Here is a 57,671-nt window from a genome sequence, read left to right as displayed (position 1 = left end):
TCCTCAAAAACAAGCGCATGGCGGATGCCGGAGATTTTCCGGCAGGCTGTGTGCTTTATTTATGCCGACGAAACGGAAAAAAGCCGGATAGAGAGTCCCCGCCCAAGGTGGATAAAATGCGACTTTTCCCTTAAACTAGGATAGAATAAAGGCTGACATAAGCCCATTTTACATAGAAGGAAGGCTTGCAACTTGTCTTACGAGTGGATTTTGTTCGATCTGGATGAAACGTTGTTTGATTTCAAAATGTCCGAGGCACGCGCCTTGGCTTACGTTCTGGCAAGCTTGAATCTGGATCCGGAGGATGCGGGCATCACCGATTGTTATAACCGGATCAACAAAGGGCTTTGGAAGGAACTTGAGCAGGGCCTGATCAATTCGACGGAGCTGAAAGTGGAGCGTTTCCGGCGGTTTTGCCTCGAGCAAAAGCTGAATGAGGACGCGCAAGCCATCAGCGACCGCTACATTCAATCCCTTTCCGAGCAATCGTTTGTGTTTGAGGGAGCGCTTGAGTTATGCCAATATTTAAAGGAAAACGGCTATCGCATCGCGGCCATCACCAACGGCATCAAGCAGGTGCAGTTCGGGCGGCTCAACCGGTCGGCGCTGAAGGACTTTTTCGAGGCGGTGATCGTTTCCGAGGATACGGGCTTCCAGAAGCCGCAGACGGGCATTTTCGAGCATGCGTTTGCCCAGATCGGCAGCGCCGACAAGGAAAAAATGCTGATGGTCGGCGATTCCTTGACCTCGGACATTCAAGGCGGCAACAACGTCGGCATCGATACGTGCTGGTATAATCCGAACCGTCTTCCGAACTCGACGGGAATCGTGCCGACGCATGAGATCCACCGGCTGGATGAACTGAAATCGATTTTGACGCGCAGCAAAGCGAAAGCCTGATTGAAAGCGCATTGAACATGACAACAATTTGATGTGGTTGTAACCTAATTGTGACGATTTGGCGCGGCGGGATGTTTTATAGTGAAGCTATAAGAGATCCACGCCCGATCGGAGCCATTTCGAACTTTTTTTGCAACATTCGGTTTGAAAATAACTCGGCAGGGTAATGGATCATATGGAATGAAATACTTGGTCCATTAAAGGAGATATTTTCAATGAAAAAAATCACGCTGTTTGCTACCCTCATCATCGCCCTGCTCATTATGACAACGTCGGCCAGCGCAGTCGGAACGGACAAGGAATATACCCCGGTTCCTCCGAGCGAGGACACAGTGACAGCTTTGATTTCTTCGATAAAGCAGGAGAACGGACACCTTGTCGTCCAAGCCGATCCGATCGAATGGTATGAAGGCGACGCGGCCGATCGGAAGTTCAAGGAACGGGAACCGGAAGCCGCCGAAGAATTGGGAGGCGCGCCTGACGGCTATTACATCGTCAACGACGATCAGACGCTGGAGACTTACGAGATTGCCCCGGATGCCAAGGTGCTGATGCAGCTGTATGACCACGACGGAACGTACGAAGGCATGGAAATCCAGTGGAACGAGCCGGTATCGCTGGATAAATACGTGGCCATCATGAACAACGACAAGCTGATGGACATGAAAAGCTTCCCGTACCACCTGACCATAAAGGACGGCAAAGTCGTACAAATCGTGCAGCAGTATATTCCTTAAGCCACAAGCGAAAAAATCCAGTACTGTTGAAGTGCTGGATTTTTTCGGTTTACGGCTCATCCCGCGCAAATCGTCAAGCTCTGATGAAGACAGCCATTACAGATGCGATCCGCCGCTGGCGTCAATCAGCTGACCGGTGATCCAGCGGCTGTCCTCCGAAGCGAGGAAAGCGGCGATATCGGCGATATCCTTCGGCTGGCCCCAGCGCCCGAAAATCGAAAAATCGGCGCCGAATTTCCGGCCTTCCGGGGTTGCCAGGCTGTCGGCATTCATGTCGGTCTCGATGAAACCGGGGAGAATCGCGTTAATCGTAATTCCGCGCACGCCCAGCTGGTTCGCCAGGGAAAGCGTCAACGCATTCATCGCGCCTTTTGTCATGTTGTACGCAGCAACGACAGGCAGGGATATTCGGGTGGTGGCGGAGGAAAGGTTAATGATGCGCCCGCCGTCCCGCAAACGGGGAAGCGCCTGCTGAATGATGAAAAACGGGGCCTTGACGTTGACGGCCACGACGTCGTCAAAAGCTTGCTCCGTCGTCTCTTCGATGGGGATCGGCAGGCCGACCCCCGCATTGTTGACCAAAATGTCGAGGCCGCTGTCCTGCAGACGTTCCTGCATCAATGCTTCCAGCGAAGCAAACAGCTGCCGAATGCCTTCCATGGAACGGAGGTCCGCTCCGACGGCAAACGCGTCGCCGCCTTGCTGCTTGATTTCCTGAACGATCGCCTCGGCTTCGGCATGCTTGCTCCCGTAATGGACGGCGACAAGCGCGCCTTCTTCCGCCAAACGTTTCGCGACGGCACGTCCGATTCCGCGGCTGGCGCCCGTTACCAGGGCGGTTTTTCCCGTCAACTTGCTCATGTTCCCAACTCCCTTTATCGTTAACAGGCGCCTTTTTGGCATTCCTGTTTGACACAGTTATAACATAGGGAAGATGCTAAAATTTTGCTTTCTCATTCGGGAAGATGAAACGGCATGGAGAATCGTTGCCGAACGCGGCAGGCGTTTTCAGCCGCTTTCATCGATCGGTGCCGAACCATACATACCTAATTTGGAGGGGACTATGAACCCGATACGGACATTCATCATTTTTGGCCTTCAACAGGCCCGCTCCTGCATTTTTCCCGCGGTCATCTTTTTGACGCTCGCGGCTTCGAAGCTGATTCACATTCCCTTTGTCTCCAGATACGATTTCATTCTGGCGGTGTGCATTCTCGCTCAAGCGCTCATGCTAATGTTCAAGCTGGAAACATGGGATGAGTTCAAGGTCATCTGCATGTTTCACGTCATCGGCCTCGTGCTGGAACTATACAAGGTACACATGGGCTCATGGTCTTATCCGGAGGAAGGCTGGACGAAAATCGGCGGGGTGCCCCTTTACAGCGGCTTTATGTACGCGAGCGTGGCCAGTTACATCTGTCAGGCATGGCGCAATTTGAACCTGCGTATCCGCCACTGGCCGAAGGCGGTGTGGACCGTCGGGATCAGCGTGCTGATCTACCTGAATTTTTTCACCCACCATTACCTATGGGATTTGCGCTGGTGGCTGACGCTGCTGCTGGTCGTCGTATTTTTCAGAACCTGGGTATACTTCGACGTGGCCGGCAAAACCTTTCGCATGCCGCTGGTGCTGTCCTTTTTCCTGATCGGCTTTTTCATCTGGGTGGCGGAAAACATCTCGACCTTTTTCGGCGCATGGCAGTACCCGGATCAGGATCATGCCTGGAGGCTTGTGCACATCGGGAAAATCAGCTCGTGGTTTTTGCTTGTCGTCATCAGCATCATCATCGTGGCGCAGCTGAAAAAAGTGAAGGAAAACGAGCAAGCGGCGGAGAGAACTGCGGATGCGGTCCGGCATCCTCTCCCGTAAAACACCCCTCATCGCACAAAAGCGGGGCTTTGGTTTCGAAGCCGATTCAGGTACTTTGCGGGGACCCCGGAATTATATACACTTGTATTAAAAAAACATGCCCGGTACCATGGCGGTACCGGGCATGTTTGTGCTCCGGGGGCGGCTTTTTTGCAAAACTAAAATATTCCCATGCTGAAATAACGTTCACCGGTATCCGGAGCGATGCACAACACGCGTTTGCCCGGCCCCAGCCGCCGCGCCACCTGCAGGGCCGTCCATACGGCGGCGCCGGAGGACGGTCCGACCAAAATGCCCTCTTCCTTCGCCAGCCTGCGGGCGGTCCCGATGGCATCCTCGTCGCTCACCTGAAAGATTTCGTCGTATACGTTCGTGTTCAGGATGGGAGGGATAAACCCCGGGCTTGTCCCCACCAGCTTATGCGGACCCGGCTGCCCGCCGGACAGCACGGGCGAGCCTTTCGGTTCGGCAACGTAGATGCCGATGTCCGGAATCTTGTCCTTGAGTACTTCGCCGGTGCCGGTAATCGTTCCGCCCGTGCCCGCCGTCGCCACAAAGGCGTCCAGACGGCCATCCATCTGTTCGATGATTTCCAATGCCGTCGTCTGGCGGTGAATGTCGGGATTGGCTTTGTTTTCGAATTGCTGGGGAATAAAGCTGTCCGGAATTTCCTTGTTGAGCTCAAGCGCCTTGCGGATCGCACCCGGCATCCGTTCGGCGGCCGGCGTCAGCACGACCTCCGCGCCGTACGCCTTCAAAATATTGATGCGCTCCTTCGTCATATTGCCCGGCATAACCAAGATGGCGCGGTAGCCTTTGGCGGCGGCGTTCATCGCCAGTCCGATGCCCGTGTTGCCGCTCGTCGGTTCGATGATCGTGGAGCCGGGCTTAAGCAGACCGTCTTTTTCCGCTTGCGCAATCAGGTTGAAGGCCGCGCGGTCCTTGACGCTTCGGCTCGGATTGAAATATTCGAGTTTGACGTACACTTCGGCGTCCTCCGCGGTTACGAGGCGGTGCAGGCGGACGGCGGGGGTGCCGCCGATCAGTTCGGTGATGTTTTGTACCACTTTGGGCTGTGTCATGATTGGGAAGCTCCTTTACGAGTTCTAACCGCAAAAAAGGTAAAGCTTTTCCCATCATTATAATTCCGGGGCGGCAAACGTACAACGAAGATACGAAGCCGTAAGGTGTTATGGAAGGGAACGGGGGCCGTAAAGTACTTGAACAGGCTGTTAAGCGACGTTCCCTCTCCGGGAGGTTTACATGGCCGATGGCCCGCGCAATGCGCTTTTCCGCCGCCATTTTTCCGGGAGAACGAAAAAGATCAGCTGCATGAGGGCGAAAAAAAGCAGGGCAATGCCTTCCTCGGCCAGCAAATAATACGGATACGGACCGAGAACGTCAAGCAGGGACGGCGTAGAAGGTTTATGCATCAAAAACATGTAGTTGGCGTCCAAAACGTAATCCAGCACGCCGACGATAAAGGCGGCGATATTGAGAAAAATCATCGCAACCCCGACGGATTTCCAGGTCGGCTTATGGTTTTCGACCCAAGTCATGTACAGCGAAGCCAATATGATCAGCATATGGGCGATAAAAAACTGGAAGAAGCGGATATGCGGATAGCCGTAAACCAGATTGGGTGTAAAAAGAGCCTGCAGCGCGCCGCCGATCCCGGCGAAAAACAAAATTTGATAAAGCAGCCGGCCGCGTGTCAACAGCATGACAACGGACAACAAAAGAGTGATGCTGCAAAGCTCCAAAGGCAGCGTATACCTCGGGTTCCACGTCCCTTCGGCGATATTCCACGCATCGAGGACCGCTTCCGAAACGGCGAGCAGCGCGGCCAGGAAAAGGCGGAGCAACTTTTTGGCGCCCGGGCTGCCGCGTAAGCGGTAACGGAACGCATAAAGCAGAAGTGACGCGGCGAGAAGCGAAAGAAGCATAAGCAGATGGGAAGCTGAGTAGGGGACAAACGGGTCGGTCATGGCCATGCCCTCCTAAAAGCTGTTTGATATTTCCATGATAGCGGTTCGGCCTGCAAACGCAAAGATCAAAAATGTTTTGCTTGCTTTTTTGGGGAAGCGGGCATAATATAAAGCCATAGATAAATGTACGTACAAGTATGATTTAGTGCAAATTATACTCATATATGTATGTACAAGTTGGTGAACTCATACGTACCCATTAAGGAGGGCTAACAAGATGAATTTGAAACCGCACTCATTTTGGTTTGTCACCGGCAGCCAGCATTTATACGGACCCGAAACGTTGGAGCAGGTAGCTGCGCATTCGCAAATCATCGCCAAAGAGCTTGATCAGGATGCTTCTTTTACATATCCGGTCGTATTCAAGCCGATCGTCACGACGCCGGATGAAATCTACAACCTGATCATTCAGGCGAACAGCGATGAAACCTGCGCGGGCATCATCACGTGGATGCACACCTTCTCTCCGGCCAAAATGTGGATCGCCGGCCTTTCGCAGCTGCAGAAGCCGCTGCTTCATCTGCATACGCAGTTTAACCGCGACATTCCGTGGGAAACGATGGACATGGATTTCATGAACCTGAACCAATCCGCCCACGGCGACAGGGAATACGGCCATATCGGCGCCCGTCTCGGCATCGCCCGGAAAATCGTCGTCGGACATTGGGAAGACCCTGAAGTCCGCGAATCCATTGCCGGCTGGACGCGCACCGCAGTCGCATTTGCCGAAAGCCGCCGCCTGAAAGTAGCCCGTTTCGGCGACAACATGCGCGAAGTGGCCGTAACGGAAGGAGACAAGGTGGAAGCCCAGATCAAATTCGGCTGGTCGGTCAACGGCTACGGCGTCGGCGATCTGGTGCAGGTGTTGAATGAAGTGACGGACAGCGAAGTGAAGGCGCTCCTGAACGAATACGCGGAGCAATATACGATTACCCAGGCCGGACTTAGCGACGGACCGGTGCGGGATGCGATTGCGTACCAGGCCCGCATCGAAATCGCGATGAAACGTTTCCTCGAGGAAGGCGGATTCGGCGCATTCACGACGACGTTTGAGGACCTTCACGGCTTGAAGCAGCTTCCGGGTCTTGCCGTGCAGCGCCTGATGGAAGCCGGTTACGGCTTCGGCGGCGAAGGGGACTGGAAAACGGCGGCGCTGACGCGGGTTCTGAAAGTGCTCGCGAACAACAAGAATACGTCGTTCATGGAGGATTACACCTACCACTTCGAGCCGGGCAACCATATGATTCTCGGCGCGCATATGCTGGAAGTGTGCCCGACCATCGCGGCGACGCGCCCGTCGCTTGAAGTGCATCCGCTCGGCATCGGAGGAAAGGAAGACCCTGCCCGCCTCGTATTCGACGGTCGCGACGGCCAAGCGGTCAATGCGTCCCTCGTGGATCTCGGACACCGTTTCCGCTTGCTCGTCAATGTGGTGGACGGCGTGAAAGTCGAGAAAGCGATGCCTAAGCTGCCGGTTGCGCGCGTGCTTTGGAAACCGCAGCCTTCCCTGCGCGAATCGGCGGAAGCATGGATTTTGGCGGGCGGTGCGCATCACACCGTTCTCTCGTACGCGATCACGGCCGAAAACTTGGCCGATTTTGCGGAAATGGCCGGCATTGAAGCCGTCATCATCGACAAAGACACGTCGGTTCAGCGCTTCAAAAACGAACTTCTGTGGAGCGACGCGGCCTATCGCTTAAGATAAGGGCAGTTTGTCCCTATTCGCCCAGCCTATGATACAATAGCTATAAATGGAAGAGCCTGTCCGGCAGCACCGAACCTGACATGGTGCCCGGCAGGCTCTATACTCGAATTGTTTCGCTGAGGTGAATGATGAATAATAGACGGATTCCCAAATATATTCAATTAAAGAAAGAGCTGCTGTCCTGGTTCGAATCGGGCAAGCTGCAGCGGGGACAGCAGGTCCCGTCGGAGAACGAGATCGCGGAGCAGTTCGGCATGAGCCGCCAGACGGTCCGCCAAACCTTCGGGGAGCTGGAGAAGGAAGGATGGCTGGAAAGGATCCAAGGCAAAGGCACCTTTGCCCGCGAGCCGCAGCGCCGGGAAGGCGAGCAGGCGAAAACGATCGGCATTATTACGACGTATATATCGGATTACATCTTTCCGCATATCGTCCGCGGCGCCGAAGCGGAGCTCCGGAGCAAGGGATACCGGCTTCAGCTGTCGAGCACCGACAACAACAAGGAAAAGGAAATGGAAAGCCTGCAGCTGATGACCAGCCAGCCGCTCAGCGGACTGATCATCGAGCCGACGAAAAGCGCCGAGGGCAATCCGAATTTGGCCTATTTTCTGGAGCTTCAGGAAAAGGGAATCCCTTATCTGATGATCAACGAAAAGTACCGGGAGCTGGAATGCGCCTGCCTGAAGGTGGATGATGAAGCCGGAGGCTACAAAGCGGTGCAGTATTTGCTGGAGATGGGGCATACCCAGATCGCCGGGTTCTTCAAACGGGACGACCTGCAGGGCGTCAACCGCCTGAAAGGGTTTCTGGCGGCGCATAAAGCGGCGGGAATGAGCGCTTCGCCGAAAAGGGTCGTCACCTACACGACGGAGGAAAAAAACGACCTGCCTTACCGGCAGGCTTTGCAGATGCTGGGCGAAGGGGAAAACCGACCGACGGCTTTCGTATGCTACAATGACGAGCTTGCCGTGCTGCTGATGGAGGCGGTTGCCGAAAGCGGGCTTCAGGTTCCGGAAGACGTGTCCGTCATCGGATTCGACGATTCCAGCCTGGCGACCGCTTCGGGGACGAAGCTGACCACGCTGACGCATCCCAAGACGGAAATGGGGCGGACGGCGGCAAGCCGGCTGATTGCCATGATTGAACAAGGAAAGACGGCACAGGATGCGGTATACGAGCCCGAGCTGATCGTGCGGGATTCCGTAGCCAAAAGAACCCAGGATTAAGAGGGACGGGTCTGCTTCAATGCGGACTCTTCCGCTCTTGCTTGTACGTACAACTACAAACCGGAAAGGATGTGTCCGACATGCTGGAAGCATTAAAACAACAGGTGCTTGAAGCCAATTTGGCTTTGCCGAAATATGGCCTCGTTACTTTTACATGGGGCAACGTAAGTGGAATCGACCGGGAAAAAGGGCTGTTCGTCATTAAGCCGAGCGGCGTGCCTTACGAGGATTTGAAGGCGGAAGACCTCGTCGTCGTCGATTTGGAGGGACGGGTCGTCGAAGGCGATTTGCGTCCGTCGTCCGATACCCCGACACATATGGTGTTATACCGCGAATTCCCTGAAATCGGCGGGGTTGTACATACCCATTCGCCGTGGGGAACCAGCTGGGCGCAAGCAGGCCGGCCTTTGCCGGCGTCGGGAACGACGCATGCGGACTATTTTTACGGCGAAATTCCGGTCACGCGGCCGATGACGAAGGTGGAAATCGAAGGCGCTTACGAACTCGAGACCGGGAACGTCATCGTGGAGCGGTTCCGCGAGCTGGGACTGGACCCGATCCAGGTTCCCGGTATTCTGGTGCATGCGCATGCGCCTTTCGTATGGGGAAGCGACGCCTTGAATGCGGTCCACAATGCGGTCGTGCTGGAGGAAGTGGCCAAAATCACCGCGCGGCAGCTGCAGCTCAATCCGGACAGCAAGCCGATGGACCAGACGCTCCTCGATCGCCATTTCCTGCGCAAGCACGGAGCGAATGCTTACTACGGCCAAAAATGATCGATCCCGGCTGGCATCATCCGTATAAATGATTGGCTCGACTTATATAAAAGCAAAATGTTCATTGCGATGATTCGGATTTTTCAATATGCATTCCAGCCGCTTCCGTGTAAGATATTGACAAGTTAACCTGTTTAGATCTTTATCGCTTGATCGGAAGCCGCTTTTCGGATTTGCAACATCGTCATCATAACTCGTTTTCGAGCTGGAGGGGACTCAAATGAGCAAAAAGTATACGATCGGAGTGGATTACGGAACGCAGTCCGGCCGCGCCGTATTGGTTGATTTGGCCGACGGCCGCGAAGTGGCGGACCATGTCACGCCGTATCCGCATCACGTCATCGACGAAAAGCTGCCGGGTTCCGGGAAAAAGCTGGACCATGACTGGGCGCTGCAGCACCCGGCGGATTACATCGAAGTGCTGCGCCGTTCGGTGCCTGCCGTCGTTCGCGATTCCGGCGTAGACCCGGCCGACATCATCGGCATCGGCATCGATTTTACGGCCTGCACCATGCTGCCGGTGGACGGCAAGGGGGAACCGCTTTGCCTGAAGCCCGAGTTTCAGGATCACCCGCACAGCTGGGTGAAGCTGTGGAAACACCATGCAGCCCAGCCGGAAGCGGATGCGATCAACCGGATCGCGGCCGAGCGCGGCGAAGCGTTCCTGCCGCGTTACGGCGGCAAAATTTCTTCGGAATGGATGATCGCCAAAGCATGGCAGATTTTGAACGAGGCTCCGGAAATTTATGATCAAGCGGACATGTTTCTGGAAGCGACGGACTGGGTCATTTCGCAAATGTCCGGCAAAATCGTCCGCAACAGCTGCACCGCCGGCTACAAAGCGATTTGGCATAAGCAGGAAGGTTATCCGGGCAAGGAATTTTTCAAAGCGCTGGATCCGCGGCTCGAGGATTTGACCGAAACCAAGCTGCGCGGCGAAGTCATTCCGCTGGGTACGAACGTCGGCGGGTTGACGGAGGAGATGGCGGCGATGATGGGACTTCGGCCGGGCATCGCGGTTGCGGCCGGCAACGTCGACGCCCATGCGGCCGTGCCTGCCGTCGGCGTCGTGACGCCGGGCAAGCTGGTCATGGCGATGGGAACGTCCATTTGCCATATGCTCCTCGGCACGGAAGAGAAGCAGGTCGAAGGCATGTGCGGCGTCGTGGAAGACGGCATCATCCCGGGATTGTACGGATATGAAGCAGGCCAGTCGGCTGTCGGCGACATTTTTGAATGGTACGTGGAGGAAGCGCTGCCGGCTTATGTGAAGGAAGCCGCGGACAAAGAGGGGATCGGCGTCCATGCTTGGCTCGAAAGGGAAGCCGCGCAGTATAAGCCGGGCCAGACCGGGCTCCTTGCGCTCGATTGGTGGAACGGCAACCGTTCGGTGCTCGTCGATACCGATCTGACAGGACTGATTCTCGGCATGACGCTCCTGACCAAGCCGCAGGAAATTTACCGCACCCTGCTTGAAGCGACGGCTTTCGGCACGCGCAAAATCGTCGACGCCTTCCATTCGAGCGGCGTAAGTGTTGACGCCTTGTACGCATGCGGCGGGCTGCCGCAAAAAAACAAGCTGCTGATGCAGATTTACGCGGACGTCACGAACCGCGAAATTTACGTGGCGGATTCCAAGCAGACGCCGGCGCTCGGAGCGGCGATATTCGCGGCGGTAGCGGCCGGACAGGAAGCCGGAGGATACGACACGGTGATCGCGGCGGCCGAAAACATGGCGAGGGTCAAAGAAGAAACCTTCAAGCCGATTCCGGAGAACGTCGAAGTGTACGAACGTCTTTATCAAGAATACAACCTTCTCCATGATTACTTTGGCCGCGGCGCAAACGACGTGATGAAGCGGCTGAAGAACATTAAAAAGTCGGTCGAATAACCGGCGGGAAGATGGTTACATCAAGGCGCAGGACGGAGCATTCGGCCTGCGCCCCCCGTTTACGATCGGAATAAACGCAAGAAAGGGTTGAATACGAACGTCTTCAGCTCTCATCGGCTATGCAAAGGGCAGACGGTTTTGTTGCAGACCGACGGTCTTTTCGTTATGGGGGCAGATATAAGGAGGGATCAGCATGAACAACGTTCCGGTGGAATACGCGCTGGATCAAATGGTGCTTGAAAAGGGAGCGATCAAACAAGCGGCCGCCTATCTCAAGGAAAAAGGGTGTCAAAACGTCATTCTGACGGCGGATGGGAACACCTACGAGGCTGCGGGCAAGGAGCTGGAACGGGAGCTGAAGGCTGCCGGCGTCGGCATTCGCTTGTGCCTGATCGAGCCCGGGCCGTCCGGAGACGTCGTGGCCGACGAACCGTCGCTTCTGCAGCTGCTGCTTGAAGTGAACCCGGAAACGACGGATGCGGTGATCGCGGCGGGTTCAGGAACGATCCACGATATTGTTCGCTTCGTATGTTACAAAACGGGGAAACCGTTCGTTTCGGTGCCGACGGCTCCGTCGGTGGACGGTTTTACGTCAAAGGGAGCTCCCTTGATCGTCCGCGGCGTGAAAAAGACGTTTCCGGCCACGGGCCCGGTGGCGATTTTCGCCGATCTGGACGTTCTGACGAAAGCGCCGCAGCAGCTGGTTGCCGCCGGATTCGGCGACATGCTCGGCAAATACACTTCGTTATTCGATTGGAAATTTTCGCATTTGACTGCGGCGGAGCCTTACGACCAGGAAGTCGCGGACATGACGGAAAAAGCGCTGAACGCCTGCGTAGAGCATGTCGACGAGATCGGGAACCGGACGGAGGAGGGCATCCGCATCCTGATGACGTCCCTGATTGAATCCGGGATCGCGATGCTCAAATTCGGGCAGTCCCATCCGGCCTCCGGCGCCGAACATCATCTTTCCCATTTCTGGGAGATGGAATATTTGCGCCGCGGCAGCCGGGCGCTGCTGCACGGCGCGAAGGTCGGCGTGGCCTGCGCGGAAATTTCGCGCCTCTACCATAACGCGGCCTTCCGCGGCGTTTATCCGCGGCAGGAGCCCGACATGCTGCGGAAGCATGGCGCACAGGTGCGGGAGTGGCTCGGCGCGGTGCCTGCCGAAGCCGAAATCCGCTCGCTCCTGCAGCGCGCAGGCGGACCCTCAAGCCTGCAGGAGCTCGGCATTGACGACGGGCTGTTCGCGGAAAGCCTGCGCGAAGCCCATCTCTTGCGCGACCGCCATACGCTGCTGCGCGCGTTGAATGAAGCCTGAAGCCGTTGCCGCGTGACGGCGTTGCCTATCGAAAAGTAAAAGGGACCCTGGAGCATGTGAATGCATGTCCAAGGTCCCCTTTATGAAGATATAAGAAGTTTCGAAGCGATGGCTCCCTTATATCTCAAGAAAAATTTCCGCTAAGCACGGTCTGTCTTCTGTGAAAGTACGGCGATAGACGTTTTTCTTAAAAGGCATGGCGGGCGTCCGCTTAATCCGGATGGACGTCGTACAGCACGCGGGCCAGCAGGTCCTGGCTGTAGTTGCCGAAGTTTTTGCCGAAGATGGTCAGGCCCCGTTTGTTCTCGGACTGTTCCGTGACGGCGATCCGGAAGGTCAGCTCGCTTTTGTAGTCGAGGTTGATTTGGTCCAGCGTTACGTCCGATATCCGGCATCCGTCGATAAAGCTGCCCTCTTGATTGATGCGGATCAGCTTTAGCATGCCGTATTGGTTCAAATGCGGCGGCCACCAATCCGGATTGAACGTGCCGCGGGCGTCGCCGAAATCGCCGGGACTGGTCCAGCAGCCGATCTCGATCCCGTTGACGTAAAAATAAATGTCCGACGGATAATTGTCGCAGAAGCCGGGGGCTTCGGACCCGAGTTCCATCGAGAACTGGATTTCCCGGAAAGACTGATTCGGCTTCAAATAGTTGGGAATGCGGTATTCCAAAAAACCTTCGGCCAGCCAGATGATTTCCGCGTCGATCCGCTGCGGGTCGGCGAAATACCGGGGATCGTCGAAATCGCCGACGATGCTGTCTTTGGTTGCAAGTCCGCAGGTCGGAACCGCTTGATAGTTGCTGTAATGTCCGACCTGGATTTCCACTTCGTACAGGTTGTCGACGTCTTTGCTGCGCAGATCGACCATCAGCTTGTCTTTATTCAAGTAGCACATTTTTTGGATGCCGTGCTTGCCGACGCTGGTGTTGATTTCGATAAGTCCGCTTTCCTCCAGCTTTTTGACATGCATCGTAATGGCTCCATTGCTCAGGTTGAGCTTCCCCGCAAGATCGTTCAGATTCAGCGCCTGGTTCGTCGCCAGCAGTTCGAGGATCCGGATCCTGATCTCCGAGCTTAACGCTTTGAAAATATCAATGCCGCTCATTAAATCCTTGATATAAATCATATCATCGAACCCTTCTTCAAATAAGTATGGATACATCCCTGTTTCTTTTATTTTAAATAATTATAAACCAATATAATTGTTAAAGATAGTGTGCCGCATGTTTTTTTAAGAAACAACAATTTTTTTATAACATTTGACAGATTTATAGCAGTTCATTTCAAACAAATTTAAACTTATAACGTCATGTTCGGACGAGGAACGAAGCTTATTTAAAGATTTTATCACTTATTTATGATTGAACATTATTTTGTTTTAATAAACAATAAAAAGTTTCATAGTTATTTATTTACAACAGGGAAATGGTGTGCTATTTTATATTTGAAAGCGAATTCATTTGTATATACATAAAATGTTTTATGTTTAATGAAAACGAATAATCGGCTGCAACCGTCAAAAGAACGAAGGTTCTGGAGGAAGCAGCCCGCGTCGAATCGCCGAACCCAAGGCAGCCCTGACATCCATTTGTGAAAGCGGTTCATGCCGAGACGATTGGAGTCAAACCTCACTTCCGGAAGGAAGGATGCCGCGGCTTAGATCCCGCACGCCTCCAATTTTCGCTTCCGGAGTGTTTTATGTTTGAGCAAGGCTTATGCCAACAAATCATTCAGGAGGGTCAAGTATGAAGAAAACATGGCTGATTACGCTTCTGGTACTTTTGATGACAACGATCTTATGGGGCTGCGGCGGCAAGTCCTCATCCTCATCAGGCGGAAAAACGTCCGTGCTGGACGGCGGGGCGGACAAAGGCGCAACGGAATTATCGTATTGGACGTTCGTGGAGCTGCATGGGCAGCACTTCGAGAAAATGCTTGAAAAATGGAACAAGGCCAATCCGGACCGGCAAATCAAGCTAAACGTGACCGTCATGCCTTACGACGACATGCATAACAAGCTGTCCATCGCCGTGCAAACCGGGGTCGGCGCCCCCGATATCGCGGACATCGAGCTCGGCAAATATCCGGATTTCATGAAAGGAACCCCGCAGCTCGAACCTTTGAACGATGTGGTAAAACCTTATAAGGACACGGTTGTTCAATCTCAATTGGATTTGTACAGCAAAGACGGCACCGTCTACGGATTGTCCACACACGTTGGGGCAACCGTCGCATTTTACAATACCGAAATTTTAAAAGAGGCCGGGGTGGATTACAAAACCATCGTCACCTGGGACGATTTCAAGAAAGCAGGCATGCAGGTATACGAAAAAACCGGCAAACATATGGGAACGGCGGACACCAGCGCCGCTTGGCAGGAATCGATGATGCTCGCCCAGCAGAAATCGGATTATACGGACGAGGCCGGCAATCCGAAGGTCAATTCCGAGCAAATGATCAAAGGCCTGACTGTGCTGAAGGATCTGCAGAACAACAACGTGCTCGCTACGATCGCCGGCGGGCAGCCGGATACCGAGGAAGCCTACGGTGAATTCAACTCCGGGAACTACGTGACCGCGTTTATGCCTCTGTGGCAGATGTCCCGCTACACCAATTACATGCCTGAACTGGCAGGGAAAATCGCCATCGCTCCGCTGCCGGTCATGGAAAAGGGCATGCCGCGTTCCTTCGGCGGCGGGGGGACGGCGACCGTCGTCACCAAAACGGCAAAAGACGTGCAGCTGGCCAAAGAGTTCATTGCTTATGCCAAACTTTCGCTGGACGCCAATATCGAGATTTGGAACACCCTCGGCTTTGATCCGATCAATATGGATGTTTGGAACATGAAGGACGTCACCCACAATCCGGAGAACAAATTCGTCAAATATTTCGTCAACAATCCGTTTGACGTGCTGAACGAGATCAAGGACGAAATTCGGCTCATCAAATCGACGCCGGCAAGCCCGACGATCAACAACGTGCTTTGCACGGTGACGCTGAACGAAATTTTCGAGGACGGCAAGGACATTAAGCAGGCGCTTGACGATGCCCAGTCGCAAATCGAGCAGGAACTGAAATAAAGTTGTCCGTGATGACAAACCGGAAAGCTGCCCCTCGAACGGGCAGCTTTCTTCGAAAGGAGTCTGACGCTATGGTCAAAAGATTTTTGTATTCGCAGAAGGTCGCTCCGTATGTCTTTGTTCTTCCGTTTGTTTTAGTCTTTCTCGTATTTTGGATATACCCGCTCGCCAGCTCCGTAGGGATGAGCTTTCAGAAGGTGACGCTGGGGCAGGAGGCGCAGTGGATCGGATTCGACAATTACGCCAAGCTCATGGGGGATAAGACGTTTTTTAAAGCCGTCGGGAACAGCGCGGTTTACATGGTGCTGACGCTCCTGATCCTGATTCCGTTTCCGATGCTTTTTGCGGTGCTGATCAACAGCAAGCTGATGTGGGGAAGGGAATTTTTTAAATCCTCGTTTTTCTTCCCGGCGCTGACCTCGGTGGTCGTGGCGGGGACGATTTTTCGGCTTATGTTCGGGGAAATGGAGGGGTCGCTGATCAACAGCATCCTCGGCTGGTTCGGCATCGACCCGGTCAAGTTTTTGAAGGGGCAGGTGACGGGCTACATCGCGCTTGTCGCGTTGGCGACGTGGAGATGGACCGGGGTGAACATGCTTTATTTTTTGTCGGGGCTCAAAAACATTCCGGACGACTACTATGAAGCCGCATCGATCGACGGCGCGTCAAGCTGGCAGAAGTTTACGAGGATCACGATGCCGCTGCTGAAGCCGACGACGATTTACGTGGTGACGATCAGCATCTACGCGGGGCTCGCCATGTTTATTGAAAGCATGATGTTATGGAACGGCAACAATTCGCCCAAAAACATCGGTTTGACCATCGTCGGTTACCTGTACCGCCAGGGCATCGAGAAAAACAATCTCGGCTATGCGGCGGCCGTCGGGATCGTGCTGCTGGCCATCACCATGATCATCAACCTCACCCAGCTTGCATTCTCCGGCATGTTCAAGAAGGAGGAGTAACCCATGAAAAAAGAGCTAACGGCCAAAATCGTCCTCTTTGCGTTGTTTGCCGTCATCTGTCTCCTGATCCTCATTCCGTTTTACGCGGTGACGATCGCCTCCTTTAAGCCGGGGGAGGATTTGATCCGGTACGGGCTGAACCTTCGCTTCGACTTGTCCGTGATGAGCCTGGACAACTTCGCGTATTTATTTACCGGCGATCATGCCTATTTTAAATGGTTTTTCAACTCGCTGCTGTTGACCGTCGTTCAGGTTGCCTTGACGCTGATCGTCAGCGCGACGGTGGCTTACGGTTTTTCGGCGTACGAGTTCAAAGGGAAAAACGTTTTGTTCGTCTGCGTCCTGCTTATCATGATGGTGCCGTTCGAAATATTGCTGCTGCCGCTTTATACGCTGATCAACAACATCGGGCTGATGAATTCCTATTCGGCGATCGTGTTGCCCGGCATTGCGAGCGCGGCGACGATTTTCTTTTTCCGGCAGTACCTCAGCGGCGTTCCCAAGGAGATCATTGCGGCGGGACGGGTCGACGGCGCCACCGAATACGGCATTTACGCCCGGTTGATTTTGCCCGTGATGAAGCCGTCTTTTGCGGCGATGGCCATCTTGAACGGGATGAACAGCTGGAACAACTTCCTGTGGCCGTTTATGGTGCTCAGCGACGACAACAAATACACGCTTCCGATCGGTTTAAAAACGCTGCTGACGCCGTACGGCAACAACTACGACCTGCTGATCGTCGGCTCGTTTTTTTCGATCATTCCGATTTTTATCCTGTTTGTCGCCTTCCAGAAATATTTTATCGACGGCATGACGGCCGGGGCGGTAAAAGGGTGAGCATCCGCTTCGAGCAAGGGCATGCGGCGGCGAAAAAAGGGACCTTAGGCAATAATACGATCCTGCCAGGTCCCTTCCGTGTTAGGGCATTGGTTTATTCCTGCTTTACATCATACAGCACGCGGGCCAGCAAATCCTGGCCGTAATTGCCGAAGTGTTTGCCGTAGATGGTGAGGCCCCGTTTGTTTTCGGCATGCTCCGTGACGGCGATCCGGAAGGTCAGCTCGCTTTTGTAATCGAGGTTGATCTGATCCAGCGTCACGTCCGAAATCCGGCAGCCGTCGATATAACTTCCTTCGTGGTTGATGCGGATCAGCTTCAGCATGCCGTATTGGTTCAGATGAGGCGGCCACCAGTCGGGATTGAACGTGCCCCGCGCGTTTCCGAAGTCCCCGGGACTGGTCCAGTAGCCAATTTCCACGCCGTTTACGTAGAAGTAAATGTCCGACGGATAGTTGTCGCAGAAACCCGGAGCTTCGGAGCCGAGTTCCATTGAAAATTGGATTTCGCGGAAGGTCTGGTTCGGCTTCAGGTAGTTGGGGATGCGGTATTCCAGAAAACCTTCGGTCAGCCAGATGATTTCGGCGTCGATCCGCTGCGGATCGGCGAAATAGCGGGGATCGTCGAAGTCGCCGATGATGCTGTCTTTGGTTGCGAGTCCGCAGGTCGGCTCGGCCCGGTAATTGCTGTAATGTCCGACCTGAATTGCGACTTCGTACAGATTGTCGACATCTTTGCTCCGCAGATCGACCATCAGCTTGTCTTTATTGAGATAGCATATTTTTTGAATGCCGTGTTTGCCGACGCTGGTATTGATTTCGATGAGCCCGCTTTCCTCGAGCTTTTTGACATGCATCGTGATGGCCCCGTTGCTCAAATTCAGCTTGCCCGCAAGATCGTTCAGGTTAAGAGCCTGGTTCTGGGCCAGCAATTGCAGGATTTGAATCCTGATTTCCGAGCTTAACGCCTTGAAAATGTCGATGCCGCTCATTAAATCCTTGATATAGATCATATCATCGAACCCTTCTTCCGGTAGATATGGAAAAAAACAAAGATCATATCCAATCATTATAAACGAACGAAACGGCTAAAGATAGTCGACCGCCTGTTGGAGGAATTGGCATGAACCATTTGGTTTTTCCCATTTGTTTTATATAAATATAAAAAATAAGCGAAAAGTAGACTCGTTATGCCGCTTTATGCTCCAAATTCAGCGCATTATCGACAATTAATTTTATAAAAACATAAAATGTTTTATATATTTATGTTTACTTTTTGCTGATCCTATGTTATTTTATATCTGTAAGCGGATTCAATCAAGTTTACTAAATTAATTCATACATTGCTAAAATGGAAGGTGGTCGACAGATGTCATCGACAGCGCAGAAAGCCCGTATTGTTATAGATAAAGCCTTCAAAATCGCGGAAGTAGACAAGCGGATTTACGGCTCGTTCATAGAACATTTGGGACGTGCGGTATATGGCGGAATCTACGAACCGTCGCATGCTACCGCCGACAGCCTCGGTTTTCGCGGAGACGTCAAGGAGCTCGTCCGGCAGCTGGGCGTTCCGATCATCCGCTATCCCGGCGGCAACTTCGTGTCGGGGTACGACTGGGAAGACGGCGTAGGGCCGGTCGAGCTTCGACCGAAACGGCTGGAGCTGGCTTGGAGAACCGTCGAACCAAACGAGGTGGGAACCAACGAGTTTATGCGCTGGGCGAAGGAAGTCGGCTCGGAAGTGATGATGGCCGTCAACCTGGGAACCCGGGGCGTGGATGCGGCGCGCAACCTGCTGGAGTATTGCAACCATCCTTCCGGCAGCTATTACAGCGATTTGCGGCGCAGTCACGGATACGAAGCTCCGCATAAAGTCAAGACGTGGTGCCTCGGCAACGAGATGGACGGTCCTTGGCAGATCGGGCAGAAGACGCCGGTCGAATACGGGCGTTTGGCTTATGAAACGGCCAAAGCGATGCGTCTCGTCGATCCGGACATCGAACTTGTATCCTGCGGCAGCTCAAGCACCGGCATGCCAACCTTCCCCGAATGGGAAGCGGTGACGCTGGATCATACGTACGACGTCGTCGATTTCGTTTCACTTCACCAATATTACGGCAACCGGGATAACGACTCCGCGAACTTCCTTGCCAGAACGATGGATTTGGAGCATTTTATCCATACCGTCATTTCAACTTGCGACTACATAAAAGCGAAGAAGCGCAGCAAGAAGACGATGTATCTCAGCTTCGACGAGTGGAACGTCTGGTATCACTCCAATCAGGCGGATGCTAAAATCGAGCCTTGGTCCGTCGGACCTCCGCAGCTCGAAGACGTCTATAACTTCGAGGACGCCCTTCTGGTCGGCGGCTTCCTGATCTCGTTCCTGAGACATGCGGACCGCGTGAAAATGGCCTGCCTGGCCCAATTGGTCAACGTCATCGCGCCGATCATGACCGAAAACGGCGGCCGTGCCTGGAAGCAAACGATCTTTTATCCATACCTTCACGCTTCAATGTATGGACGCGGCACTTCGCTGCAGCCGATCGTCGATTCGCCGAAATATGACGCGCAGGACTATACGGACGTGCCGTACCTGGAGAGCGCGGTTGTGTATAACGAAGAGGACGAAGAGCTGACCGTCTTTGCGCTGAACCGCCATTTGCAGGATGCGCTCGACGTGGAATGCGACGTCAGAGGTTTCGAAGGCTACCGCGTCGTGGAACATATCGTTCTGGAGCATGACGATCTGAAAGCGGTGAATACGGCTGCCGAGGAAAACGTCAAACCTCATTCGCGCGGAAATGCGGAATGCAAGGACGGATTCGTGCATACCCGGCTCGCCAAAGCGTCCTGGAACGTCATCCGGTTGAAAAGGGCGTAAACGGTCGGAAACTGCCGGTTGTTCGGCGCCGGAATATATGGATTACCTGCTTATGTTCATAAATTTCAGTTTGGTTCTGCCGATTCCTTTTTGCTCTTCGGGAAGGAAAATGATAGAGCGCAAAAGGAACGGCAGATTTTTAAATTTTGCGATGGGGGTGAGGTACGGCGGCCGCCGAGAGAAAATCGCGGATAGAAAAGCATAGGTTCGAGCACGCCAACATGTACGTACAAGTTGAAGGCGGGTCATGGAAAATCGTAATGATTCAAGGTTTTTAATGAAATGAAAGCACGCTTTCAAAAAAAGAAAAAATCGAAGGATTTTAGGGAATCCATGTTTAGGGGGCGGAAGTTTTGAAAAAGAGAAGCTTTGTTGTTTCATTGTTGATGGTATTCGCGGCAAGCATGCTGTTGTCCGCATGCGGAAGCGGCAGCGACAGCAAGACGATTACGTTCTGGACGCCGCTGACGGGCGACGACGGGGCTTATATGGATGAAATCGTGAAGGAATATAATGCGACAAATCCTGAAATCAAAGTGAAGCACGTCATCACATCCGATATGTACACGAAAGTTTCCACCGTGCTCAACTCCGGCAAAGGCATTCCGGATCTGGCGATCATCCACGCGGACCGCGTTCCGGGTTATGCGAAGCAGGGCGTCCTGGAGCCGATTGACAGCGCCATCAAGGGGCAGCCGGAGATCAAGCAGGAGAACTATTTGCCGCAAGCCTGGTCCACGGGCAACATTGACGGCACGCAGTATACGGTTCCGCTCGATATTCACAGCAACGTGATGTACTACAACAAGGATCTGCTGAAAAAATACAACGCGGAGTCCATCCTCGACGACAATGTCGTGACGATCGACGAAATGCTTTCCCTGAAAGGGAAACTGGCTCCGGACGAATATGTCGTGAATGAATCACTGCTCGGCTGGGTCATTTTGGCGCAGGTACAAGACTTGGGCGGCGACATCCAGGAAAACGGCAAGCCTGCCGTCAATACGCCGGTGATGAAGCAAGCGTTCGAAAACGTGAAAAAGATTGCTGACGCAGGACTCATGACGCCGTTCGGCGAGGACGGATACCTGATGTTCCAATCCGGCAAAGTGCTCTTCTCCACGGACGGAACCTGGACCTCGACGGCGCATGCCAAAGTCGAAGGCTTGAACTTCGGCGTGACCAACGTCTACACGCCGACGAAGGACAAGTTCACGAACCGCGCATCCTCCCACTTGTTCGCGATGTTCAAAAACGACAAGCGTTCGGATGAAAAAGAAGCAGGAATCGGCGCCTTCCTGGAGTTCGTTCGCGAACATTCCATGGAATGGGCGAAAGCAGGACAAATCGTAGCAAGTAAGCAAGTCAATGAAAGCCCTGAATACAAGCAATTCATGCAGTCCTTCTTTACTTCGAATGATCAGGAAACGAAATCGCTTTACATCTACACTTACGAATATTACCCATACGTAGCCGAAGCGGTTGACACGTATAGCGCCGATCTCATTCGCGGCAACGTGGATCTGGATGAAACGCTTCAGAAAATGCAGAAATTCGTAGAGGATAAGATCGCGGAAAGCAGCAAACAAAGCACCAAGTAGGCCTTAGCAAAATAGAAAGATAGAAACAATGTGCCGGACAAGTCTGCCTGGCGCATTGTTTCTCCAAAAGGAGAAATTACAAGGCTATGAAAAAGAAATCATTTGCACCGTTTTTCTTTGTCGGCCCTCATCTGATTTTATTTCTGATTTTCATCCTGATCCCGACGATCTACGGGATTTATGCTTCGTTTACGCAGTGGAACCTAATGAACGATCCTGCGTGGATCGGCCTGCAAAACTATAAAACGATTTTGTTCGACACGAGTTCGACGTTTCACACCCAATTTTTCAACGGTTTGAAAAACACCTTGATCTTTGTCGTCATCAGCGTTCCGCTCCTGATCGTCATTCCGCTCATGGTTGCCGTCGCTTTGGAGCATAAGAAGGTGAAGTTGAAAGGCGTCATTCAATCGATTATCTACATTCCGGGACTGATTTCGATATCCGCGGCCGCCTTGATTTGGCTGCTGATTTTCAATAAACAGCTGGGCATTACCGGCAACATGCTTCATTCGACGGTCTCCTGGGCGGCAAACCAGCCTTACGCCTGGATCATCATTTTCGTCATTACGGTATGGGGTGGCGTCGGCGGCAACATGATCATTTACCGGGCTTCCATTGCCGGTGTTTCCAAAGAATTGTACGAGGCGGCGGAGATCGATGGAGCCGGATCGGTACGGAGATTTTTCAGCATTACCTTGCCTTCGATCAATTTCCCTTTAATCTACACGTTTGTCATGACGACGGCGGGCGCCTTCAACGTGTTCGGGCAACCGCTCATGATGACCAAAGGCGGACCTCAGCAAAGCACGCACGTGCTCATGATGTATATTCGCCAGCTTGCTTTCGGCAATGGGGAATCGATTGCGGGAATGGCTTCCGCCATGGCCGTTTTGCTCGGCGTGGTCATTTTGATCATCTCAGCGCTGCAATATTACGTCATGAACCGGAACACGAAGTAGGTCGTTTAAGCAGATGCTGGATTTAGGAAACGAGAGGTAGGGTTAATCAAAATGTCGAAAAAAGTGAGCATCTCCAAGTATATCGCGTACCTATTCTTAATCGTTCTTTGTGTTATTTGGGTCATCCCGGTGCTGTTCGGGATTTCGACGTCGTTCCGTTCGCAGACCGAAGTTGTATCTTCGGGTTTCCGTCTTTTCCCGAAAGAATGGACGTTCGAAAACTACGTAACCATTTTGGACAACACGTCTACGGCGCCGATCTTGCGCTGGCTGTTCAACTCCGTGTTTATCGCGGTGTCGCACACGTTGCTTGTCGTCGTCATCATTTCCCTGACGGGTTACGGGTATGCCCGCATGCAATTTAAAGGCAGAGACGCGCTGTTTTTTACGCTGCTCGGCATCTCGTTTTTTCCGGGCGTCGTCAACATCATCCCTTCTTATAAAATCATCGATGCTTTCGGGTGGGTAAACACGTCGTTGGCGATGATTATTCCCGGCCTTGCAGGGATGGGCAACATCTTCCTCGTCAGACAGTTCCTGAAGGGGATTCCGGGGGAACTGGACGAATCCGCGCGCGTCGACGGCGCAGGCGATTTCAGGATTTATTTCTCGATTATCCTCCCGCTGATCAAGCCGGTTCTTATCGTTTGCGGCTTGTTTTCCTTCGTCGGTTCGTGGAACGACTTCCTGTGGCCGGTCATCGTGTATACGGATGTCGATAAAATGCCGATTACGGCGGGGCTGCTCCTGCTTCAAGATATTTACGGCAACTACCGCATGATCGGGCAATTGATGGGTTCGGCGATGCTGGCGATCATTCCGACGCTGCTGCTGTTCGCGTTCGCCCAAAAATATTTCATTCAATCGATCAATTTGAATTCAGGCATCAAAGGATAAAAATACAACGTCATAACGGAGGGTTCAACTATGCATAACGTGATCGTCAACACGGACATTTCCAAAGGAAAGATCAGCAAACATATTTACGGCCATTTTGCCGAACATCTCGGCAGATGCATCTACGAGGGCATTTGGGTCGGCGAGGATTCCCCGATTCCGAATACGAAAGGGATCCGAAGCGACGTGCTGGAAGCCTTGAAAAACATCAAGGTGCCGGTTCTCCGTTGGCCGGGAGGCTGCTTCGCCGACGAATACCACTGGAAGGACGGCGTCGGCCCGAGAGAAAGCCGCAAACGGATGGTCAACACGCATTGGGGCGGCGTGGTCGAAAACAACCATTTCGGTACGCATGAATTCATGCTGCTGTGCGAGCTGCTCGAATGCGAACCGTACATTTGCGGCAATGTCGGCAGCGGGACGGTCCAGGAGATGTCCGAGTGGGTCGAATACATGACGTCGGGCGGGGAATCGCCGATGGCGAACTGGCGCAAGGAAAACGGCAGAGAAGAACCTTGGAAGCTGAAATATTTCGGCGTCGGCAACGAAAACTGGGGCTGCGGGGGCAACATGCGTCCGGAATATTACGCCGACCTGTACCGTCGTTACCAGACGTACGTCCGCAATTACGGCGACAACAAAATCTACAAAATCGCCGGCGGCGCCAACGTCGACGACTACAACTGGACGGAAGTGCTGATGAAAAACGCCGGTTGGCTCATGGACGGCTTGAGCTTGCACTATTACACGATTCCTGGCGACTTCTGGCTCGGCAAAGGATCGGCGCTTGATTTTGAAGAAGGCGAATGGTTCATCACGATGAAAAAGGCCCTTCACATGGACGAACTCATTACGAAACACAGCACGATCATGGACAAATACGATCCGGACAAACGCGTGGGCATGATCATCGACGAGTGGGGCACCTGGTTTGACGTCGAACCTGGCACGAATCCGGGATTCCTGTATCAGCAAAACACGATCCGCGACGCGCTGGTGGCCGGCGTGCACTTCAACATTTTCCACAAGCATGCGGACCGCGTGCATATGACGAACATCGCGCAGACGGTGAACGTGCTGCAGGCGATGATTTTGACCGAAGGCGAAAAAATGATCCTGACTCCGACGTACCATGTGTTCGACATGTTCAAGGTTCATCAGGATGCCGAGCTGCTGGCGGTCGATGCTTCGGTCGGCACTTATGAAATGAGCGGGGAAACGCTGCCGCAGGTGACCGTGTCGGCTTCCAAGGATGCGGAGGGCAAAGTTCACGTCAGCCTGGTCAACATCGACCATCAAAACGAAGCGTCGGTCAGCCTGGAGCTCCGCGGGCTTCAAGCCAATCCGCAGGTGACCGGCACGGTTCTGACGGCCGACCGTTTGAACGCGCACAACACGTTCGAGCAGCCGAACAATGTCGCTCCGGCAGCGTTTAACGGCGCTATCGTGGAAGGCGGCAAGCTAAACGTGAAGCTTCCGGCGATGTCCGTCGTTACGCTGACCATCGAATGAATTTGAGCGGGACAATCGACTGAACGCCAAAACAGGCAAGCGGGAAAGGGAGGCTGATCGATGATGGAGGAGCGTCAGGAAGGCTGCAAGGGATGCAGAGCGAGCGTACAGGTTTCGCCGGAAAAGCTGCAGCGGCTCGTCGAGATCGCGACGCGCGGCAGAGAAACCGCCTCCGAGGAGGTATACCGGCAGCGGATCGGGCAGTGCGAGCGCTGCCCGGGGCTTCAGTATGGAACGACCTGCCAATATTGCGGGTGCCTCGTTGCGGTTAAAGCCCGGCTGCAGGATTCCGCTTGCCCGTATCCCTTTGCTCCGAAATGGAGCTGACAAAAGAACCTTGCTTCCGTCCAAGATTCGGCATTACGTTATAAAGGAGAACCTGATATGGAGAGAAACCGAAAATACAACAACCCGATCGTATGGCAGCGCGCCGACCCTTGGGTATACAAGCATAGCGATAACTATTATTATTTTACGGCTTCCGTTCCGGAATACGACCGGATCGAAATCCGCAGATCCAAGACGCTGCAGGGACTGGGGGATGCCGAGCCGTTCGTGGCATGGCGCAAATACGAAACCGGCCCGCTTAGCGCGAACATCTGGGCGCCGGAGATTCATTATATAGAAGGAAAATGGTACATCTATTTTGCCGCCGCCCGAACGACCGAAACGAAAGAGGGACTGTTCGACCACCGGATGTACGTTTTGGAAAACGCGTCCGAGAACCCGCTCGAAGGCCAGTGGGTCGAAAAAGGCCAAGTCCGTACCCAGTGGGAATCCTTTGCGCTGGATGCGACCACGTTCGAACACCGTGGAGTGCGTTATTACGTCTGGGCCCAAAAGGATCCGGAAATCGAAGGCAATTCGAACCTGTACATTTCGGAAATGAGCAATCCGTGGACGCTGAAAGGCAAGCAGGTCATGATCTCGACGCCGGAGTATCCGTGGGAAGTGATCGGATTTAAGGTCAACGAAGGAGCGGCCGTGCTGAAACGCAACGGGCGCATCTATATCGGCTATTCGGCCAGCGCCACCGACCACAACTACTGCATGGGACTGCTGTACGCCGACGAATCGGCGGACCTGCTCGACCCGGCTTCCTGGGTGAAGTCGCCGGAGCCCGTGTTCCAAACCTCCGAGGCGACGGGGCAATACGGCCCGGGGCACAACAGCTTTACCGTCTCCGAGGACGGGGAGGACGTCATCGTGTACCATGCCCGCAATTACAAGGAAATTACGGGGGATCCGCTGTACGACCCGAACCGGCATACGAGAGCCCAGGTATTCACCTGGAACGAGGACGGAACGCCGAATTTCGGCGTTCCGGAGCCGGACGGCGCCGAAAACGAAGATCAAGCCAAAGCTTAATATGAACGAAATTGCGAAAGTCCGCTGCGAAGGCAGCGGGCTTTTTTTGACGGCTCGTTGCCTCCGAGGACTGTTTCACCGTTCTTTCCTCGGTGTATGTATGTACCAAACGAAATTCGCGTCATAATCCAAGGTCTAAGGAGGAGAAACGCATGAGCGAACGCGAACCTCAGGATCGAAACGTCGAGGTGGAGCGGACGGAAGTGCATAAAAAATCCGACTCCAGCTTCGTCGCGGCAACCTTCATCAAGTATGCGGCTTATATCATTATCTTTTTCGGTTTACTCTACTTTCTCATTCGATATGTAATTCCTAAATTTTAGCCGGCCTAAAGGCGCAGCCGACCACCCCTGGGACCGTTTGTCTGTCCCGGGATAGTCGGCTGCGCGTTTTACTTTAAGACTAGAACTTGTTTTCGTTAATATATTGCGGTTAGAAAAGCGATTTCAACGTCGAGATGAGTGGGGGGCGGTAGGTGCCTTGGCTGTCGAGTGATTATGAGGTTAATGGTTTTTGCATAAAAATGACAATATCGGAGCGAATCCTTGTTCCGTTCATATCATGGTATTCCCAATTGATTTGAAATTCGCCGTAGCCCCAGTCTATAAAACCCAGGTTTTCATATAACCTTCTTGCTTCGGGATTATCCTTGCTGCTTACTTCCAAGCCGATATGAGTGCATCCTCTTTCTCTTGATAATCTCTCGGCTTCGCGAATGATTGCTGTCGCTACACCTTTTTTACGGTAGTCATCTTTGGTTAGTCCCCCCTCCAGGAAGGCGCTATGCGTTACGTCGATATATTGGGTTACACGAGCATCCTGAGGACCGCTCCATCGCAACAAAAAGTGCCCGATCGGACGATTTTTATGCCATGCGATTAAATATACGCCTTCGCCTTTCCTCTGCACATCGTACCGACGATACTGAGGTTTTGTCAGATTGCCGGGTGAAAACACTTCTTCAAGAAAATCCAATTGATGCTCTTCGGCTGGTTTGACAACAAGATCAAAATCGTGCTGATTCATTATTGCATCACTCCTGCCCGTTTATTTTGAATATCGTATTTGAGTGCTTTTGCTCCTTAATAACACGAACCGAACTAGCCATTCCGAATAGGGATAACCTATTCCTTTCTTGTAAGTTTGATGATGTAAATGTAAATCCAGGAAGATCAATGACTATATCATGATGCGGGGAACAAAGCAAAAGCGGCTGCATAACAATCTCTCAGGCAAATTAACGCTCCTAATCCCCGCGGGCCTTTTGTATACTAGCAGTAGAAAGATCATTAACGTTTTTTTCAAGAGAGGAGCCAGAGCTATGAAATCCAGCCGGCAGGCGATGATTTTGATCACCGGGATCATGGCCAGCGGAAAATCGACCGTTGCGCAGCTGCTAGCCGAACGATTGGACAGATCGGTGCATTTGCGCGGAGACATGTTCCGGAAAATGATCGTAAACGACCGCAGGGAGGTCCGGCCCGATGCCGATGAGGCGGAGCTTGAGCAGCTTTCGCTGCGATACCGGTTGGCCGCGCAGGCGGCCGATGCCTATTTTGCGGCGGGGTTTAACGTTGTCGTGCAGGACGTAGTGATCGGCAGAATGCTTGAGGATTTCGTCTCTTATGTACAGACACGCCCTTTGTACGTCGTCGTGTTATGCCCCAATCCTTCCGTCGTGGCGCAAAGGGAAGCCGGGCGGGCCAAAAAAGGTTACGGGGAATGGACGGTGGAAGGGCTGAACGAAGTGCTGCTCGGCGAAACCCCGCGGATCGGCATGTGGCTTGACACTTCTTCGATGACGGCCGAGCAGACCGTCGATGAAATAATGAAATCGGTATGGGATCACGGGGACGTGGACGTTTCATAGGCAAATCGCCGGACCGGTTTTTGGGTATAACGTTATTGTAAGGAAGTTGTTGGTCATACTAAGACATGATGGAGTCGATTGCCATTGAAACATACGGACGTAAGCGAAAAACAGGTTCAGATCGGCCTGGCGGGCTGGGGAGACCATGACGACATCTATCCCCCGGGGACGAAAGCGGGAGACAAGCTGAAGGAATACGCCCGCCGGTTTCCGATCGTGGAGCTCGACAGCTCTTTTTATGCGATTCCAACGCCGGAAAGAATGCTGAAATGGAGCGAACAGACGCCGGATTCCTTCGGCTTTGTCGTCAAGGCCTATCAGGGGATGACGGGCCATACCCGCGGCAAAATCCCTTTTCCTGACGCGAGGTCGATGTTTCATGCGTTCCGGGAGTCCGCAGAAGCGCTGCAGGCCGCCGGCAAGCTGAGGGCGGTGCTGTTTCAGTATCCGCCTTGGTTTGATTGCGGTCGAAAAAACGTGGAAGTGCTGCGCCGAACCCGGCAGTGGATGGACGGGCTGCCGCTTGCGCTGGAGTTCCGCCATCAAAGCTGGTTTGCCGGGGAGATGCGGGACAAGACGCTTGCCTTTATGCGGGAAGAGGGCTGGATCCATTCGGTTTGCGACGAGCCGCAAGCGGGGGAGGGATCCATTCCGACGGTTCTTGCGCCTACGCGGGACGACGCCACCCTTGTGCGCCTGCATGGGCGGAACGCCGAAGGATGGCAATCCGGCGGGCAGCCGAACTGGAGGGAGGTACGTTATCTGTATCGGTACGATGAGCGGGAGCTTGCGGAATGGAAAGAGAATATCCTCAGGCTGCTCGAATCCACGAAAACGTGCTGGGTTGTGTTCAACAACAACTCCGGCGGGGATGCGGCTCATAACGCGCTGCAGCTGATGCGTTCGTTCGGTTTGGACATGCCCGAGCTGCCTCCGGACCAAATGTCGCTTTTTGATGAACAATAAGAGGGCGTTTGTTCACGGGTTCGAACCGGTAAAAAGCCCATTTTTTTCGTGGAATTTCCAAATCGATGCCTCATTTGCATGGGTGTTGTCAATGTTTCCATATCGATTGGCGGCAAAAAGCACGTTTTTGCCCCGATTGATCTGTTTTTTAGATCATAACTATATTAAATGGTTATTTCAGGTATGGAGAGGATTTGTTTATAATAGAAATTGAGCCGCTTACATTTTGCTGAAACGGCTTACAAGAATCATTTTTTCAGATTTCCGTCCAACGTATAGATTGAATGATTCGAAGGATTCTCATTCTATATGACTATTAAAAAACCAAGGCGGAGGTATTACTTTAGCGATGATAACCAATAAGAGCGACACACAAACGCAGGGTGCCTGGGAATCTTACTACGGCCCCAACCTGGGATACGTTCAGGAGCAGTACGAACGTTACGTCAACGATCCCGAATCGGTGGACGAAACGTTCCGCAAAGTGTTTCAAACATGGGGCGCGCCTCCGATGGCGCCGGTACAATTGGCGCCTGTAAGCGCAGTATCTGCCAACGCGCCGTTTGACCCGAGCCTGCTGAAAAAGGGCGTGGATGCCGGAAAACTCGTATGGAACATCCGGGCGTACGGCCATTTGGCCGCCGACATCGATCCGCTCGGCATCATTCCGAAGCCGGATACGCGCGTGCTTGAACCTGAACAATACGGACTGAGCCAGTCCGATCTTGCGGCATTCCCTGCATCCCTGATCTGGGACGGAGCGCCCGAGAATGTCAAAACCGGTTGGGAAGCGATCCAGAAACTGCGTCAAACATATACCGGAACGATTGCGTTTGAATTCAGCCACGTGCATGAAACGGAAGAACGCGTATGGCTGAACCGTCATGTCGAAAGCGGCAACTTCCCGACTCCGCTCAGCGAAACGGAGAAAGTGAACCTGCTGGAAAGACTGATCGAAGTCGAGCAATTCGAGGAATTTCTGCACCGTACCTTCGTTGGGCAAAAACGTTTCTCCATCGAAGGAAACGACGTGCTGGTTCCGATGCTCGACGAATTGGTGCGCAATATGGCGGACGACGGCGCGGAGCATATTCTGATGGGAATGGCTCACCGCGGCCGCTTGAACGTACTTGCGCATGTGCTCGGCAAGCCTTACGAAAAGATTTTCTCTGAATTCCATCATTCGCCGAACAAAAAACTGTTCCCGTCCGAAGGCTCGATGGGCATCAATTTCGGATGGACCGGCGACGTCAAATACCACTTAGGGGCAAAACGCGTCCTGAAGGACGGCAGTGTCGTTCAAACCCGAATCACGCTCGCGAATAACCCGAGCCATCTGGAGTTCGTCAATCCGGTGGTGGAAGGCTTTGCGCGCGCGGCGCAGGAAGACCGTACGAAACCCGGTTATCCGGAGCAGGACGTGAACAAAGCCGCCACGGTTCTCATCCACGGGGATTCCGCTTTCCCTGGCGAAGGCATCGTGGCCGAAACGCTGAACTTCAACAAGCTGCCTGGTTTCCAAAACGGAGGAACCATTCACATCATCGCGAACAACAACATCGGATTTACGACGGAAAGCCGCGATTCCCGCTCGACCCATTATGCCAGCGACCTGGCCAAAGGGTATGAAATTCCGATCGTCCACGTCAATGCGGATGATCCGGAAGCATGTATCGCCGCGATCCGCCTTGCATGCGAATACCGCAACAAGTTCAAGAAAGACTTCCTGATCGATCTGGTCGGCTACCGCCGTTACGGCCATAACGAAACGGACGATCCGGATACGACGCAGCCGCTCATTTACGACAAAGTGAAAAGCCATCCGCGCGTTGCCGCCATTTATGCCGGCGTGCTTGAACAAAGCGGCTTGGTCAGCAAGGAGCAAAGCGGCCGCCTGATCCAGGACGTGCAGAACCGCATGAAGGAAGCGTACGACAAAATCAAGGATCAGGAGCAGGAACCTGCGAATACCCATCAGCAAACGCCTGCCGAAGACCGGATTAAGGCGATCAAAACCGGCGTGCCGCTGAAAAAGCTGCGGGAAATCAACTCCGACTTGCTGAAGCGCCCGGAAGGATTCAACGTTTATCCGAAGCTGCAGCGCATTTTGGAACGCCGTGAAACGGCGCTGAACGACGGGGAAAAGGTAGACTGGAGTTTGGCGGAAACGCTGGCGTTCGCAAGCATCATCGCCGACGGCAAGCCGATCCGCATCACGGGCCAGGACGCCGAACGCGCGACGTTTGCGCACCGCAACCTCGTCCTTCACGACGTGAAAAACGGTTCGACTTTCTGCCCGCTGCATGAGCTGCCGCAGGCGAAAGCATCCTTTGCGATTCATAACAGCCCGCTGTCCGAAGCTTCCGTGCTCGGATTCGAATACGGCTATAACGTGTATTCCCCGGAAACGCTGGTCATCTGGGAAGCGCAATTCGGCGATTTCGCCAACTGCGCGCAGGTCATCACGGACCAGTTCATTTCGGCCGGACGTTCGAAGTGGGGACAAAAATCGAGCCTTGTCATGCTTCTGCCTCACGGTTACGAAGGACAGGGACCGGAGCACTCCAGCGCCCGTCTCGAACGTTTCCTTCAGCTGGGCGGCGAAGAGAACTTCACCGTCGTCAATTTGACGAGCGCGGCTCAATATTTCCACCTGCTTCGCCGTCAGGCCGCTTTGACCGAAAGCGAAGACGCGCGTCCGCTGATCGTGATGTCGCCGAAGAGCCTCATCCGCAACAGCCGCGTCGCATCCAGCGGCAAGGAACTGAGCGAAGGGCGTTTCCATCGTGTGCTTGAGCAAGAGGGACTCGGCAAACATCCGGAACGGGTGGAACGTCTCGTTCTTTGCAGCGGCAAAATCGCGGTTGAGCTGGAAGAAGCCTTGAGCAAGGAAGAAGGACCGCTTGACTGGCTGCACATTATTCGCATCGAGCAGCTGTATCCGTTCCCTGAGCAAGAGGTCCGCGAGATTTTCGCAAGATATACGAACGCCAAAGAAATTTTGTGGGTACAGGAAGAACCGGAAAACATGGGCGCTTGGCGTTATATCGAGCCCCATCTCCGCAAACTGGCGCCTCAAGGCACGCCTGTGAACTACAACGGCCGTCCTGAACGTTCGAGTACCGCCAGCGGCTTCCAGCAAGTACACAGCTTTGAGCAGCAGCAGATCGTATCGACAGCATTGAACCAAAAATCTATCAAGCATAACATCGCATTGGGGAGGTAGCAGGCCGTGAGCGAAATTACAGTACCGGCAATGGGTGAATCGATTACCGAGGGAACAATCTACAAATGGCATGTTCAAGAAGGGGATGCCGTAAACCAGGGGGATGTGCTTCTGGAGCTCGAAACCGACAAAGTCAACCTGGAAATCAGCGCGGAGGAGTCCGGCGTCGTCGAGAAGATTTTGAGAAAAGACGGCGATACCGTTCAAATCGGCGAAGTGATCGGTAGACTTGCGGCTGGAGGCGAAGCTGCGGCTGCAGCTTCCAGCGCGCCTGCGAAAGAAGAGCCGAAAGCCGAAGAAAAAGCACCGGCCGCTCCGGCAGCGCCAAACGTGCCGGCTGAACCTGCGAAAGAAGGGGAAACGTATCTTGCGGCTTCTCCGGCTGCACGCAAGCTGGCCCGCGAGCAGGGCATCGATCTGGAGCAGGTGAACCGTGATCCGAAAGGACGCATCTTCCAGGAAAACGTTAAAAACCATGCGGAAGCTCCGGCTCCGCGTCCGGCAGCCGCAGCCCCTGCAGCGCAAACGGCGGCGCCGGCCGTAACCGGCCAACCGGGAAAACCTGCCGAACGCCAACGCATGTCCCGCCGCCGGGCAACGATCGCCAAACGTCTGGTGGAAGCACAGCACACGGCCGCTATGCTGACTACCTTCAACGAAGTGGATATGACCGCCATCATGGACATCCGCAAACGCCGCAAGGATGCGTTCAAGGACAAACATGATATCGGACTCGGCTTTATGTCCTTCTTTACGAAAGCGGTGGTGGGCGCGCTGAAGCAGTTCCCGCTGCTGAATGCGGAAATCGACGGCGAAGACATCATCGTGAAGAAATATTACGACATCGGCATCGCCGTGGCGGCGAAGGAAGGTCTCGTCGTACCGGTCGTCCGAGACGCGGATCGCCTCAGCTTTGCCGCCATCGAGAAGGAAATCGCTTCGCTGGCTTCCAAAGCCCGCACCAATACGCTGGCATTGTCCGAACTTCAAGGCGGAACGTTCACGATTACGAACGGCGGCACATTCGGTTCGCTGATGTCCACGCCAATCCTGAACTCGCCGCAGGTAGGCATCCTCGGCATGCACAAAATCCAGCTCCGTCCGGTTGCCATCGACGAAGAACGCTCGGAAAACCGTCCGATGATGTACATCGCGCTTTCCTACGATCACCGGATCGTAGACGGCAGCGACGCCGTCCGCTTCCTCGTCACGGTCAAACAATTGCTGGAAGATCCGGAATCCTTGCTGCTTGAAGGCTGATTGCATGATACCTTACTAGGAACCTTAAAAGCCGTCCCGAATGGTCCGAAGACCCGGGACGGCTTTTTTGCGCTTTAAAAAGGGCATTGTGCGATATGGGATCGCTCTACGCTTTCCCAATCGGCCAACTGCTGCGAAGCTCGATGATCCCACGGAAAAAGGCATCCTTATACCTTCACGTTCGGAAGGTCGGATGCCTTTTATAGGTTTGAAGTTATTTGCCTCCGCTTGCGGCAGCCTTATTTTCATCCGAGACAGGCTCCAGCAGCTGGGCGGCCGGGGTATTCGGGTCATGCCAATTGGCAATGAGCTTCTGGATGTATTCGATATCTTTTTGATCCGGATCGTAGTACCAGATCGAGTCGCGCATGGCTCCCTCGCCTTTCAGCATGTAATTGCTGATGGTAGGCATGCCGCCTTCGTAAAAGGATTTGGCCAAGTCGATCATAAAGGTGGACGTCATGTTGGTCTTGAAGTTGCTTCCCGCGACCTTCAGCAGATCCGGAAGCTTCGTAATATTTTGAATTTCAAGCGCTCTCGCCAAAATCGCGTCGATCAGCACGCGGTGCCTCATCGTCCGGTTAAAATCGGAATCCTCGCGGTAGCGGGCATAACTGAGCGCGTCCTGGCCGTCGTAAATCGGCTTGTTTGGTTCGATGCGCAGCTTTTCATGGATTTTCTGTTTGTTCTCAATGACTTTGGTAATCGGGAGATGTACGCCTCCCAGCTTGTCGACGACGTCTTTCAAACCTTGAAAGTTAATGGTCGCATAAAAATCGACGTTATTGCCGACCAGGTTTTCGACCGTATCGACGCTGCGTTTGATCCCGCCGCGGGCATAGGCGGCGTTGATTTTGCTCTTTTTGTTTTCCTCCGCAATTTCGGTGTAAGTATCGCGGGGGATGGAGATGAGCAGAACTTTGCGATCCTCCGGACGAACGACGGAATAGATGATCGTATCGGAACGGCCGGGTTCGTCTTTGCGTTCATCGGTGCCGAGGAGCAGAACCGAAAACGGGTTTTGCACCTTCTCGGGTTTGACTTCCTCGTCGATTTTTTCATAGGATTGGTCCAGCGTTTCGGCAACGGTATCTTTCATGAACGTGTCAAAAGCGAGCAGGGCGACCTGCTTCCTGAAGATATACCCGGCTCCCGCCACGAGCAGCAGGCAGACGAGCGTAATCAGCAGCCACTTTCCTTTGTTTTTCTTTTTCCTTTTCCTGGGGCGGGTAAGCCGCGTTGGCTCTTGATTTTCCATCGGTCACTCCTGTTTCGATTTACAAAATTTTCTTTCGCTTTCAACCATTTTATAGTATTCTCTTAAAAAAATAAACATCAGGGTTCGCGGACGTTCGGCATGAACCGCTATTTTTCGCGATAGGGGCAGCAAAAAAGACGGCCTGATGAAGAGCCGCCTATCGAATGGAGTTTTGCAAAAAGATGGAACTCGCTATAAACTGTATTCAATTGAAAGATTGGACATTCGTTTACGATTTCAGGGCAAACGCCTGCTGTCTGCTTTGAAGCCGTTCCAGCTTGCGGATGATTTCCTTTTGCCATCTGGCGTCATCCAGCCGCTTGGCAAGATTCAGCAGATCGAGATAATCGTCAATGCGAAGTTCCGCGCGCTGCGCCGATATGTTCGCCATGCTCGTCGACTCCTTACCGTTGGTGTAGATTGCGATCTAAACATGATTGTATCATAAACTTATTTGATAGTGATAATCTTTCTCAATAAAATCCGAAATTTTTTGCAAAGGAGCCTGTTCGGAAATGGAGACATCGCTAAAGTGGTTGGATTGGGCCAAACGGATTCAAGGGATCGCGCAGACCGGCCTGGCTTACGCCAAGGATGTATACGACAAGGAAAGGTATGAACAGCTGCGCGAGCTCAGCCTGGAAATCATGGCGGAATACACGGAGGTGGAAACCGGAAAGCTGACGCAGCTTTTTGCCGGAGAACAGGGTTACGCCACTCCGAAAGCGGACATCCGCGGCGTCGTCATTCAGGATGGGAAGATTTTGCTTGTACGGGAGAAGGAAGACGGGGATTGGTCGCTGCCGGGCGGCTGGGCCGATCTGCTGCTGTCGCCGACGGAAATCGCGGTCAAAGAGGTGTGGGAGGAATCCGGCTACGAAGTAAAGGCAAAACGTTTGCTGGCCGTGATGGACAATCACAAACATAATCCGCCCGCTCCCTACCATGTCTATAAAATGTTCATTCAGTGCGAAATTACCGGCGGAACGGCCCGGGAAGGCGTGGAAACAAGCGCCGTTCGGTTTTTTGGGCGGGACGAATTGCCGAACCTGTCGCGCAGCCGGAATACGGAAGCCCAAATCGGGTTGATGTTCGACCTGCTTGCGCATCCGGAACGCATTCCGGTGATCGATTAGAGGGCGTCCGATCCATCGTCGCTCACGTATTGCCATCCTGGCAGGGGATATAACGTCAGGCTGATAAAAGCGCATGTTCCGCCTCCATCTCTGTTAGAATAAGAAGGAACGCCTGTGAAACGGCAATCATAGCCAAGAGCTTAGGAAGGATGACATGCATGCTGACGATTACCGAATATGAAGTGGAACATATCAAAGACCCTTTTCGCATTTTGGAGGGCAAACGTTATGAATACAAATTGGACGTCGAAGTTCCGGAGGACGACGAGCTGTACTCGGAAAACGGCCTGTACGTCCGTGCCATTTACAATGAACGGGAAGAAGGCGGCCGTCTCGTAAAATACGACTTGTACGAAAAATCCACGGACCGCTACCTTGATTTCGATCTGGAAGACGACGAGGTGCGGATGATCGAAGCGTTTTGCCGCGAGCATCTGGAGGATGCGGAAGCATGAAGCGCTCTCCCGTGACGGTACCCTTCGGATATGAGCCTCCCGACGAACATGTCAAAGGAACGCTGGTTTTTTACGACGCCTTCGAGGATACCGCCGACCATGAGCTGCTGGGGGCGGAGAAAACGGCGGAGGAACGCCGGTTTTCGCGGTTCGTGCTGTATCCGCTGCATGAAGAAACCGCCAAACGTATGCTGAAAGCTCCCGTAGCGCCTTTTTACAAACGCGAGCGGCGGCTTGAAAGCTGGAAGCTTGAGCATCGTTCCGAAGCCGTGATCGAGGTATTTGAAGCCAAACGCAAAAAATATACCCCGATGGATACCGCCCTGCGCCATTTGACGGATAAATATCCTGCGCCCCATTTTTTGTACCTGACTCCGGATATGGCGAACCTGTTTGCTTCTTATTCCTCTTTTCGCGAGTGGATCGCCAAGCTGCGGCTTATTTTATCGGAGCGGCCGAAGCGGCTGCATCCGCGGCTTGAAGAGCACCGCAATCGGTGGGACGTGGCTGGGGAAGAACCTGCGGATGATATAAAAGACGTATAATACAATTGACCTGAGTGACAGAGCCGGCGGAGCCGGCTTTTATCATTTCGGGGCTACCGCAAAATTAGTTGATCGGCTTAGAAGCCATCGGCCTTACGATGTAAGGGGATTTTGTGCTTGCAGCGGGGACTTGCCGGCAACAATCCTAGCGGTTGCTCAATCCCGCAAACCTCGGTAAACTTAGAAGTAAAGGCTTTTTGAAGATGACCGCATGTGCAGGTTTTTCTATTTTTGAAAGTGCGTGAAATGAGTTTTTTACTAGATTTCGTTAGGAGTCCGTAAATATATGAGTGTAGAAACGATGACGATGGAACGGGCGCAGCAGCTGCTGCAAACCTATTACGGGTATCCGGATTTCCGGGAAGGCCAGAAAAAGATCGTCCTCAGTCTGCTGGAAGGAAACGATACGCTGGGCATCATGCCGACGGGCGGAGGCAAATCGATCTGCTACCAGATTCCGGCGCTGATGCTGCCGGGCCTGACGCTGGTCGTCTCGCCGCTGATCTCGCTGATGAAGGACCAGGTGGACGCGCTGACGGCGATGGGCGTTCAGGCTGCGTACATCAACAGCACGCTGAGCGGCAAGGAAGTGAACGAACGGATCCGTGCCGCCAAACGCGGGGACCTGAAGCTGCTGTACGTCGCGCCGGAGCGGCTGGAGGTGGACTGGTTCCGGGAGGAGATGAGCCTGCTGTCCATTTCCTGCGTGGCGGTGGACGAAGCGCACTGCGTGTCGCAGTGGGGGCATGATTTCCGGACGAGTTATTTGGCGGTGGCCCCGTTCGTGGAAAACCTTCCGAAGCGGCCGATGGTTGCCGCCTTTACGGCCACGGCGACGCCGGAGGTCACGGAGGACATGATCCGGCTGCTGCGCTTGGACGAGCCTGAAGTGTTCGTTACGGGACTTAGCCGGGATAATTTGGCCATGTCGGTGCTGCGGGGGGAAAACAAACGCGATTTTGTCATGAAGTATGCCGAAGCACATTCGCATCAACCCGGAATCGTATACGCCGCCACCCGCAAGGACGTGGACGATTTGTACGAACGATTGAGCAGCAACGGGCTGGCCGCGGGGAGATACCATGCCGGCATGAGCGACGAGGAACGGGCGGCAAGCCAGGAGGCTTTCCTGTACGACGATATCCGGGTCATGGTCGCGACCAATGCTTTCGGGATGGGGATCGACAAATCGAACGTGCGGTACGTCATCCATTACAATATGCCGAAAAACATGGAGGCTTACATCCAGGAGGCCGGACGCGCCGGGCGCGACGGCGAACCGAGCCAATGCATTTTGCTGTTCGGCGCCCAGGACATCATGACGCAAAAGTTTCTGATCGAGCAAAATCCGCAGGACCCGGAGCGAAAAGCCAACGACTACCGCAAGCTGCAGCAGATGGTCGATTACTGCTATACGACGCGCTGCCTGCGCAGCGCCATGCTCGATTATTTCGGGGAAAAACATGAGGACAAGCCATGCGGCATCTGCAGCTCCTGCACGGATGAACGCGAGCTGGTCGACATGACGATCGACGCCCAAAAAATATTTTCCTGCATCCACCGCATGCGCGAACGGTTTGGCGTGTCCATGGTGGCCGCCGTGCTGAAGGGCTCCCGCAACAAAAAAGTGCTTCAATACCGTTTCGACGAGCTGTCGACCTATGGCGCGATGGCGGACCGGACCGAAAAAGAAATATCGGAGATCATCAACGTGATGGCCTCGGAAGGGTATTTGTCGCTCTCCGAAGGGCAGTACCCGGTGCTCAAGCTGCAGCCGCTGGCGGCCGAGGTGCTGAAAGGGCAGCGGAAAGTGATGCAGCGCCTGCCGGCCAAAGCGGCTGCCGGGGACGCCGCAGGGGGCCGCGCCTCCGGTTCTCGGAGGGCGGACTATTCGCCATCGGCCGTCAACGAGACGGTATTCGAGCAGCTGCGCCTGATCCGGCGCGAGCTCGCCGAGAAGGAGCATGTGCCGTCCTATATCATTTTCAACGACGCGACGCTTCGCGAGATGAGCGTGGTATGCCCGCAGAGCGAACAAGAAATGCTGAGAGTAAAAGGCGTCGGCGAAGTGAAATACCGCAAATACGGCAAGCCGTTTCTGGACTTCTTCAAGGAGCATGGAGACGGCCGCTATGACGGCGATTATGAATAATAGAAGGAATGTGAATCCATGAAAGTCATTTTATCGACCTTAAACGCCAAATTCATCCATACTTCGCTGGCGATCCGCCTGCTGAAGGCTTACAGCGAGCATACGTTTGATATCGAGCTGGCGGAATATACGATCAAAGATCCGGTCATGAACATCGTTTCGGATTTGTTTCAGCGGCGCCCCGACGTCATCGGCTTCTCCTGCTATATTTGGAACATCGAGGAGACGCTCCGGGTCATCGACATCGTCAAGAAGGTTATGCCTGAAGTGAAAATCATCCTCGGCGGTCCCGAAGTGTCCTATGACACGGGGCATTGGATGGAGCGCGCGCAAGGCGTCGATTTTATCGTGATGGGAGAAGGCGAGGAAACGTTCCACCACCTGCTGCAGGTGATCGAAGGCGACCGGAAATACCATTTTGTCTACGGCATCGCCTACCGGAAAGGGGAGGAGGTCATCATCAACCCGCCCCGCCCGAAAAGCGAGCTGAACTCGCTTCCGTCCCCGCACCGCTTTCCGGAGGACATTCCGAACCTCGGCAAACGCATCGTCTATTTCGAGACCAGCCGGGGCTGCCCGTTCCAATGCCAGTTCTGCCTGTCGAGCATCGAAAACGGGGTCCGCTATTACGACATCGAGCGGGTCAAATCGGATATCACCTATTTGATCGACAACGGCGCGAAAGTGATCAAGTTTTTGGACCGCACCTTCAACATCAACCACAGCTATGCCATGGAAATGTTCAAGTTCCTGATCGAAAATAACCGCGGCTGCATTTTCCAGTTCGAAATTACGGCCGACATCATGCGCCCCGAAGTGCTGCAATTTTTGGCGGACAACGCGCCGCCCGGCATTTTCCGCTTCGAGATCGGGGTGCAGTCCACAAACGATCCGACCAACGTGCTGGTCAAACGCCGGCAAAATTTCGAGAAGCTGTCCCGAACCGTCAACATCATTAAGAACAGCGGCCGGATCGCGCAGCATTTGGACTTGATCGCCGGCCTGCCGGAGGAGGACTACGACACGTTCCGCAAAACCTTCAACGACGTGTTTGCCCTCCGCCCCGAGGAGCTGCAGCTGGGCTTCCTGAAAATGCTGCGCGGGACCGGCCTCAGACGGGACGCCGAAAAATACGATTATACTTACATGGATCAAGCTCCTTACGAGATTCTCGGCAGCCACAAGCTTCCGTTCGAAGACATCGTGCGGCTGAAAAGGCTGGAGGACGTGCTGGAGAAATATTGGAACGCGCACCGGATGGATCACACGCTGAACTATTTGATGAGACATGAGTTCGATTCGCCGTTCGATTTTTTCCAGGAGTTCGGCGATTATTGGGAAGGGCAGGGCTGGCAAAAAATCGGCCACCAGCTGGAGGATCTGTTCACGCGCCTGTTCGCGTTCCTTGCTTTCAGGGGCATCAAACGCATGAACGTGGCGCTTGGCCTGATGAAGCTGGATTATTTCCTGAACCATAAATACAAGCCGCGCAAAATTTGGTGGGACAATCCGATCGGCAAAGACGAATGGAGCGCGCTGATGCGCCGGGTGCTGGACCATCCGGAGGCGGTATCCGGCGGCTTTGCGGAGCTTGGGATCGGCGAACGGGAGCTGCAAAAGCATGCCGTTCTGGAGGTGCTCCCGTTCAAGCTGGAAGACGTGCTTGCGGAAGGTACGGGCGATCCGCCGGCAGGAACGCGGCCGCAGCAGCTTTTGATGGTCCTGTACCAGCAGGACGACGGCGAGCAGCCGGTCCATTACACGATGGAACTGGAATCGGCCGGCACGGCGCTAAAATGATCCGCTGACGAATAAAAAACGCTCTCGCCCATAAGGTCGAACTTTATGGAGCCGAGAGCGTTTTTGCGTGTAAATAAAGGAGATCTCTTTCCTTCTCAAGCATCGTTTACGATCCGGCCGGGTTATGGCGGTTCAGCCAATCGAGCACGTCCGCGGTAACCTCGTCCCGGTTGATTTCGTTCAGCATTTCATGGCGTCCTTCCGGATACAGCCGGCATTCCACGTCCGCCAGGCCCAGGCTGCGATAAACCGCTTCGAGGCGGCGGACCCCCTGGCCCTTCAGGCCGACGGGATCCTGATCCCCGCTGAACAGGTAAATCGGCTTATGCTTGGAGATGCCCTGATAACCGTCAGGGTGTTGGATTTCCTGAAGCAGGGCGAAGAAGTCCCGGAAAAATCTTGCCGTGCAAATAGCTCCGCAGAAGGGGTCTTCGATGTAACGGTCGACTTCTTCCGGGTCCCGCGACAACCAGTCGAAACGGGTGCGGTTAGGGGAGAAGGCCTTATTGAATCCGCCGAACACGATGGCGTTCATCATCAGGCTGCGGTGCGAGTCCCCCTGCAGCATGCGCTGCAGAGAGGCCAGCATATGGCCGGCCCGAAGCATGCCCCGCGGACCGTTGGTGCCGGACAATATGAAACCGTCGTACCCGTCCGCTTCCGTCAAAATCACCTTTTGCACGAGAAAGGATCCCATGCTGTGCCCCATCAGGAACAAGGGAACGGAGGGATGCTGAGCTCTCGCCAGCCGGCCCAGCTGGACGATATCCTGAACCATGAACTGAAATCCGTTCTCCCCGACGTCTCCAAGCCGTTCGAGCGAACCGGCGGTCAAGCCGTGTCCGCGCTGGTCATGGGCATATACGGCATATCCCTTGCCGGTCAACGCCGCGGCGAACCTGGCGTAGCGTTCCGCCGTTTCGCACATGCCGTGGGCGATCTGGAGGATGCCGACGATTTCGGCCTCCGGATCGGGAAGCCACTGATAGACATGAAGTTTCGTCCCGTGCGGGTCAGTCATCGTGAAGGTCTGCTCAACCAAACGCCATCACTCCCTCGTTATCCTAGTAGGAACCCTCAAGCGGAGGCGAGATCTCCGCTTGAGGGTTTCGAATACGTCATGCTTTGGATTATTCAGGCAAATAAGAACGGAGCACCGTAGCTTTTCCTTCCAATGTATATGCACCCAGGTTGGCCGGAAGAAGGAAACATTGGCCCGCCTTGATTTCCATGGAACCTCCGTTCCAGCCCAGCTTGCCGCTGCCATCGCATACGACCAGGATCGTAAAGCTTTCCGGCGTCGTGTTCAAATTCCAGGATCCGTCCACGATGCCTTTTTCCACGATAAAATAAGGCGATTTGGCGATTTGCAGCCATTCTCCGGCACCCAGGCCGCCCGTTTTCATCGTTGTAGCGCCGGAGCCTTCGAACGCGGTGACGTTCAAGGAATCCTCGATGTGAAGCTCGCGCGGCTTGCCGTCCAGGCCCGGACGGTCATAATCGTAAATGCGGTAGGTCGTATCCGAGTTTTGCTGGATTTCGGCCACGACGACGCCGGCGCAAAGGGCGTGCACCGTTCCGGCCGGAATGTAGAACGTGTCTCCGGCTTCGACGGATACTTCGCGCAGCGTATCCATGACGGTTCCGTTTTCGAGCGCCGCTTTCATGCTTTCGCGGGTCACGCCGTCCTTCAAGCCGTAGATGATTTTGGCGCCGGGTTTGGCGTCGAGCACGTACCACATTTCCGTTTTGCCGAGCTCGCCTTTCGGAAGGCCTTCATAGTCATCCGTCGGGTGAACCTGCACGGACAGGTTGTCGTTGCAGTCAAGAAGCTTGATCAGCAGCGGAAAACGTCCGTTTTTCTCGGAGAAGCCCTTGCTGCCGAACCATTCCTTGCCCAGTTCTTCGCGAATTTGGTCCAGGCCTTTTCCGGCAAGCTCGCCGTTGACGACGGTGGTGGTGCCGTTCGGATGATCGGCGATCATCCAGCCTTCGCCGATATGCCCTTCCGGAGGGGTCAGGCCGAAACGTTCGAGGGCGCGGCCGCCCCATACGCGTTCTTTGAATTCGGGTTGAAACAATAATGGATACGGTTGTGTCATAGCTGCATCTTCCTTTCATGGTCAATAATCTGATGATTTGGATTTTTGCCAAATGCCTTGTTGATTCAAACCGCCTGTTTTCGGATTTGAAAATCCTTTATCTATATTTTCAGGTGCACATGTTTGAATGTGTCACTCGCGGTTCACCGCTTTTTCTCGATCGCGATGACATACGGGGCGTCGCTGCGTTGAAGCTGCCTGTACATCACCGCCTGGCACGCTTCCTGCGGCAGGCGGGAAGCCCAGGCCCCGACCGCCTCGGCTTCGGCCGCTCCCCCGTCATGGCCGGGGTAAAGCACCGCCGTGACGATCCCCTTCGGGCGAAGCAGGGCAATCGCGGCTTCCAGCGCCTCAAGCGTGCTGTCGGTTGTCGTAATGATGCGTTTGTCGGCATCCGCCGCAGGCAGATAACCCAAATTGAACATGACGGCGCCGATCCGTCCCCGAAACTCCGGGGGAATGTATTCTTTCATCAGCGCATGGCTTGCAAGAAAGAGGGAGACGGAAGCCAGGCTGCCGGCCGGCTCCCGGGACAAACGTTCCTCGGCAAGCCGGAGCGCTTCCGCCTGAACGTCAAAGCCGAAGACGCTGCCTTTAGGACCGGCTGCTTTGGCGAGGAACAGCGTATCGGCTCCCGTGCCGACCGTGGCGTCGACGGCCAGGTCGCCGGGATGCAGGCGGCCTTCGATTTGCTTTTGCGCGAAGCTGAGCACGGACAGAAATCCCATTTACGCGTTCCTCCAATATTTGCCCTGCCAGGTGTCCCGCGCTTTCAGCTCGGCGTCGATGGCGTTGAGCACGCCCCATTTGTTAAGGCTCCACATCGGGCCGATCAGCAGTTTGCGCGGCGCATCGCCCGTCAGGCGATGGACGATCATGTCCGGCGGCAGCATTTCCAAAGTGTCGACGACCAGCTTGATGTATTCGTCCTGTTCCAGGAAACGTAGCAAGCCGGCTTCGTATTGGCGCACCATCGGCGTACCTTTCATGAGGTGGAGCAGGTGGATCTTGATTCCCTGCACGTCCATGTTCGCGACGGCGTATCCGGTTTCGAGCATCATTTCATGGGTTTCCTGCGGAAGGCCGTATATGATGTGGGCGCATACCCGGATCCCGTGCTTCCGGAGCTTGGCGACGGCATCCACGAAGCATTTCGTATCGTGGGCGCGGTTGATCAGCTCGGAGGTGGAGTCGTGGACCGTCTGCAGCCCCATTTCGACCCACAGGTACGTCCGCCGGTTCAGCTCCGCCAAATATTCGACGACATCGTCCGGCAGGCAGTCGGGGCGGGTCGCGATGGACAAGCCGACGACGCCAGGCTGCTCCAGGATCGTTTCGTAATATTCCCGGAGCACTTCCACCGGCGCATACGTGTTGGTATAGGCTTGAAAATAACCGATATATTTGGCGTTCGGCCATTTCAGATGCTGCTTGTCCCGGATTTCATTGAATTGGGTCACAAGATCGTCCCGGCGTTTGCCGGCGAAGTCGCCCGATCCGCGCGCGCTGCAGAACGTGCAGCCGCCCCTGGCGATCGTGCCGTCCCGGTTCGGGCAGGTGAAGCCGGCGTCGAGCATGACCTTGAACACCTTTTCGTCAAACTCGCCGCGCATTTCGTAATTCCACGTATGAAATCGTTTATCTCCCCATAAAAGCGGGGAGCTGGCTGTTCTCGAATGCATTGGGGTATGTACTCCTTTTTGGCAAATCAGCAAAGGGAAAAGCCGAATGTGCCTTGCTGCTTGCTCTATTGTAGCAAAAAAATTCGGGGAAGGGTATGAGGGGGAGAGCGCCGGTCATTTTGCGCCCGGTTCGGGCATAAGATTTATTGAAATAACTTACATGAAATGTTATATTGGAAGTGGGAGTCACGCGATCCCGTTAGGGGTAAAAATCAGTACGGTTTCATAAAAGAAACAGATCTCGGCAACCATAATCCGTGAGGTGATCATGATGAGTTTTTTAACCGCAGAGGCTTCAGGAAAGGGTAAAATTGCTGTGGAGTTGACTCCGGAGGAGGCGCTTGCGTTGACGGGCGTGAAATTTAACGGAAATCCGGAGATTAAAGCGGAGGCTTACCGAAAAATTCGCAAAGCGTTCGAAAAGACATTTGATTTTCAGTATCAAGATAGGTTAGACTAACAACAAAGAATTCGTTGGACCCCAATTCCAAATAGATTTGGAAAAGGAATTCTGCGCCCCCCGGCTTTCGTGCCGGGAGGCCAGGGTTCTTTTTCTTTTTTCCGGGGATGCTCTTTACATTTGACTGTATCTTCGGCACAATATTGCAAGTAAGCTGTCCGCGAATACCTGCGCGGATATCAAAGTCATGAAAGTGGAGGTATGAAATGCGTTTACGCGGCAGAAAAGGAATCCGGGAGAATTTGGAGGCGCAGGCAGGCTTCGTGATTCTCGATCCCCGGTCCCATAAAGGAAAATGGCACGCATTATTTGGCAACGATCGTCCCATTTACGTGGAGCTCGGCATGGGAAAAGGGCAATTCATCAGCCAGATGAGCTTCCGTTATCCGGACATTAATTTTATAGGAATCGACATGTACGATGAATTGATTCGCCGGGCGAGCGAAAAAGCCCGTTTGGCCTGGTCCGAACGCGATGTCGAAACGCCTCCGAATTTGCGGCTCGCGCTGGCGAATGTTGAATTTTTGGAGGATGTGTTCGCCGAAGGCGAAATCGAGCGGATTTTTTTGAATTTCAGCGATCCTTGGCCGAAAGCCAGACATGCCCGCCGGCGTTTGACGCATCCGCGGTTTTTGGAGAAATACCGGCGCCTGCTGAACCGCAACGGGGAGATTCATCTGAAGACCGACTCCCAGACGCTGTTTGAATTTTCGTTGAATGCGTTTGCCGATTTCGGCCTGCAAATGACGAACATCTCGCTGAACCTACACCGGGAAGGCCCCAATGAGCAGCATGTAATGACCGAATACGAAACGAAATTCCACGGTCAAGGCATCAACATCCACCGCTGCGAGGCGATCGTCGGGGAAGACGCCCTGAAGCGGTACCAGGAACACCGGCTGGACGCTTACCGCATGCAGGACAAGCCTCAGGAGCCACAGCAATAACGACGTTTTTGCGGTCGCTGCCGTTTCATGCGGCTTTTAATAAAGGAATACGGAGCGGGTAAACCCTGCAAAGCGGAGCGATTGGCCCTCAGGCTAAATATCCCGTTTTTCGGGGTTTTTTAAGATATAAGACTTAGTATAAGTATCGAAGCGATGGCTTCCTTATATCCCAAGAAAAATTTCGGCTTAGCGCGAACTGTCTTCTGCGATAGTACGTTCGATAGATGGTTTCTTATACGCAAAAAAAAACGATGCCTCTCTTCAAGAAGAGGGCACCGTTTTCGATTCCAGCATCTCGATGATGCTATGCGCGCTTTCCATCGGGCGGTACCTGGCGATGCTTGTCAGCTGCTCTTCCCGCCGCTGCCGGATTCCGGCCAGGTCGCCTACGAGTCTGTCCATCCATTTGACGATCGTATCCAGCGACGCGATCGGCTCGCCAAGCCCCTGTGCAGTGAAATAATGGCAGTTTTCTTCCTCCTGCCCGGGAAGGGGATGGTGGAACAGCATGGGGATGCCTTTCGCCAAGCCTTCCGAGCAGGTCATCCCGCCCGGTTTCGTGACGAGCAGATCCGACACCTCCATCAGCTTGTCGACTTCGAGCGTAAACCCGATCAGATGGATGTTGGGATGGTTGTATCTCGGATCCTGTTCGAGCTTTTTCCGTTCTTTTTCGTTGTTGCCGAGGCAGAACAGAATCTGGACCTGATCCTTCCAGCGGATCAAAAAGTCGTTGATAACCTCGTCGTTCATGATGCCCCAGCCGCCGCCCATGACCATGACCGTCGGCATATCCTTCAGCTTGAACTTCTCGCGGATTTCGTCCTTTCCGGGATGCTCCCAGAAGTTCGGGTGAACGGGAATGCCGGTCACTTTGATTCGGGACGGCGGTACGCCTTGGTGGATCATTTTCGCCCGCACCTCTTGGGTGGAGACCAGGTAGCGGTCGACCTGGGGGCTGATCCACGTTCCGTGGGCGTCATAGTCCGTGATGACCGTACACAGCAAAATTTGCTCTCCGAGCCGTTTCAGCCGCGATATAACGGCGCTCGGGATCGGATGCGTGCATACGACGATATCCGGGCGCAGCTGATGAACGACGTTTTTCGTATGCGTATAAAAAATGCGGTGCAGCGCAAGCGTCGTAAAACGGTTCAATGACTTGTTATATTGATGGCGGTACATCATGCCGACCAGCTTGGGCTGCGTAAGCACGGTTTTTTTGTATGCGGTGATGATCAAGGGCGCGACCTTTGGGTTCAAAAAGCTTCCAAGTTCAAGGACTTTCGTCTGAACATTCGGTGAGAGTTTGCGTAGACTGCTTGAGAGTGCGTACGCAGCTCGAGTATGTCCAGCACCGAAGCCTTCAGATAATAACAATACTCTTTTTTTGCTCACTCTCAATTCACCTGTTCCTGCTTTGTTTTTCCTTATATCCACCTTATCGGCTTTAAGGCCACAATGCAACCGTCGCAAAGGCCACGGACGAGCCGATGACCGCACCCGCCAGAACGTCCGAAGGATAGTGAAGGCCGATGTAAATCCGGGACAATCCTACCAGAAGGCTTAGCGGCAGAAGCAAATATACCCATTCTGCATGTCCCAATATAAGAGGAATCGCCACGGAAAAAGCAGCCGTCGTATGCCCGGAAGGAAAGGAATGATCCTTGAGCGGATTGCGGAAGGTCCGCGTTCCCGGCAGCGCCAGATGGGGCCGCAGTCTGGGGTACAGCTTCTTGGCGGCCGCGACCGGAATATGGCTGATGGCCAGGGAAACGGCGGCCTGCGCGCCGGACTTGCTCCAGGAGGGCGACCCGAGAAACCAGATCAGCACGCTGGAGGAAATCGCGAAGGTGGCTCCGCCCAGATGTGTCAAATAGTATAGCCAAAAGTCGAGAAAACGGTTGTGAAGACGTCCATTGATATATTGAAACAACCTTTTGTCGAATAATGCGCATCTCATGAACAAACGTCTCATTCCATTCCCCCGTTTAACGCCTGGTCAGGCTGTTTTTGTATCCGCGGCGGACCGGGATGTTTTCCACTTTAAGTTAATCATATTTTTTATTTGTGTCTTTTTCAAGGCGAAAGTCCTGCCTCCGGGCCGAAAGGCGAAGTTTTGACTTCACTTTACAGAACCTTTACAATGATTCAAAAAGTAACAATTCGTTTAAATGAACAGAAAGTGTGTTAAAAGGCGCTTTGGAAAATAAAGCCGGACCGCAAACTTTTCGCGCATGAATCTCGTTTATAAATATGGAATAAGGTTATCATTGGAATGGATGATTAAAAAAAGGAGGGGATCGCGAAATAAAAAAGCGGTAAACAGATGAAAATAAGAACTAACGGTCATGAAAATAAGCTTTGAGTGCGTCAGGCGGCCTGAATAACGCTTCTCTTCCGCTTTTCAGGAACAGGGGGAGTTATTGCGCTTTTGACAAAAAGCTGAAAACCGTGGAAAATCGATATGTTGTTTCAAGCTGAAAACAAAAAGCTGAAAAGGTCGAAGTAAAAAAGGTGTTAGGGTCATAAACAAAAAACGAACCATAATCTACAGAGAGAAAAATGATAAGGGGTAAGAAAAAGAAAGTTCGCTAAAAAAGGGCCGCAATTCCGCGGTTTCTTTTAGAGGGAACGAGACATGCGATTGTCCAAGGGTTTACTTCTTATCACTTCGAAAAAGGGGGTTCTGAGAACCATGATAGACACCATATTTATCGCGCTGCAGGTTCTGCTTGCCGCGATCGGTGTATACCAGTTCGTGTTCTCGATTTTGGGTCTGTACAGGAAAAAGAGAAAGCAGCATTTCCCGGCAACAAAATCCTTTGCGGTACTCGTGGCCGCCCACAATGAGGAACAGGTCGTAGGAGCGCTGATGGAGAACCTGAAGCAGCTGGACTATCCGAAGGAGCTGTACGACGTTTTTGTCATTTGCGACAACTGTACGGATAATACGGCGAAGATCGTGCGGGAGCATGGTATGAGCGCCTGCGTCCGAACGAACAACAATCTTCGCGGCAAAGGTTACGCGATCGAATGGATGCTTAAAGAGCTGTGGGCGATGCCCCGCCAATACGATGCGGTCGTCATGTTCGACGCCGACAATCTGGCGGACACGAATTTCCTGAAGGAGATGAACGACGACCTGTGCTCCGGCGCCCGCGTCATCCAAGGTTACATCGACACCAAAAATCCGGAGGATTCCTGGATCACGGCCGCTTACGGCATTTCGTACTGGTACATCAACCGCTTGTGGCAGCTCTCGCGCCATAACATGAACATGGCGAACTTCCTTGGCGGGACGGGGATGTGCTTCGAAACGAACCTGCTCAAGGAAATGGGCTGGGGCGCGACAAGTTTGGTCGAAGACCTCGAGTTTACGATGCGCAGCGTCAAACGCGGCGTATATCCGAAGTTCAACTACGACGCCAAAGTGTTCGACGAAAAACCGCTGACGTTCAAAGCTTCGGCTCGGCAGCGTCTGCGCTGGATGCAGGGCCACTTTACCGTGGCACGCCGTTATTTCTTCCCTCTGCTGTGGCAGAGCATCAAGGAACGCAGTCTCGTGAAGCTGGACTTGGCTTTGTACGGGGCCAACGTATACATCGTTCTCCTGACTTTCCTGATGACGGCCATCATGTGGGTGGACAGCACGTTTTTCAACGGTCCGCATATCGCGAACCTGTACGGATACCTTCCGGTATGGCTGAGCTTCACGGCCATCGCGGCGAACGTGTTTACATTCCTGGCGGCGATGATTCTGGAAAAGGTTAATTACAAAAAGGTATACCTGTATTTGATTCTTTTCCCGATTTACCTGATTTCGTGGTACCCGATCACGTTCTGGGCGTTCTTCACGCAAAACAACAAGCAGTGGAGCCATACCGAGCATACCCGGGTGGTCCGCCTCGAAGAAGTGCAGAGCAAGCAGGGGTAAAGTTTGCGATTCCATGTTGACAAAGGCTTGTCCCTTGTGGTACATTACTCAAGTACATGAAAACCTAATGGATTTTCAAGCAGAGGCACCAGCTTCTCACCTGACCGACGAAGGTTGGCGGGTCATGATCCGATGATTTATGAATGCGAAATTTCATGAAGAATTGATCATAGGGATGCTGGTCGTTGACACCGGCATCCCTTTTATTTTGCTTTTTTGCAAAGCATCACCATTCGAATTTGGAGGTGGACGGTTATCAGTAAGGAACATATGATTAATGACGAAATTCGGGCGAAAGAGGTTCGTCTGGTCGGAGCGGAAGGCGAACAGATCGGTATCAAACCGATTCGGGAAGCACTTCAAATGGCGATGGACCTGAATCTTGACTTGGTGAATGTGGCGCCTCAGGCGAAACCACCGGTATGCCGCATCATGGATTACGGCAAGTTCCGCTATGAGCAGCAGAAGAAAGAAAAAGAAGCCCGTAAGAATCAGAAAATCGTTGATATCAAAGAAGTATGGTTCCGAGCTAACATTGAGGAGCATGATTTCCAAACCAAGCTTCGCAATGTCGTCAAGTTTTTGAAAGACGGCGACAAAGTGAAATGCTCCGTCCGTTTCCGCGGACGTGAGATCACTCACGCCAACATCGGCCAGAAAATTCTCGAGCGCGTCAAAACGGAAGTTGCCGAAATTTCCAGCGTTGAACGCCAGCCGAAGCTGGAAGGCCGCAGTATGATCATGATTCTGGCTCCAAAAGCCCAATAGTCCTGAGGAGGAAGTACAATGCCTAAAATGAAAACACACAGCAGCTTGAAAGGCCGCTTCAAAGTAACTGGTTCCGGTAAAGTTACCCGTTACAAAGCTTACAAAAACCACTTGCTGTCCCACAAATCCAAACGCGCTAAACGCGTGCTTGCCGGCAACCCGGTTATGGCTCCAGGGGACGTAAGACGTTTGAAGCAAGGCCTGGCTAACTTGAAATAGTTAACAACACAATTTTGGGAGGTTTATTATTATGGCAAGAGTAAAAGGCGGATTCGTTGTTCGTCGTAGACATAAAAAAGTATTGAAACTTGCAAAAGGTTATTTCGGTTCCAAGCACCGCATTTTTAAAACAGCTAACGAACAAGTGATGAAGTCTTTGGTATATGCATACCGTGACCGTCGCGCCACGAAACGCAACATGCGCAGACTGTGGATCGTCCGGATCAACGCGGCTGCCCGCATGAACGGCTTGTCCTACAACAAATTGATGCACGGTCTGAAACTGGCTGGCGTGGACATCAACCGCAAAATGCTGGCTGACCTCGCCGTAAACGACATCAATGCGTTCAACTCGATCGCAACCGTTGCGAAAGAAAAAATCAACGCGTAATTATCGACAGTAACTTACACAAAATGGAAAAACCGCCGTAAAGGCGGTTTTTTTGTACCTTCAAATGGAGCTTCTTTTCATTTTGCTCATTCTTATGGAAGAGAAAATAACGTCGTTTAGATCGGGTTTGGGCTAAATCAAGGAGAATTGGAGGATTATGACTTCAACATTACATAAAATTTAGATAAAATGTGACATAGTGCGTTATATGAGGACATGTTAAAGCGCTTTCTTACTGGTTTGGTTCAAAAAAAGTTTTGGATTCCGACGTAAATTTGCTGGATTTTGACGATATGAGAATGTATAATCTGAATGTAAATTGTCCAATGTTTGTTCAAGCCTTCGTCTCTGTAATTGATAGGTGGTAAATTAAATTGCGAGCAGGAGCCTGGGCAAACGAAAGACAAAATTTTTTTAGGGGGACATATAGAAATGAAAAAAATGTTCAAGCTGACGCTGATTATGCTGCTGGCATTTTCGGTCGTACTCGCGGGTTGCGGTAAAAAGAGCGAAGATAAAAGCGCATCCGGCGGCGACTCTGCCGGCAGCGGAAAATCCGGCGTCAAAGTCGGCCTCGTTACCGACGTGGGCGGCGTTAACGACAAATCTTTCAACCAATCCGCTTGGGAAGCTCTGGAAGGTTTGCAGAAGGACAAAGGCATTACTGCGCAATACTTGCAAAGTAAATCCAAAGAAGACTATGTTACGAATTTGAATAAATACGTTAAAGGCAAATACGATCTGACTTGGGGCATCGGTTTCGACCTTGGCGCCGACATGAAAACCGTGGCGGACCAAAACCCTGACGCTCATCTGGCAATCATCGACGCTACTGTAGATTCTCCTAACGTTCGTTCCATCACATTTGCCGAGAACGAAGGCGCATTCCTCGTGGGCGTTGTCGCCGGCAAAATGACGAAAACCGGAAAAGTCGGCTTCGTGGGCGGCTCCGAAATCCCGGTTATCAAACGTTTTGAAGCAGGCTTCAAGGCGGGCGTGAAAGCGGCTAACCCTAACGCTGAACTCAAAATCAACTACACCGGCGCATTCGACAAGCCTGACCAAGGTAAAGCGGCTGCGGCTACGATGTACAACGACGGCGTAGACATCATTTTCCACGCTGCCGGAGCTACGGGTACTGGCGTATTTAACGAAGCGATCTCCCGCAACAAAGCAGGCGGCAGCAAAGTTTGGGTTATCGGCGTCGACAAGGACCAATCCCTTGAATTCGGCGATGACGTAACGCTGACGTCGATGGTTAAAGGCGTGACGACAGCTGTCGACAAAGTGACGAAAGAAGTTATCGACGGCCAGTTCAAAGGCGGTTCCGAGGTTCTTGGCTTGAAGGAAAACGGCGTAGGCCTTGCCGACACTTCCAGCAAAAACGTTCCTGCCGACGTGCTGAAAGACGTTGAAGATTACAAACAAAAAATCATCAGCGGCGAAATCAAGGTTCCTGAAGAATAAGATTTCGAGGCCCTGATCATCTAAGATATAAGTGTGTTTATTAAACGGCAAGGCTGGTTGATACAACTAGCCTTGTCTTACGTTTTTCGCTAAAGCCAAAATAATGATAAAGGGTGATCTCATGGATGCAGCGACCCCTGTCGTTGAGTTGAAGCAAATAACCAAGCGCTTTCCCGGCATTGTCGCCAACGACTCCATCAGCTTGAAGCTGCATAAGGGAGAAATTCATGCGTTGCTCGGTGAAAATGGCGCCGGCAAGTCGACGCTCATGAATATCGTTTTCGGATTGTATCAGCCGGACGAGGGAAGCATCGAGGTTAACGGCAAACCCGTCATCATCGACAGCCCGAATAAAGCCATTGAACTCGGCATCGGGATGGTCCACCAGCATTTCAAGCTGGTCCAGCCTTTTACCGTAACCGAAAACATCGTGCTTGGCATGGAACCTAAAAAAATGGGCATTCAACTCGACTATAAGACTTCGGTTGCCAAAATCAAAAAGCTTTCCGACCAATACGGCCTCAAAGTAAATCCAAATGCCAAAATCCAGGATATTTCGGTCGGCATGCAGCAGCGCGTCGAAATTTTGAAGACGCTTTATCGCGGCGCGGATATTCTTATTTTTGACGAACCTACCGCCGTTTTAACCCCTCAAGAGATCAACGATTTGATGGACATCATGAAACGTTTGGTCGAAGAAGGCAAATCGATTATCCTCATTACGCATAAATTGAAAGAAATCATGCAGATTTCCGATACCGTTACGATCATTCGCCGCGGCAAGGTCATCGACACCGTCAAAACGTCGGAAACGAATCCGAATGAGCTTGCGGAAAAAATGGTCGGACGCAGCGTCTCCTTCAAAGTGGACAAGAAGCCGGCTTCGCCGAAGCAGAACGTGCTGGAAGTGCAAAATTTGACGATGAAAAATAAAGAGGGCATTTCCGTGCTGAAGGGGCTCAACCTTAACGTTCGCGCGGGAGAAATCCTCGGAATTGCCGGCGTCGACGGCAACGGGCAAAGCGAGCTGATCGAAGCGATTACGGGGCTGAGCCATGCCGACGGCGGGGTCATCAAGATCAACGGCAAAGACATCACGAACAAAAGCCCGCGGTCCATTACGGAAAGCGGCGTATCCCATATACCGGAGGACCGTCATAAACACGGGCTTGTCCTTGATTTTTCCATGAGCGAAAACATGGTATTGGAAACCTATTATAAGCCGCCATATAATAAGGCCGGATTTTTGAACAAAAAGGAAATCGACAAGCAGGCGAAAAGGCTGATCGAGGCGTTTGACGTCAGAACGCCGAGCATCGAGACGAAAGCCCGTTCGTTGTCCGGCGGCAACCAGCAAAAGGCGATTATAGCCCGGGAAATAGACAAGGATCCGGATCTTTTGATTGCAGCCCAGCCGACCCGCGGTCTGGACGTCGGCGCGATCGAGTTCGTGCAACAGCAGCTGGTCGCGCAGCGCGACCAAGGCAAAGCCGTGCTGCTGATCTCTTTTGAATTGGATGAAATCATGAATGTATCCGACCGGATTGCCGTCATTTATGAAGGACAAATCGTAGGCGAAGTATTGCCTGAAGAAACCAACGATCAGGAGCTTGGCCTCATGATGGCGGGCAGCAAGATTACGGGAGGTAAGGCCTAATGAGCAAATTGTTTAAAATTTTATCCGTGGACAACCTCCTGGTACCGTTGATTGCCATTATTTTTGGCCTGATCGTCGGAGCTATTATTATGCTGATCGGCGGTTATGATCCGCTCCTAGCCTATAGTTCTCTTTTTACGACCGTCTTCGGCAACACGTACGATTTCGGGGAAGCCATCCGCGAAATTACGCCGCTGATCATGACGGGCCTCGCCGTTGCCTTCGCGTTCCGCGCGGGACTGTTTAATATCGGCGCCGAAGGACAATATATCGTCGGTATGACGGCTGCGACGGCTGTCGGCATTAAATTGTCGGGACTGCCGATTGTTGTGCATGCGCTTGTCGCGATTATTGCCGGCGGCCTTGCCGGCGGCATCTGGGCCGGCATTACCGGTTACCTGAAAGCAAAACGCGGCGTCAACGAAGTCATTATTTCCATCATGCTGAACTGGACGGCGCTTTATTTCAGCAATTATATCGTGCGCAACTTTTTGCTTGAAAAAGGCCAGCAACGATCCGAGGAAATTAAGGACACGGCATCGATTTCGATCGCATGGCTGTCCGACGCTTTTAATAACGCCCGCATGCATTGGGGTACAATCATCGCTATTTTGGCCGCCGTTTTCTTTTTCGTCTATATGTGGAAAAGCAAACAAGGCTATGAGCTGCGTGCCGTTGGACACAACGGGCATGCTGCGCAATATGCCGGCATGAACGTGAGCAAAAATATCGTCAAAGCGATGTTTATCAGCGGCGTGTTCGCCGGATTGGGCGGCGCGTTCCAGGTGCTCGGGGTGTTCCATTACCAAGCGATCTTTACCGGCTCGCCGGGCGTCGGTTTCGACGGCATCGCGGTCGCGCTGATCGGCATGAACCATCCTTTCGGCATCCTGTTGTCCGCATCGCTGTTCGGGGTACTGACTTACGGTTCCGCGGGGATGAGCTTCGGCGCTGACGTACCGCCTGAAATTATCCGGATCGTCATCGGTTCGATCATATTCTTTATTGCCGCACAAGGCATTGTGCGCTGGGTTCTTAAGCCCTTCTATCTTAAGCGCAAGAAAGAGAAGGTGTTGTAAATGGATTGGATGACAACAATCGGCCAGCTGATTAATACGACGCTTGTTTTTTCTACCGCGCTCATCTTTGCCGCTTTGGGAGGCATCTTCTCTGAACGTTCCGGCGTCATCAACATCGGGATTGAAGGCTTTATGACCTTTGGCGCGTTTGCCGCCGGGGTGGCGGCGTTTTACGCCGAAGACGCGGGCATGGGGGCCGCTTCGCCCTATATCGGCATTTTGGCCGCATTGGTCATGGGGGCGATCGCCTCTTTGATTCATGCCGTCGCTTCGATTACGTTTAAGGCGGACCAGGTCATCAGCGGTGTCGTCATTAACTTCTTGGCCGCAGGCAGCACGCTGTACATGGTTAAACTGCTGTTCGAGGGTTCGGGCGAAACGACGCTGCTTAAGGAAGGCCTCGCGAAGTTGCCGATTCCGCTGCTGTCGAAAATTCCGATCATCGGGGAAGGATTATTCAACAACTACATCACGACTTATTTGGCGATCATTTTGGTGTTGGTGTCCTTTTACGTGCTCTACAAAACATCGTTTGGCCTGCGTCTCCGCGCCGTCGGCGAACATCCGAGCGCTGCGGATACCGTTGGCGTCAAGGTGCTGCGGATGCGCTACCTCGGCGTTATTCTGAGCGGTACTTTGGCGGCTCTCGGCGGAGCGACCATTACGCTGACGACGACCAATACGTTTTCGCATAATACCATTTCGGGTCAAGGTTTTATCGCGATCGCCGCGATGATCTTTGGCAAATGGAATCCGCTTGGCGCTTTCGGAGCGGCCGTGTTTTTCGGTTTCTCGCAAGCGATCGGGAACTATTTCCAATTGTTTGCCTGGTCCAAAGACATTCCGCAAGAGTTTATCTACATGCTCCCTTATGTGCTTACGGTGATCGTCCTTGTCGCCGCAGTCGGGAAATCTTCCGCGCCTGCCGCGCTCGGGGAACCGTACGACCCGGGGAAACGATAAGGCTTCCGGCTCAAGCAAAAAGGCTGCATCCATGGGATGCGGCCTTTTTTGATTTTCATATTTTATAGGAATAGGCACCAAACTTGACGGTACACCGGGCTATGGAACAAGCGCAGAGGAAGCTTTCGGAATAGACTGCCATTGAACACACTTGGAGGAGGGATCTTAATTTATGCAACAGACTGTTACCCGTAAACAAGCGCAAAAGCTGATCGGTCAACATATAGTGGCTGTCAAAAAAGATGGCAATCTCGTTACTGGCAAGCTTCTTCGCATTTCCGGCAACCGTTTGATTCTTCAGCGCGGCAAAGGTAAAAAAGTGCAAACGAAAGCAATCATTCCGCTTGTCTTGTTTGATCTTTTGGCCATCGGAACGGCTCCTTTCGCCGGATTCTACGGAGGATTCGGTCCTTACGGTGCTCCGGGATACGGCTTTGGACCATACCCTGGAGCATATCCGGGAGCGTACGGCGGGTTTTACTAAGAAAACTATCAATTTAGAAAATGATGAAAAGTATAAACATCCGGGAACGGCCGCATCGTAAAATGTTCTCATAGGTTAGGCCGGTCAAAGCGCTTTTTCAAGTTCGTGGCATTGATTAAGGGTATGGTACCGCACCATGAAATAACCCATTTTCCGGTAAAATGATAAGCCGCTGGCGTTGCCTGCGTCAACCATCACTTTGGCCCGAGTGCACCCGCGTGACGCCGCAAACTTTTCGGCATGCACCATCAGCAGATTGCCCCATCTTTTGCGTTGTGATTCGGGTGCGACGGCCAGCATATCGATGTACAGCAGCTTGCCGTGCAGG

At 53.1% G+C, this 57,671-nt stretch carries 54 protein-coding genes (1 of these 54 only partly in view); 39 read left to right on the top strand and 15 right to left on the bottom strand.

Going from position 1 to position 57,671, the window contains the following annotated elements; all coding sequences use genetic code 11:
* The first annotated feature begins 192 nt into the window (after positions 1 to 192).
* A complete protein-coding gene (locus tag GQY55_RS14345; protein WP_160042521.1) occupies positions 193 to 900 on the top strand; it encodes a YjjG family noncanonical pyrimidine nucleotidase in 708 nt (235 codons plus the stop codon).
* 215 nt (positions 901 to 1,115) lie between these two features.
* Positions 1,116 to 1,637: a hypothetical protein gene (locus GQY55_RS14340; RefSeq protein ID WP_160042519.1), complete on the top strand. Its 522-nt coding sequence runs from the start codon at positions 1,116 to 1,118 to the stop codon at positions 1,635 to 1,637.
* A gap of 96 nt (positions 1,638 to 1,733) precedes the next feature.
* Here GQY55_RS14340 and GQY55_RS14335 read toward each other — a convergent pair whose 3' ends face one another.
* Positions 1,734 to 2,498: an SDR family oxidoreductase gene (locus tag GQY55_RS14335; protein ID WP_160042517.1), complete on the bottom strand. Its 765-nt coding sequence runs from the start codon at positions 2,496 to 2,498 to the stop codon at positions 1,734 to 1,736.
* Positions 2,499 to 2,700: 202 nt separating this feature from the next.
* Here GQY55_RS14335 and GQY55_RS14330 point away from each other — a divergent pair, with 202 nt between their 5' ends.
* Positions 2,701 to 3,507: a DUF817 domain-containing protein gene (locus GQY55_RS14330; protein ID WP_160042515.1), complete on the top strand. Its 807-nt coding sequence runs from the start codon at positions 2,701 to 2,703 to the stop codon at positions 3,505 to 3,507.
* Between the two features lie 158 nt (positions 3,508 to 3,665).
* Here GQY55_RS14330 and cysK read toward each other — a convergent pair whose 3' ends face one another.
* Together cysK and GQY55_RS14320 are read right to left on the bottom strand one after the other, a co-directional pair.
* On the bottom strand, positions 3,666 to 4,589 hold the full coding sequence (gene cysK, locus GQY55_RS14325; RefSeq protein WP_160042513.1) for a cysteine synthase A: 924 nt from the start codon (positions 4,587 to 4,589) through the stop codon (positions 3,666 to 3,668).
* 177 nt (positions 4,590 to 4,766) lie between these two features.
* Positions 4,767 to 5,495 carry a YwaF family protein gene (locus GQY55_RS14320; RefSeq protein WP_236575610.1) on the bottom strand — a complete coding sequence of 243 codons (729 nt, stop codon included), beginning with the start codon at positions 5,493 to 5,495 and terminating at the stop codon, positions 4,767 to 4,769.
* Positions 5,496 to 5,712: 217 nt separating this feature from the next.
* Between GQY55_RS14320 and araA the strand changes: the two genes are divergently transcribed.
* The 5 genes from araA to GQY55_RS14295 all read left to right on the top strand — a co-directional run bounded on the left by araA (position 5,713) and on the right by GQY55_RS14295 (position 12,411).
* On the top strand, positions 5,713 to 7,200 hold the full coding sequence (gene araA / locus GQY55_RS14315; protein ID WP_160042509.1) for an L-arabinose isomerase: 1,488 nt from the start codon (positions 5,713 to 5,715) through the stop codon (positions 7,198 to 7,200).
* A 128-nt stretch (positions 7,201 to 7,328) separates the two neighbouring features.
* Positions 7,329 to 8,423, top strand: coding sequence for a GntR family transcriptional regulator (locus GQY55_RS14310; protein WP_373309225.1), 1,095 nt, complete (start codon positions 7,329 to 7,331; stop codon positions 8,421 to 8,423).
* Positions 8,424 to 8,503: 80 nt separating this feature from the next.
* Positions 8,504 to 9,199: an L-ribulose-5-phosphate 4-epimerase gene (gene araD / locus GQY55_RS14305; protein WP_160042505.1), complete on the top strand. Its 696-nt coding sequence runs from the start codon at positions 8,504 to 8,506 to the stop codon at positions 9,197 to 9,199.
* A gap of 220 nt (positions 9,200 to 9,419) precedes the next feature.
* Positions 9,420 to 11,090, top strand: a complete 1,671-nt coding sequence (locus GQY55_RS14300; protein WP_160042503.1) for a ribulokinase — start codon at positions 9,420 to 9,422, stop codon at positions 11,088 to 11,090.
* A gap of 193 nt (positions 11,091 to 11,283) precedes the next feature.
* A complete protein-coding gene (locus GQY55_RS14295; protein ID WP_160042501.1) occupies positions 11,284 to 12,411 on the top strand; it encodes a sn-glycerol-1-phosphate dehydrogenase in 1,128 nt (375 codons plus the stop codon).
* A 211-nt stretch (positions 12,412 to 12,622) separates the two neighbouring features.
* On the opposite strand, the gene GQY55_RS14290 is transcribed toward GQY55_RS14295, so the two are convergent.
* Entirely contained in the window at positions 12,623 to 13,540 is a 918-nt protein-coding gene (locus tag GQY55_RS14290; RefSeq protein WP_160042499.1) for an ArsR/SmtB family transcription factor, read from the bottom strand.
* A 619-nt stretch (positions 13,541 to 14,159) separates the two neighbouring features.
* Here GQY55_RS14290 and GQY55_RS14285 point away from each other — a divergent pair.
* The 3 genes from GQY55_RS14285 to GQY55_RS14275 all read left to right on the top strand — a co-directional run bounded on the left by GQY55_RS14285 (position 14,160) and on the right by GQY55_RS14275 (position 17,296).
* Positions 14,160 to 15,494 (top strand): ABC transporter substrate-binding protein, encoded by a 1,335-nt coding sequence (locus tag GQY55_RS14285; protein ID WP_160042497.1) that lies wholly within the window; start codon positions 14,160 to 14,162, stop codon positions 15,492 to 15,494.
* A 71-nt stretch (positions 15,495 to 15,565) separates the two neighbouring features.
* The gene (locus tag GQY55_RS14280; protein WP_160042495.1) at positions 15,566 to 16,459 is read left to right on the top strand and encodes a carbohydrate ABC transporter permease; all 894 of its coding nucleotides are present in this window, start codon (positions 15,566 to 15,568) and stop codon (positions 16,457 to 16,459) included.
* Positions 16,460 to 16,462: 3 nt separating this feature from the next.
* Positions 16,463 to 17,296, top strand: a complete 834-nt coding sequence (locus tag GQY55_RS14275; protein ID WP_160042493.1) for a carbohydrate ABC transporter permease — start codon at positions 16,463 to 16,465, stop codon at positions 17,294 to 17,296.
* 94 nt (positions 17,297 to 17,390) lie between these two features.
* Here GQY55_RS14275 and GQY55_RS14270 read toward each other — a convergent pair whose 3' ends face one another.
* On the bottom strand, positions 17,391 to 18,308 hold the full coding sequence (locus GQY55_RS14270) for an ArsR/SmtB family transcription factor (RefSeq protein ID WP_160042491.1): 918 nt from the start codon (positions 18,306 to 18,308) through the stop codon (positions 17,391 to 17,393).
* Between the two features lie 356 nt (positions 18,309 to 18,664).
* Here GQY55_RS14270 and arfA point away from each other — a divergent pair, with 356 nt between their 5' ends.
* The 8 genes from arfA (at position 18,665) to GQY55_RS31025 (ending at position 26,842) form a co-directional block, all read left to right on the top strand.
* Entirely contained in the window at positions 18,665 to 20,179 is a 1,515-nt protein-coding gene (arfA, locus tag GQY55_RS14265) for an arabinosylfuranosidase ArfA (RefSeq protein ID WP_160042489.1), read from the top strand.
* A gap of 386 nt (positions 20,180 to 20,565) precedes the next feature.
* On the top strand, positions 20,566 to 21,780 hold the full coding sequence (locus GQY55_RS14260; RefSeq protein WP_160042809.1) for an extracellular solute-binding protein: 1,215 nt from the start codon (positions 20,566 to 20,568) through the stop codon (positions 21,778 to 21,780).
* An 86-nt stretch (positions 21,781 to 21,866) separates the two neighbouring features.
* A complete protein-coding gene (locus GQY55_RS14255; protein WP_160042487.1) occupies positions 21,867 to 22,742 on the top strand; it encodes a carbohydrate ABC transporter permease in 876 nt (291 codons plus the stop codon).
* 51 nt (positions 22,743 to 22,793) lie between these two features.
* Complete coding sequence (locus GQY55_RS14250) at positions 22,794 to 23,639, top strand: carbohydrate ABC transporter permease (protein ID WP_160042485.1); 846 nt, start codon at positions 22,794 to 22,796, stop codon at positions 23,637 to 23,639.
* A 30-nt stretch (positions 23,640 to 23,669) separates the two neighbouring features.
* On the top strand, positions 23,670 to 25,151 hold the full coding sequence (locus tag GQY55_RS14245; protein ID WP_160042483.1) for an alpha-N-arabinofuranosidase: 1,482 nt from the start codon (positions 23,670 to 23,672) through the stop codon (positions 25,149 to 25,151).
* A 60-nt stretch (positions 25,152 to 25,211) separates the two neighbouring features.
* Positions 25,212 to 25,478 (top strand): DUF6171 family protein, encoded by a 267-nt coding sequence (locus GQY55_RS14240; protein ID WP_236575609.1) that lies wholly within the window; start codon positions 25,212 to 25,214, stop codon positions 25,476 to 25,478.
* Between the two features lie 57 nt (positions 25,479 to 25,535).
* Positions 25,536 to 26,519: a glycoside hydrolase family 43 protein gene (locus tag GQY55_RS14235; RefSeq protein ID WP_160042481.1), complete on the top strand. Its 984-nt coding sequence runs from the start codon at positions 25,536 to 25,538 to the stop codon at positions 26,517 to 26,519.
* Positions 26,520 to 26,671: 152 nt separating this feature from the next.
* Complete coding sequence (locus GQY55_RS31025) at positions 26,672 to 26,842, top strand: hypothetical protein (protein ID WP_201452161.1); 171 nt, start codon at positions 26,672 to 26,674, stop codon at positions 26,840 to 26,842.
* 172 nt (positions 26,843 to 27,014) lie between these two features.
* Here GQY55_RS31025 and GQY55_RS14230 read toward each other — a convergent pair whose 3' ends face one another.
* Positions 27,015 to 27,545: a GNAT family N-acetyltransferase gene (locus GQY55_RS14230; protein ID WP_160042479.1), complete on the bottom strand. Its 531-nt coding sequence runs from the start codon at positions 27,543 to 27,545 to the stop codon at positions 27,015 to 27,017.
* Positions 27,546 to 27,840: 295 nt separating this feature from the next.
* On the opposite strand from GQY55_RS14230, the gene GQY55_RS14225 reads away from it, so the two are divergent.
* The 4 genes from GQY55_RS14225 to odhB all read left to right on the top strand — a co-directional run bounded on the left by GQY55_RS14225 (position 27,841) and on the right by odhB (position 33,841).
* Positions 27,841 to 28,389: a phosphotransferase-like protein gene (locus GQY55_RS14225; RefSeq protein WP_160042477.1), complete on the top strand. Its 549-nt coding sequence runs from the start codon at positions 27,841 to 27,843 to the stop codon at positions 28,387 to 28,389.
* Between the two features lie 84 nt (positions 28,390 to 28,473).
* The gene (locus GQY55_RS14220; protein WP_160042475.1) at positions 28,474 to 29,355 is read left to right on the top strand and encodes a DUF72 domain-containing protein; all 882 of its coding nucleotides are present in this window, start codon (positions 28,474 to 28,476) and stop codon (positions 29,353 to 29,355) included.
* A 349-nt stretch (positions 29,356 to 29,704) separates the two neighbouring features.
* Positions 29,705 to 32,581, top strand: a complete 2,877-nt coding sequence (locus GQY55_RS14215; protein ID WP_160042473.1) for a 2-oxoglutarate dehydrogenase E1 component — start codon at positions 29,705 to 29,707, stop codon at positions 32,579 to 32,581.
* A 6-nt stretch (positions 32,582 to 32,587) separates the two neighbouring features.
* A complete protein-coding gene (gene odhB, locus GQY55_RS14210) occupies positions 32,588 to 33,841 on the top strand; it encodes a 2-oxoglutarate dehydrogenase complex dihydrolipoyllysine-residue succinyltransferase (protein ID WP_160042471.1) in 1,254 nt (417 codons plus the stop codon).
* A 214-nt stretch (positions 33,842 to 34,055) separates the two neighbouring features.
* On the opposite strand, the gene GQY55_RS14205 is transcribed toward odhB, so the two are convergent.
* The gene (locus GQY55_RS14205) at positions 34,056 to 35,099 is read right to left on the bottom strand and encodes an LCP family protein (protein ID WP_160042469.1); all 1,044 of its coding nucleotides are present in this window, start codon (positions 35,097 to 35,099) and stop codon (positions 34,056 to 34,058) included.
* A gap of 229 nt (positions 35,100 to 35,328) precedes the next feature.
* Positions 35,329 to 35,490, bottom strand: a complete 162-nt coding sequence (locus GQY55_RS31020) for a hypothetical protein (protein WP_201452160.1) — start codon at positions 35,488 to 35,490, stop codon at positions 35,329 to 35,331.
* A gap of 124 nt (positions 35,491 to 35,614) precedes the next feature.
* Here GQY55_RS31020 and GQY55_RS14200 point away from each other — a divergent pair, with 124 nt between their 5' ends.
* The 5 genes from GQY55_RS14200 (at position 35,615) to GQY55_RS14180 (ending at position 41,187) form a co-directional block, all read left to right on the top strand.
* Positions 35,615 to 36,235 carry an NUDIX hydrolase gene (locus GQY55_RS14200; RefSeq protein WP_160042467.1) on the top strand — a complete coding sequence of 207 codons (621 nt, stop codon included), beginning with the start codon at positions 35,615 to 35,617 and terminating at the stop codon, positions 36,233 to 36,235.
* A gap of 158 nt (positions 36,236 to 36,393) precedes the next feature.
* Positions 36,394 to 36,690, top strand: coding sequence for a DUF6509 family protein (locus GQY55_RS14195; RefSeq protein WP_160042465.1), 297 nt, complete (start codon positions 36,394 to 36,396; stop codon positions 36,688 to 36,690).
* Positions 36,687 to 37,235 carry a hypothetical protein gene (locus GQY55_RS14190; RefSeq protein ID WP_160042463.1) on the top strand — a complete coding sequence of 183 codons (549 nt, stop codon included), beginning with the start codon at positions 36,687 to 36,689 and terminating at the stop codon, positions 37,233 to 37,235. The genes GQY55_RS14195 and GQY55_RS14190 overlap by 4 nt, the downstream gene beginning before the upstream one ends.
* A gap of 286 nt (positions 37,236 to 37,521) precedes the next feature.
* Positions 37,522 to 39,387, top strand: coding sequence for a DNA helicase RecQ (gene recQ, locus GQY55_RS14185; RefSeq protein WP_160042461.1), 1,866 nt, complete (start codon positions 37,522 to 37,524; stop codon positions 39,385 to 39,387).
* 18 nt (positions 39,388 to 39,405) lie between these two features.
* Positions 39,406 to 41,187 (top strand): B12-binding domain-containing radical SAM protein, encoded by a 1,782-nt coding sequence (locus GQY55_RS14180; protein WP_160042459.1) that lies wholly within the window; start codon positions 39,406 to 39,408, stop codon positions 41,185 to 41,187.
* Positions 41,188 to 41,293: 106 nt separating this feature from the next.
* On the opposite strand, the gene GQY55_RS14175 is transcribed toward GQY55_RS14180, so the two are convergent.
* The 4 genes from GQY55_RS14175 to GQY55_RS14160 form a co-directional block, all read right to left on the bottom strand.
* Positions 41,294 to 42,229: an alpha/beta hydrolase gene (locus GQY55_RS14175; RefSeq protein WP_201452159.1), complete on the bottom strand. Its 936-nt coding sequence runs from the start codon at positions 42,227 to 42,229 to the stop codon at positions 41,294 to 41,296.
* A gap of 88 nt (positions 42,230 to 42,317) precedes the next feature.
* Positions 42,318 to 43,289: a type I phosphomannose isomerase catalytic subunit gene (locus tag GQY55_RS14170; RefSeq protein ID WP_160042457.1), complete on the bottom strand. Its 972-nt coding sequence runs from the start codon at positions 43,287 to 43,289 to the stop codon at positions 42,318 to 42,320.
* A 143-nt stretch (positions 43,290 to 43,432) separates the two neighbouring features.
* Positions 43,433 to 44,017 carry a class I SAM-dependent methyltransferase gene (locus GQY55_RS14165; RefSeq protein ID WP_160042455.1) on the bottom strand — a complete coding sequence of 195 codons (585 nt, stop codon included), beginning with the start codon at positions 44,015 to 44,017 and terminating at the stop codon, positions 43,433 to 43,435.
* Entirely contained in the window at positions 44,018 to 44,971 is a 954-nt protein-coding gene (locus GQY55_RS14160) for a TIGR01212 family radical SAM protein (RefSeq protein WP_160042453.1), read from the bottom strand.
* A gap of 271 nt (positions 44,972 to 45,242) precedes the next feature.
* Here GQY55_RS14160 and GQY55_RS14155 point away from each other — a divergent pair, with 271 nt between their 5' ends.
* Positions 45,243 to 45,431 (top strand): hypothetical protein, encoded by a 189-nt coding sequence (locus tag GQY55_RS14155; RefSeq protein WP_160042806.1) that lies wholly within the window; start codon positions 45,243 to 45,245, stop codon positions 45,429 to 45,431.
* Between the two features lie 206 nt (positions 45,432 to 45,637).
* Positions 45,638 to 46,378: a tRNA (guanosine(46)-N7)-methyltransferase TrmB gene (gene trmB / locus GQY55_RS14150; protein WP_160042451.1), complete on the top strand. Its 741-nt coding sequence runs from the start codon at positions 45,638 to 45,640 to the stop codon at positions 46,376 to 46,378.
* Between the two features lie 261 nt (positions 46,379 to 46,639).
* Here the strand turns inward: trmB and GQY55_RS14145 are convergent, their stop codons facing one another.
* Positions 46,640 to 47,776, bottom strand: a complete 1,137-nt coding sequence (locus tag GQY55_RS14145) for an MGDG synthase family glycosyltransferase (protein ID WP_160042449.1) — start codon at positions 47,774 to 47,776, stop codon at positions 46,640 to 46,642.
* 52 nt (positions 47,777 to 47,828) lie between these two features.
* The gene (locus GQY55_RS14140) at positions 47,829 to 48,356 is read right to left on the bottom strand and encodes a phosphatase PAP2 family protein (RefSeq protein WP_160042447.1); all 528 of its coding nucleotides are present in this window, start codon (positions 48,354 to 48,356) and stop codon (positions 47,829 to 47,831) included.
* 720 nt (positions 48,357 to 49,076) lie between these two features.
* On the opposite strand from GQY55_RS14140, the gene GQY55_RS14135 reads away from it, so the two are divergent.
* The 9 genes from GQY55_RS14135 to GQY55_RS14095 all read left to right on the top strand — a co-directional run bounded on the left by GQY55_RS14135 (position 49,077) and on the right by GQY55_RS14095 (position 57,343).
* A complete protein-coding gene (locus GQY55_RS14135) occupies positions 49,077 to 50,315 on the top strand; it encodes a glycosyltransferase family 2 protein (protein ID WP_160042445.1) in 1,239 nt (412 codons plus the stop codon).
* 270 nt (positions 50,316 to 50,585) lie between these two features.
* Positions 50,586 to 51,083, top strand: coding sequence for a translation initiation factor IF-3 (infC, locus tag GQY55_RS14130; RefSeq protein WP_160042443.1), 498 nt, complete (start codon positions 50,586 to 50,588; stop codon positions 51,081 to 51,083).
* Between the two features lie 18 nt (positions 51,084 to 51,101).
* On the top strand, positions 51,102 to 51,302 hold the full coding sequence (gene rpmI, locus GQY55_RS14125; RefSeq protein ID WP_036708474.1) for a 50S ribosomal protein L35: 201 nt from the start codon (positions 51,102 to 51,104) through the stop codon (positions 51,300 to 51,302).
* 31 nt (positions 51,303 to 51,333) lie between these two features.
* Positions 51,334 to 51,693 (top strand): 50S ribosomal protein L20, encoded by a 360-nt coding sequence (gene rplT, locus GQY55_RS14120; protein ID WP_036708477.1) that lies wholly within the window; start codon positions 51,334 to 51,336, stop codon positions 51,691 to 51,693.
* 432 nt (positions 51,694 to 52,125) lie between these two features.
* Positions 52,126 to 53,160 (top strand): BMP family ABC transporter substrate-binding protein, encoded by a 1,035-nt coding sequence (locus GQY55_RS14115; protein WP_160042441.1) that lies wholly within the window; start codon positions 52,126 to 52,128, stop codon positions 53,158 to 53,160.
* A 121-nt stretch (positions 53,161 to 53,281) separates the two neighbouring features.
* Positions 53,282 to 54,817, top strand: a complete 1,536-nt coding sequence (locus GQY55_RS14110) for an ABC transporter ATP-binding protein (protein WP_160042439.1) — start codon at positions 53,282 to 53,284, stop codon at positions 54,815 to 54,817.
* On the top strand, positions 54,817 to 55,896 hold the full coding sequence (locus tag GQY55_RS14105; RefSeq protein WP_160042429.1) for an ABC transporter permease: 1,080 nt from the start codon (positions 54,817 to 54,819) through the stop codon (positions 55,894 to 55,896). Before GQY55_RS14110 ends, GQY55_RS14105 begins: the two co-directional genes overlap by 1 nt.
* On the top strand, positions 55,897 to 56,859 hold the full coding sequence (locus GQY55_RS14100; protein ID WP_160042427.1) for an ABC transporter permease: 963 nt from the start codon (positions 55,897 to 55,899) through the stop codon (positions 56,857 to 56,859).
* Positions 56,860 to 57,031: 172 nt separating this feature from the next.
* Positions 57,032 to 57,343 (top strand): 50S ribosomal protein L33, encoded by a 312-nt coding sequence (locus tag GQY55_RS14095; RefSeq protein ID WP_160042425.1) that lies wholly within the window; start codon positions 57,032 to 57,034, stop codon positions 57,341 to 57,343.
* An 84-nt stretch (positions 57,344 to 57,427) separates the two neighbouring features.
* Here GQY55_RS14095 and GQY55_RS14090 read toward each other — a convergent pair whose 3' ends face one another.
* Positions 57,428 to 57,671: the 3' portion of a GNAT family N-acetyltransferase gene (locus tag GQY55_RS14090; protein ID WP_160042805.1), read on the bottom strand. 200 nt of this gene lie beyond the right edge of the window; only the last 244 of its 444 coding nucleotides appear in the window; its start codon lies beyond the right edge, outside the window; its stop codon occupies positions 57,428 to 57,430.

It is taken from the genome of Paenibacillus sp. USDA918EY, assembly GCF_009870825.1.
Classification (GTDB): domain Bacteria; phylum Bacillota; class Bacilli; order Paenibacillales; family Paenibacillaceae; genus Paenibacillus_AQ; species Paenibacillus_AQ albilobatus.
The sequence above is the reverse complement of the archived record's forward strand: the minus strand, read 5'-3'. Positions and strand labels throughout refer to the sequence as shown.

Coding starts and splice junctions, on each gene's coding strand:
- GQY55_RS14340 (WP_160042519.1), top strand. CDS start 1,116: ATGAAAAAAATCACGCTGTTTGCTACCCTCATCATCGCCCTGCTCATT.
- GQY55_RS14335 (WP_160042517.1), bottom strand. CDS start 2,498: ATGAGCAAGTTGACGGGAAAAACCGCCCTGGTAACGGGCGCCAGCCGC.
- GQY55_RS14330 (WP_160042515.1), top strand. CDS start 2,701: ATGAACCCGATACGGACATTCATCATTTTTGGCCTTCAACAGGCCCGC.
- cysK (WP_160042513.1), bottom strand. CDS start 4,589: ATGACACAGCCCAAAGTGGTACAAAACATCACCGAACTGATCGGCGGC.
- GQY55_RS14320 (WP_236575610.1), bottom strand. CDS start 5,495: ATGACCGACCCGTTTGTCCCCTACTCAGCTTCCCATCTGCTTATGCTT.
- araA (WP_160042509.1), top strand. CDS start 5,713: ATGAATTTGAAACCGCACTCATTTTGGTTTGTCACCGGCAGCCAGCAT.
- GQY55_RS14310 (WP_373309225.1), top strand. CDS start 7,329: ATGAATAATAGACGGATTCCCAAATATATTCAATTAAAGAAAGAGCTG.
- araD (WP_160042505.1), top strand. CDS start 8,504: ATGCTGGAAGCATTAAAACAACAGGTGCTTGAAGCCAATTTGGCTTTG.
- GQY55_RS14300 (WP_160042503.1), top strand. CDS start 9,420: ATGAGCAAAAAGTATACGATCGGAGTGGATTACGGAACGCAGTCCGGC.
- GQY55_RS14295 (WP_160042501.1), top strand. CDS start 11,284: ATGAACAACGTTCCGGTGGAATACGCGCTGGATCAAATGGTGCTTGAA.
- GQY55_RS14290 (WP_160042499.1), bottom strand. CDS start 13,540: ATGATTTATATCAAGGATTTAATGAGCGGCATTGATATTTTCAAAGCG.
- GQY55_RS14285 (WP_160042497.1), top strand. CDS start 14,160: ATGAAGAAAACATGGCTGATTACGCTTCTGGTACTTTTGATGACAACG.
- GQY55_RS14280 (WP_160042495.1), top strand. CDS start 15,566: ATGGTCAAAAGATTTTTGTATTCGCAGAAGGTCGCTCCGTATGTCTTT.
- GQY55_RS14275 (WP_160042493.1), top strand. CDS start 16,463: ATGAAAAAAGAGCTAACGGCCAAAATCGTCCTCTTTGCGTTGTTTGCC.
- GQY55_RS14270 (WP_160042491.1), bottom strand. CDS start 18,308: ATGATCTATATCAAGGATTTAATGAGCGGCATCGACATTTTCAAGGCG.
- arfA (WP_160042489.1), top strand. CDS start 18,665: ATGTCATCGACAGCGCAGAAAGCCCGTATTGTTATAGATAAAGCCTTC.
- GQY55_RS14260 (WP_160042809.1), top strand. CDS start 20,566: ATGGTATTCGCGGCAAGCATGCTGTTGTCCGCATGCGGAAGCGGCAGC.
- GQY55_RS14255 (WP_160042487.1), top strand. CDS start 21,867: ATGAAAAAGAAATCATTTGCACCGTTTTTCTTTGTCGGCCCTCATCTG.
- GQY55_RS14250 (WP_160042485.1), top strand. CDS start 22,794: ATGTCGAAAAAAGTGAGCATCTCCAAGTATATCGCGTACCTATTCTTA.
- GQY55_RS14245 (WP_160042483.1), top strand. CDS start 23,670: ATGCATAACGTGATCGTCAACACGGACATTTCCAAAGGAAAGATCAGC.
- GQY55_RS14240 (WP_236575609.1), top strand. CDS start 25,212: ATGATGGAGGAGCGTCAGGAAGGCTGCAAGGGATGCAGAGCGAGCGTA.
- GQY55_RS14235 (WP_160042481.1), top strand. CDS start 25,536: ATGGAGAGAAACCGAAAATACAACAACCCGATCGTATGGCAGCGCGCC.
- GQY55_RS31025 (WP_201452161.1), top strand. CDS start 26,672: ATGAGCGAACGCGAACCTCAGGATCGAAACGTCGAGGTGGAGCGGACG.
- GQY55_RS14230 (WP_160042479.1), bottom strand. CDS start 27,545: ATGAATCAGCACGATTTTGATCTTGTTGTCAAACCAGCCGAAGAGCAT.
- GQY55_RS14225 (WP_160042477.1), top strand. CDS start 27,841: ATGAAATCCAGCCGGCAGGCGATGATTTTGATCACCGGGATCATGGCC.
- GQY55_RS14215 (WP_160042473.1), top strand. CDS start 29,705: ATGATAACCAATAAGAGCGACACACAAACGCAGGGTGCCTGGGAATCT.
- GQY55_RS14205 (WP_160042469.1), bottom strand. CDS start 35,099: ATGGAAAATCAAGAGCCAACGCGGCTTACCCGCCCCAGGAAAAGGAAA.
- GQY55_RS31020 (WP_201452160.1), bottom strand. CDS start 35,490: ATGGCGAACATATCGGCGCAGCGCGCGGAACTTCGCATTGACGATTAT.
- GQY55_RS14200 (WP_160042467.1), top strand. CDS start 35,615: ATGGAGACATCGCTAAAGTGGTTGGATTGGGCCAAACGGATTCAAGGG.
- GQY55_RS14195 (WP_160042465.1), top strand. CDS start 36,394: ATGCTGACGATTACCGAATATGAAGTGGAACATATCAAAGACCCTTTT.
- GQY55_RS14190 (WP_160042463.1), top strand. CDS start 36,687: ATGAAGCGCTCTCCCGTGACGGTACCCTTCGGATATGAGCCTCCCGAC.
- recQ (WP_160042461.1), top strand. CDS start 37,522: ATGAGTGTAGAAACGATGACGATGGAACGGGCGCAGCAGCTGCTGCAA.
- GQY55_RS14180 (WP_160042459.1), top strand. CDS start 39,406: ATGAAAGTCATTTTATCGACCTTAAACGCCAAATTCATCCATACTTCG.
- GQY55_RS14170 (WP_160042457.1), bottom strand. CDS start 43,289: ATGACACAACCGTATCCATTATTGTTTCAACCCGAATTCAAAGAACGC.
- GQY55_RS14165 (WP_160042455.1), bottom strand. CDS start 44,017: ATGGGATTTCTGTCCGTGCTCAGCTTCGCGCAAAAGCAAATCGAAGGC.
- GQY55_RS14160 (WP_160042453.1), bottom strand. CDS start 44,971: ATGCATTCGAGAACAGCCAGCTCCCCGCTTTTATGGGGAGATAAACGA.
- GQY55_RS14155 (WP_160042806.1), top strand. CDS start 45,243: ATGAGTTTTTTAACCGCAGAGGCTTCAGGAAAGGGTAAAATTGCTGTG.
- trmB (WP_160042451.1), top strand. CDS start 45,638: ATGCGTTTACGCGGCAGAAAAGGAATCCGGGAGAATTTGGAGGCGCAG.
- GQY55_RS14140 (WP_160042447.1), bottom strand. CDS start 48,356: ATGAGACGTTTGTTCATGAGATGCGCATTATTCGACAAAAGGTTGTTT.
- GQY55_RS14135 (WP_160042445.1), top strand. CDS start 49,077: ATGATAGACACCATATTTATCGCGCTGCAGGTTCTGCTTGCCGCGATC.
- infC (WP_160042443.1), top strand. CDS start 50,586: ATGATTAATGACGAAATTCGGGCGAAAGAGGTTCGTCTGGTCGGAGCG.
- rpmI (WP_036708474.1), top strand. CDS start 51,102: ATGCCTAAAATGAAAACACACAGCAGCTTGAAAGGCCGCTTCAAAGTA.
- rplT (WP_036708477.1), top strand. CDS start 51,334: ATGGCAAGAGTAAAAGGCGGATTCGTTGTTCGTCGTAGACATAAAAAA.
- GQY55_RS14115 (WP_160042441.1), top strand. CDS start 52,126: ATGAAAAAAATGTTCAAGCTGACGCTGATTATGCTGCTGGCATTTTCG.
- GQY55_RS14110 (WP_160042439.1), top strand. CDS start 53,282: ATGGATGCAGCGACCCCTGTCGTTGAGTTGAAGCAAATAACCAAGCGC.
- GQY55_RS14105 (WP_160042429.1), top strand. CDS start 54,817: ATGAGCAAATTGTTTAAAATTTTATCCGTGGACAACCTCCTGGTACCG.
- GQY55_RS14100 (WP_160042427.1), top strand. CDS start 55,897: ATGGATTGGATGACAACAATCGGCCAGCTGATTAATACGACGCTTGTT.
- GQY55_RS14095 (WP_160042425.1), top strand. CDS start 57,032: ATGCAACAGACTGTTACCCGTAAACAAGCGCAAAAGCTGATCGGTCAA.